Annotated in this window: 60 protein-coding genes, 4 tRNA genes and 4 pseudogenes (1 of these 68 cut by a window edge); 58 read left to right on the top strand and 10 right to left on the bottom strand. The window is 66.6% G+C overall.

Going from position 1 to position 54,805, the window contains the following annotated elements:
- Window positions 1-69 precede the first annotated feature (69 nt).
- A complete protein-coding gene (locus tag C4B68_RS16440; RefSeq protein ID WP_099500597.1) occupies window positions 70-336 on the top strand; it encodes a GlsB/YeaQ/YmgE family stress response membrane protein in 267 nt (88 codons plus the stop codon).
- Between the two features lie 164 nt (window positions 337-500).
- Here the strand turns inward: C4B68_RS16440 and C4B68_RS16435 are convergent, their stop codons facing one another.
- Window positions 501-989, bottom strand: coding sequence for a YajQ family cyclic di-GMP-binding protein (locus C4B68_RS16435; RefSeq protein ID WP_099500598.1), 489 nt, complete (start codon window positions 987-989; stop codon window positions 501-503).
- A gap of 200 nt (window positions 990-1,189) precedes the next feature.
- Here C4B68_RS16435 and C4B68_RS16430 point away from each other — a divergent pair.
- Together C4B68_RS16430 and C4B68_RS16425 are read left to right on the top strand one after the other, a co-directional pair.
- Window positions 1,190-1,271 (top strand) — tRNA-Tyr (locus C4B68_RS16430).
- Between the two features lie 237 nt (window positions 1,272-1,508).
- Window positions 1,509-1,721 carry a hypothetical protein gene (locus C4B68_RS16425; RefSeq protein WP_099500599.1) on the top strand — a complete coding sequence of 71 codons (213 nt, stop codon included), beginning with the start codon at window positions 1,509-1,511 and terminating at the stop codon, window positions 1,719-1,721.
- A gap of 80 nt (window positions 1,722-1,801) precedes the next feature.
- On the opposite strand, the gene C4B68_RS16420 is transcribed toward C4B68_RS16425, so the two are convergent.
- Window positions 1,802-2,458 carry an SDR family oxidoreductase gene (locus tag C4B68_RS16420; RefSeq protein ID WP_099500600.1) on the bottom strand — a complete coding sequence of 219 codons (657 nt, stop codon included), beginning with the start codon at window positions 2,456-2,458 and terminating at the stop codon, window positions 1,802-1,804.
- 86 nt (window positions 2,459-2,544) lie between these two features.
- Here C4B68_RS16420 and C4B68_RS16415 point away from each other — a divergent pair, with 86 nt between their 5' ends.
- Complete coding sequence (locus C4B68_RS16415; RefSeq protein ID WP_240634378.1) at window positions 2,545-3,645, top strand: hypothetical protein; 1,101 nt, start codon at window positions 2,545-2,547, stop codon at window positions 3,643-3,645.
- Between the two features lie 99 nt (window positions 3,646-3,744).
- Here C4B68_RS16415 and C4B68_RS16410 read toward each other — a convergent pair whose 3' ends face one another.
- A complete protein-coding gene (locus tag C4B68_RS16410; protein ID WP_099500601.1) occupies window positions 3,745-4,995 on the bottom strand; it encodes an amidohydrolase family protein in 1,251 nt (416 codons plus the stop codon).
- 324 nt (window positions 4,996-5,319) lie between these two features.
- Between C4B68_RS16410 and C4B68_RS16405 the strand changes: the two genes are divergently transcribed.
- The 6 genes from C4B68_RS16405 (at window position 5,320) to C4B68_RS16380 (ending at window position 8,008) form a co-directional block, all read left to right on the top strand.
- Window positions 5,320-5,392 (top strand) — tRNA-Thr (locus C4B68_RS16405).
- Between the two features lie 46 nt (window positions 5,393-5,438).
- Window positions 5,439-5,511, top strand: a tRNA-Met gene (locus C4B68_RS16400).
- An 88-nt stretch (window positions 5,512-5,599) separates the two neighbouring features.
- Window positions 5,600-5,764 (top strand): 50S ribosomal protein L33, encoded by a 165-nt coding sequence (gene rpmG, locus C4B68_RS16395; protein WP_004571794.1) that lies wholly within the window; start codon window positions 5,600-5,602, stop codon window positions 5,762-5,764.
- Window positions 5,765-5,933: 169 nt separating this feature from the next.
- Window positions 5,934-6,386, top strand: a complete 453-nt coding sequence (locus C4B68_RS16390; protein WP_099500602.1) for a MaoC family dehydratase N-terminal domain-containing protein — start codon at window positions 5,934-5,936, stop codon at window positions 6,384-6,386.
- Between the two features lies 1 nt (window position 6,387).
- A complete protein-coding gene (locus C4B68_RS16385) occupies window positions 6,388-6,816 on the top strand; it encodes a MaoC family dehydratase (RefSeq protein WP_099500603.1) in 429 nt (142 codons plus the stop codon).
- 136 nt (window positions 6,817-6,952) lie between these two features.
- Complete coding sequence (locus C4B68_RS16380; protein WP_099500604.1) at window positions 6,953-8,008, top strand: UDP-N-acetylmuramate dehydrogenase; 1,056 nt, start codon at window positions 6,953-6,955, stop codon at window positions 8,006-8,008.
- 43 nt (window positions 8,009-8,051) lie between these two features.
- On the opposite strand, the gene C4B68_RS16375 is transcribed toward C4B68_RS16380, so the two are convergent.
- Window positions 8,052-8,684, bottom strand: coding sequence for an NAD(P)-dependent oxidoreductase (locus tag C4B68_RS16375; protein WP_099500605.1), 633 nt, complete (start codon window positions 8,682-8,684; stop codon window positions 8,052-8,054).
- Window positions 8,685-8,828: 144 nt separating this feature from the next.
- Between C4B68_RS16375 and C4B68_RS16370 the strand changes: the two genes are divergently transcribed.
- Together C4B68_RS16370 and C4B68_RS16365 are read left to right on the top strand one after the other, a co-directional pair.
- Entirely contained in the window at window positions 8,829-9,482 is a 654-nt protein-coding gene (locus C4B68_RS16370; RefSeq protein ID WP_099500606.1) for a TetR/AcrR family transcriptional regulator, read from the top strand.
- Window positions 9,483-9,512: 30 nt separating this feature from the next.
- The gene (locus C4B68_RS16365) at window positions 9,513-10,190 is read left to right on the top strand and encodes a hypothetical protein (RefSeq protein ID WP_099500607.1); all 678 of its coding nucleotides are present in this window, start codon (window positions 9,513-9,515) and stop codon (window positions 10,188-10,190) included.
- Here C4B68_RS16365 and C4B68_RS16360 read toward each other — a convergent pair.
- Both C4B68_RS16360 and C4B68_RS16355 read right to left on the bottom strand, forming a co-directional pair.
- Window positions 10,171-11,199, bottom strand: a complete 1,029-nt coding sequence (locus tag C4B68_RS16360; RefSeq protein WP_099500608.1) for an adenosine deaminase — start codon at window positions 11,197-11,199, stop codon at window positions 10,171-10,173. The genes C4B68_RS16365 and C4B68_RS16360 overlap by 20 nt on opposite strands.
- 159 nt (window positions 11,200-11,358) lie before the next feature.
- Window positions 11,359-12,585: a pyridoxal phosphate-dependent aminotransferase gene (locus C4B68_RS16355; RefSeq protein ID WP_099500609.1), complete on the bottom strand. Its 1,227-nt coding sequence runs from the start codon at window positions 12,583-12,585 to the stop codon at window positions 11,359-11,361.
- 249 nt (window positions 12,586-12,834) lie between these two features.
- Here C4B68_RS16355 and C4B68_RS16350 point away from each other — a divergent pair.
- The 14 genes from C4B68_RS16350 to tuf all read left to right on the top strand — a co-directional run bounded on the left by C4B68_RS16350 (window position 12,835) and on the right by tuf (window position 31,407).
- Window positions 12,835-12,907, top strand: a tRNA-Trp gene (locus C4B68_RS16350).
- A gap of 108 nt (window positions 12,908-13,015) precedes the next feature.
- Window positions 13,016-13,297: a preprotein translocase subunit SecE gene (gene secE, locus C4B68_RS16345; RefSeq protein WP_099500610.1), complete on the top strand. Its 282-nt coding sequence runs from the start codon at window positions 13,016-13,018 to the stop codon at window positions 13,295-13,297.
- 77 nt (window positions 13,298-13,374) lie between these two features.
- Window positions 13,375-14,235, top strand: coding sequence for a transcription termination/antitermination protein NusG (gene nusG, locus C4B68_RS16340; RefSeq protein ID WP_099500611.1), 861 nt, complete (start codon window positions 13,375-13,377; stop codon window positions 14,233-14,235).
- A 193-nt stretch (window positions 14,236-14,428) separates the two neighbouring features.
- Window positions 14,429-14,863, top strand: a complete 435-nt coding sequence (rplK, locus tag C4B68_RS16335; RefSeq protein WP_028805116.1) for a 50S ribosomal protein L11 — start codon at window positions 14,429-14,431, stop codon at window positions 14,861-14,863.
- Between the two features lie 94 nt (window positions 14,864-14,957).
- Window positions 14,958-15,683 (top strand): 50S ribosomal protein L1, encoded by a 726-nt coding sequence (gene rplA, locus C4B68_RS16330; RefSeq protein WP_099500612.1) that lies wholly within the window; start codon window positions 14,958-14,960, stop codon window positions 15,681-15,683.
- Window positions 15,684-15,877: 194 nt separating this feature from the next.
- Window positions 15,878-16,798, top strand: coding sequence for an SCO4651 family lipoprotein (locus tag C4B68_RS16325; protein WP_099500613.1), 921 nt, complete (start codon window positions 15,878-15,880; stop codon window positions 16,796-16,798).
- 514 nt (window positions 16,799-17,312) lie between these two features.
- Window positions 17,313-17,843 (top strand): 50S ribosomal protein L10, encoded by a 531-nt coding sequence (gene rplJ / locus C4B68_RS16320; protein ID WP_099500614.1) that lies wholly within the window; start codon window positions 17,313-17,315, stop codon window positions 17,841-17,843.
- A gap of 111 nt (window positions 17,844-17,954) precedes the next feature.
- Window positions 17,955-18,338: a 50S ribosomal protein L7/L12 gene (gene rplL, locus C4B68_RS16315; protein WP_099500615.1), complete on the top strand. Its 384-nt coding sequence runs from the start codon at window positions 17,955-17,957 to the stop codon at window positions 18,336-18,338.
- A 688-nt stretch (window positions 18,339-19,026) separates the two neighbouring features.
- Window positions 19,027-22,512: a DNA-directed RNA polymerase subunit beta gene (rpoB, locus tag C4B68_RS16305; RefSeq protein ID WP_099500616.1), complete on the top strand. Its 3,486-nt coding sequence runs from the start codon at window positions 19,027-19,029 to the stop codon at window positions 22,510-22,512.
- 97 nt (window positions 22,513-22,609) lie between these two features.
- Complete coding sequence (locus tag C4B68_RS16300; protein ID WP_099500617.1) at window positions 22,610-26,509, top strand: DNA-directed RNA polymerase subunit beta'; 3,900 nt, start codon at window positions 22,610-22,612, stop codon at window positions 26,507-26,509.
- Between the two features lie 550 nt (window positions 26,510-27,059).
- A complete protein-coding gene (rpsL, locus tag C4B68_RS16295; RefSeq protein ID WP_003948652.1) occupies window positions 27,060-27,431 on the top strand; it encodes a 30S ribosomal protein S12 in 372 nt (123 codons plus the stop codon).
- A 2-nt stretch (window positions 27,432-27,433) separates the two neighbouring features.
- The gene (rpsG, locus tag C4B68_RS16290; protein WP_003992340.1) at window positions 27,434-27,904 is read left to right on the top strand and encodes a 30S ribosomal protein S7; all 471 of its coding nucleotides are present in this window, start codon (window positions 27,434-27,436) and stop codon (window positions 27,902-27,904) included.
- 39 nt (window positions 27,905-27,943) lie between these two features.
- The gene (gene fusA / locus C4B68_RS16285) at window positions 27,944-30,070 is read left to right on the top strand and encodes an elongation factor G (RefSeq protein ID WP_099500618.1); all 2,127 of its coding nucleotides are present in this window, start codon (window positions 27,944-27,946) and stop codon (window positions 30,068-30,070) included.
- Window positions 30,071-30,213: 143 nt separating this feature from the next.
- Window positions 30,214-31,407 (top strand): elongation factor Tu, encoded by a 1,194-nt coding sequence (gene tuf, locus C4B68_RS16280; RefSeq protein ID WP_099500619.1) that lies wholly within the window; start codon window positions 30,214-30,216, stop codon window positions 31,405-31,407.
- 156 nt (window positions 31,408-31,563) lie between these two features.
- On the opposite strand, the pseudogene C4B68_RS16275 reads toward tuf, so the two are convergent.
- The 3 pseudogenes from C4B68_RS16275 to C4B68_RS43255 form a co-directional block, all read right to left on the bottom strand.
- Window positions 31,564-31,875: pseudogene (locus tag C4B68_RS16275) on the bottom strand (Uma2 family endonuclease); the annotation flags it as partial.
- Window positions 31,869-32,210: pseudogene (locus tag C4B68_RS16270) on the bottom strand (hypothetical protein); the annotation flags it as partial. The pseudogenes C4B68_RS16270 and C4B68_RS16275, both read right to left, overlap by 7 nt.
- 76 nt (window positions 32,211-32,286) lie before the next feature.
- Window positions 32,287-32,538, bottom strand: a pseudogene (locus C4B68_RS43255) (helix-turn-helix domain-containing protein); the annotation flags it as partial.
- 5 nt (window positions 32,539-32,543) lie between these two features.
- On the opposite strand from C4B68_RS43255, the pseudogene C4B68_RS16260 reads away from it, so the two are divergent.
- The 3 genes and pseudogenes from C4B68_RS16260 to C4B68_RS16250 all read left to right on the top strand — a co-directional run.
- Window positions 32,544-32,732 (top strand): annotated as a pseudogene (locus C4B68_RS16260) (Scr1 family TA system antitoxin-like transcriptional regulator); the annotation flags it as partial.
- Window positions 32,729-32,938: a DUF397 domain-containing protein gene (locus C4B68_RS16255; RefSeq protein ID WP_099500621.1), complete on the top strand. Its 210-nt coding sequence runs from the start codon at window positions 32,729-32,731 to the stop codon at window positions 32,936-32,938. The pseudogene C4B68_RS16260 and the gene C4B68_RS16255, both read left to right, overlap by 4 nt.
- 117 nt (window positions 32,939-33,055) lie before the next feature.
- Window positions 33,056-37,639 (top strand): DUF6531 domain-containing protein, encoded by a 4,584-nt coding sequence (locus C4B68_RS16250; protein ID WP_240634377.1) that lies wholly within the window; start codon window positions 33,056-33,058, stop codon window positions 37,637-37,639.
- Window positions 37,640-38,379: 740 nt separating this feature from the next.
- Here C4B68_RS16250 and C4B68_RS16245 read toward each other — a convergent pair.
- Window positions 38,380-38,721 carry a phospholipase D-like domain-containing protein gene (locus tag C4B68_RS16245; protein ID WP_099500622.1) on the bottom strand — a complete coding sequence of 114 codons (342 nt, stop codon included), beginning with the start codon at window positions 38,719-38,721 and terminating at the stop codon, window positions 38,380-38,382.
- A gap of 466 nt (window positions 38,722-39,187) precedes the next feature.
- On the opposite strand from C4B68_RS16245, the gene rpsJ reads away from it, so the two are divergent.
- The 29 genes from rpsJ to C4B68_RS16095 all read left to right on the top strand — a co-directional run.
- Window positions 39,188-39,496: a 30S ribosomal protein S10 gene (rpsJ, locus tag C4B68_RS16240; RefSeq protein ID WP_003948644.1), complete on the top strand. Its 309-nt coding sequence runs from the start codon at window positions 39,188-39,190 to the stop codon at window positions 39,494-39,496.
- 17 nt (window positions 39,497-39,513) lie between these two features.
- Entirely contained in the window at window positions 39,514-40,158 is a 645-nt protein-coding gene (gene rplC, locus C4B68_RS16235) for a 50S ribosomal protein L3 (protein ID WP_095936043.1), read from the top strand.
- A gap of 8 nt (window positions 40,159-40,166) precedes the next feature.
- Complete coding sequence (gene rplD, locus C4B68_RS16230; protein ID WP_099500623.1) at window positions 40,167-40,820, top strand: 50S ribosomal protein L4; 654 nt, start codon at window positions 40,167-40,169, stop codon at window positions 40,818-40,820.
- Window positions 40,820-41,236 (top strand): 50S ribosomal protein L23, encoded by a 417-nt coding sequence (rplW, locus tag C4B68_RS16225; RefSeq protein ID WP_099500624.1) that lies wholly within the window; start codon window positions 40,820-40,822, stop codon window positions 41,234-41,236. The genes rplD and rplW overlap by 1 nt, the downstream gene beginning before the upstream one ends.
- A 39-nt stretch (window positions 41,237-41,275) precedes the next feature.
- Window positions 41,276-42,112, top strand: coding sequence for a 50S ribosomal protein L2 (rplB, locus tag C4B68_RS16220; RefSeq protein ID WP_099500625.1), 837 nt, complete (start codon window positions 41,276-41,278; stop codon window positions 42,110-42,112).
- A gap of 12 nt (window positions 42,113-42,124) precedes the next feature.
- Window positions 42,125-42,406, top strand: a complete 282-nt coding sequence (rpsS, locus tag C4B68_RS16215; protein ID WP_010986346.1) for a 30S ribosomal protein S19 — start codon at window positions 42,125-42,127, stop codon at window positions 42,404-42,406.
- A 41-nt stretch (window positions 42,407-42,447) separates the two neighbouring features.
- Window positions 42,448-42,795 carry a 50S ribosomal protein L22 gene (gene rplV / locus C4B68_RS16210; protein ID WP_003974262.1) on the top strand — a complete coding sequence of 116 codons (348 nt, stop codon included), beginning with the start codon at window positions 42,448-42,450 and terminating at the stop codon, window positions 42,793-42,795.
- Entirely contained in the window at window positions 42,795-43,625 is an 831-nt protein-coding gene (rpsC, locus tag C4B68_RS16205; protein ID WP_099500626.1) for a 30S ribosomal protein S3, read from the top strand. The genes rplV and rpsC overlap by 1 nt, the downstream gene beginning before the upstream one ends.
- 5 nt (window positions 43,626-43,630) lie before the next feature.
- Complete coding sequence (rplP, locus tag C4B68_RS16200; protein ID WP_099500627.1) at window positions 43,631-44,050, top strand: 50S ribosomal protein L16; 420 nt, start codon at window positions 43,631-43,633, stop codon at window positions 44,048-44,050.
- Window positions 44,050-44,274: a 50S ribosomal protein L29 gene (gene rpmC, locus C4B68_RS16195; protein WP_003998824.1), complete on the top strand. Its 225-nt coding sequence runs from the start codon at window positions 44,050-44,052 to the stop codon at window positions 44,272-44,274. The genes rplP and rpmC overlap by 1 nt, the downstream gene beginning before the upstream one ends.
- Window positions 44,274-44,561, top strand: coding sequence for a 30S ribosomal protein S17 (gene rpsQ / locus C4B68_RS16190; RefSeq protein ID WP_099500628.1), 288 nt, complete (start codon window positions 44,274-44,276; stop codon window positions 44,559-44,561). The genes rpmC and rpsQ overlap by 1 nt, the downstream gene beginning before the upstream one ends.
- A 133-nt stretch (window positions 44,562-44,694) precedes the next feature.
- Complete coding sequence (gene rplN / locus C4B68_RS16185) at window positions 44,695-45,063, top strand: 50S ribosomal protein L14 (RefSeq protein WP_003998823.1); 369 nt, start codon at window positions 44,695-44,697, stop codon at window positions 45,061-45,063.
- Between the two features lie 2 nt (window positions 45,064-45,065).
- A complete protein-coding gene (gene rplX, locus C4B68_RS16180) occupies window positions 45,066-45,389 on the top strand; it encodes a 50S ribosomal protein L24 (RefSeq protein WP_053674523.1) in 324 nt (107 codons plus the stop codon).
- Window positions 45,389-45,946: a 50S ribosomal protein L5 gene (gene rplE / locus C4B68_RS16175; protein WP_030788262.1), complete on the top strand. Its 558-nt coding sequence runs from the start codon at window positions 45,389-45,391 to the stop codon at window positions 45,944-45,946. The genes rplX and rplE overlap by 1 nt, the downstream gene beginning before the upstream one ends.
- A 5-nt stretch (window positions 45,947-45,951) precedes the next feature.
- A complete protein-coding gene (locus C4B68_RS16170; RefSeq protein WP_099500629.1) occupies window positions 45,952-46,137 on the top strand; it encodes a type Z 30S ribosomal protein S14 in 186 nt (61 codons plus the stop codon).
- 211 nt (window positions 46,138-46,348) lie between these two features.
- Window positions 46,349-46,747, top strand: coding sequence for a 30S ribosomal protein S8 (gene rpsH, locus C4B68_RS16160; RefSeq protein WP_014674378.1), 399 nt, complete (start codon window positions 46,349-46,351; stop codon window positions 46,745-46,747).
- 24 nt (window positions 46,748-46,771) lie between these two features.
- Window positions 46,772-47,311, top strand: coding sequence for a 50S ribosomal protein L6 (rplF, locus tag C4B68_RS16155; RefSeq protein ID WP_099500630.1), 540 nt, complete (start codon window positions 46,772-46,774; stop codon window positions 47,309-47,311).
- Between the two features lie 3 nt (window positions 47,312-47,314).
- A complete protein-coding gene (gene rplR, locus C4B68_RS16150) occupies window positions 47,315-47,698 on the top strand; it encodes a 50S ribosomal protein L18 (RefSeq protein WP_099500631.1) in 384 nt (127 codons plus the stop codon).
- Window positions 47,699-47,739: 41 nt separating this feature from the next.
- Entirely contained in the window at window positions 47,740-48,345 is a 606-nt protein-coding gene (rpsE, locus tag C4B68_RS16145; protein WP_030788249.1) for a 30S ribosomal protein S5, read from the top strand.
- The gene (rpmD, locus tag C4B68_RS16140; protein ID WP_037929587.1) at window positions 48,345-48,527 is read left to right on the top strand and encodes a 50S ribosomal protein L30; all 183 of its coding nucleotides are present in this window, start codon (window positions 48,345-48,347) and stop codon (window positions 48,525-48,527) included. Before rpsE ends, rpmD begins: the two co-directional genes overlap by 1 nt.
- 2 nt (window positions 48,528-48,529) lie before the next feature.
- Window positions 48,530-48,985, top strand: a complete 456-nt coding sequence (gene rplO, locus C4B68_RS16135) for a 50S ribosomal protein L15 (protein WP_003974249.1) — start codon at window positions 48,530-48,532, stop codon at window positions 48,983-48,985.
- A 275-nt stretch (window positions 48,986-49,260) separates the two neighbouring features.
- A complete protein-coding gene (gene secY / locus C4B68_RS16130; RefSeq protein WP_099500632.1) occupies window positions 49,261-50,574 on the top strand; it encodes a preprotein translocase subunit SecY in 1,314 nt (437 codons plus the stop codon).
- Entirely contained in the window at window positions 50,574-51,227 is a 654-nt protein-coding gene (locus C4B68_RS16125; RefSeq protein ID WP_099500633.1) for an adenylate kinase, read from the top strand. Before secY ends, C4B68_RS16125 begins: the two co-directional genes overlap by 1 nt.
- Before the next feature lie 562 nt (window positions 51,228-51,789).
- Window positions 51,790-52,626: a type I methionyl aminopeptidase gene (map, locus tag C4B68_RS16120; protein WP_099500634.1), complete on the top strand. Its 837-nt coding sequence runs from the start codon at window positions 51,790-51,792 to the stop codon at window positions 52,624-52,626.
- A 141-nt stretch (window positions 52,627-52,767) separates the two neighbouring features.
- Window positions 52,768-52,989: a translation initiation factor IF-1 gene (gene infA, locus C4B68_RS16115; protein WP_003948620.1), complete on the top strand. Its 222-nt coding sequence runs from the start codon at window positions 52,768-52,770 to the stop codon at window positions 52,987-52,989.
- Window positions 52,990-53,059: 70 nt separating this feature from the next.
- Window positions 53,060-53,173: a 50S ribosomal protein L36 gene (rpmJ, locus tag C4B68_RS16110; RefSeq protein WP_003974245.1), complete on the top strand. Its 114-nt coding sequence runs from the start codon at window positions 53,060-53,062 to the stop codon at window positions 53,171-53,173.
- Window positions 53,174-53,358: 185 nt separating this feature from the next.
- Window positions 53,359-53,739 (top strand): 30S ribosomal protein S13, encoded by a 381-nt coding sequence (rpsM, locus tag C4B68_RS16105; RefSeq protein ID WP_099500635.1) that lies wholly within the window; start codon window positions 53,359-53,361, stop codon window positions 53,737-53,739.
- A gap of 97 nt (window positions 53,740-53,836) precedes the next feature.
- The gene (gene rpsK, locus C4B68_RS16100; RefSeq protein ID WP_003956432.1) at window positions 53,837-54,241 is read left to right on the top strand and encodes a 30S ribosomal protein S11; all 405 of its coding nucleotides are present in this window, start codon (window positions 53,837-53,839) and stop codon (window positions 54,239-54,241) included.
- Window positions 54,242-54,380: 139 nt separating this feature from the next.
- On the top strand, window positions 54,381-54,805 hold the beginning of the coding sequence (locus tag C4B68_RS16095) for a DNA-directed RNA polymerase subunit alpha (protein WP_003966937.1). It continues 598 nt past the right edge of the window; the window shows 425 of its 1,023 coding nt (coding positions 1-425); its start codon is at window positions 54,381-54,383; its stop codon lies off the right edge, out of view.

Genomic DNA, 54,805 nt, shown 5'->3' with positions numbered 1-54,805 from the left:
GTCAGGGGTCGGCCGGAAAACACAGCGCCGGGACAGTGTGGGCACAGCGCGGAAGGGCAGATTCGGGGCATGGGCATCATCGGCTGGATCATGCTGGGGCTGTTGGCCGGCGCCATCGCCAAATTTCTCCTGCCGGGACGCGACCCGGGCGGCTTCATCGGGACGACCGTCATCGGCATAGCGGGCGCGTTCATAGGCGGCTGGATATCGGCCCGCTGGCTGGACCACCCCATCACCAAGCAGTTCTACGACGGCGCGACCTGGGCGGCGGCGATCGGCGGTTCGCTCGTCCTGCTGGTCATCTACCGCATCCTGTTCGGCGACTCGCGCCGCTGAGCGCGCACCCCCGAAACCGCGGCCAGCAGGCGAGAAGGGTGGGCACCGCGGTGCCCACCCTTCTTCGTACGCGAACCTTCGTACGCGCATCGTGGTGCGCGCAACGAACCGACCGCTGAAGCCGGTTGACGAAGCGTTGCCGGCGGTTGGCCCCACCGCACGTTCTACCGGTAGTTCACGAACTGCAGCGCGAAGTCGAAGTCCTTGCCCTTGAGCAGCGCCTGGACGGCCTGCAGGTCGTCACGGCTCTTCGAGCTGACGCGCAGCTCGTCGCCCTGCACCTGCGCCTTGACGCCCTTGGGGCCCTCGTCGCGAATGATCTTCGCCACCTTCTTCGCGTTCTCCTGGGAGATGCCCTCCTCGATCGACGCGAAGATCTTGTACTCCTTGCCGGAGAGCTGGGGCTCACCGGCGTCCAGCGCCTTCAGCGAGATGCCGCGCTTGACCAGCTTGGTCTCGAACACATCGAGGACGGCCTTCACCCGCTCCTCGGAGTTCGCTTCCATGAGGATCTTCTCGCCGGACCAGGAGATGGAGGCGCCGACGTTCTTGAAGTCGTAGCGCTGCGAGATCTCCTTGGCGGCCTGGTTGAGGGCGTTGTCGACCTCCTGCCGCTCGACCTTCGAGACGATGTCGAAACTGGAGTCGGCCATGTCCTGTGGCTCCTTGTATCGGGGTGCGTAGGGGCGGCCGTCGAGCCCGGCGTAGGTCCCGGCCGCATCCGCATAAGCCTAGCCACCCGCTCCGATCCAGGCGCCGATCAATGGGGTGGCGAAGCACCCCTGGGCATCGGGTATCGTTTACGTCGTTGCCAGCGAGCACCGCGGAAAGCGGGGTTCAGGGCAGCAACCCCGGCGGTGTGCCCGAGCGGCCAAAGGGAGCAGACTGTAAATCTGCCGGCTCAGCCTTCCCAGGTTCGAATCCTGGCGCCGCCACGCTGAGAGAGACCCCCTCCGAACTGCGGAAACGCAGGGCAGAGGGGGTCTTTTCGTGTTCGGGGGCGATCTTTCGAGCGGGGTCGAAGAAGCACCTCCGCGCACGAAGCCACCGACCCCACAAAGCGTTGCTCCGGGGCAGCCCGGGCGGCGTGACGACGATACGGTCCTGGGGCGCGGGGCGCCTATTCCGCGGGGCGGACTCATTCCGCGGGGCACACTGATTCCATGTCTCCCGTGTCATCGCGCCGCAGGAACTGCCCGGAGTGCCGTCGGGAGATCGCCGTGGTCGCCGGACGGTTCGCCCGGCATGACCCGCCGGGTGCGCGGGGGAGCGGGGAGCTGGTCTCGTGTCCCGGGTCGCGCAGGCTGGCGCAGCTCGGGGCGGTGCAGCCCGCGCTGGACGGGTACGCCGTTCCGGAGTTTCCTGGGCAACTTCCGCTGTTCTGACCGGCCGGATACAGCACGTGCCCGTCGGCCGGAAGCCGACGGGCACGTGCCGTGTCCGAAGCCCCCGCCCCTGACCCGCCTCAGTTCCCCGCCACCGACTTGACCGCCACCGAGATCGGTATCGAGCCGCTGATCAACTCTAGGGTCAGGCCGGCCGTCGCCGGGGTGTCCACCAGTTCCGCGAGAACGGCCGCGACGTCGTCGCGCGGAATCGTGCCGCGCCCGGTGGAGGCCTCCAGGCGTACGAGGCCGGTGCCGGCGTCATCGAGCAGGCTGCCGGGGCGAAGGATGGTCCAGTCCAGGCCCGTACGACCGCGTACGTACTCGTCGGCCTCGCCCTTGGCGCGCAGATACGCGTCGAAGACGTCGTCGCCCGGGTGCGCCGGGTCCGCGCCTATCGAGGAAACGACCACGTGACGGCGCACGCCGGCGCGCTCCGCCGCGTCCGCGAACAGGATCGCGGCACCCTTGTCCACCGTCTCCTTGCGGGCCGCCCCGCTGCCCGGGCCCGCGCCCGCCGCGAAGACGGCCGCGTCCGCACCCTGCAGATGCGCGGCGACCTCCTCCACCGACGCCGACTCCAGGTCGCACAGGACGGGCTCCGCCCCCGCCGCCCGCAGATCGTCGCCCTGTTCCGCGCGGCGGATGATCCCCGCTACCTCGTCACCGCGCGCGGCGAGCAGCCGCTCCAGCCGCAGCGCGATCTGACCATGTCCTCCAGCGATGACAATGCGCATGTTTCCGACCGTACGCCCGGATGGACGCGTCCGCCCGCACAACCCTGTGGGCAACTCAAGAGTCACATGGGTGATCAAGCGAGCACATGTACGAGGGAACGAGGGGATGTCGCGCGGAGCCGCGTGGCGTCGTAGAGGAGCGCATCATCACCGCCATACGCAAGACCGTCACCGCGGCCGGCTGCGCCGCCGTCGTCCTCGCCACGGCGGCCGCCTGCGGCACCGTCCAGAACCTCACCGCCGGGCAGAAGGTGGACCACGCCGTCGACCGCCTCGGCGAACAGAAGTCGCTCTCCTTCCAGTTGGACCTCGACGCCGACTCCGACGCGATCACCGAGCTCGCGGGCGACTCCGGCTCCGACGACGCCCTTCCTCCGGAGTTCGCGAAGTTCATCAGCGGGCTGCGCGTCGACGTCTCCGTCAAGTCCAAGAAGGCGCTGTCGGATTCGGGCGAGAAGGACCTCATCGGTACGAGCGTCAAGATCGCGGGGGCCGACGGCGTCCTGGTCGAGTACCGGGTCGTCGGCGACTTCACGTACTACCGCGCCGACATGAAGGCCGTCGGCGAGGCGATGGGCTTCCCCATGCCCACCCCCGAGGAGATCCCGGACAGCGAAAAGGAGTTCCGGAAGGTCCTCGAGGGCGAGTGGGTGAAGGTCGACACCAGCGAGCTGGCCGAGGCCACCCAGATGTCCGAGGAGTCCGCCAAGGGCTCGGACAGCGCCGACGAGATCGACGCCAAGACCCAGCAGAAGATCATCAAGGCCGTACGCGGTGTCATCGCGCACGAAGTCACCTTCAGCGCCAAGGGCAGCAGCGACGGCACCGAACACGTCGTCGCCAAGGGCAACTTCCGCGACCTGATCAGGGGAGTCTTCGACAAGCTCCGGCCGCTGGAGGGCGACCTTCCGCCCGGTACGGACCTTCCCTCGGACAAGGACCTGAAGGAAGCTCCGAACAAGAACGTCGCGGTCGACTTCACACTGAAGAACGGCGACCTGACCCAGGTCAAGATCGACCTCGCCGTCCTCGCCGAAGACCCGAAGGCCGCCAAGCTGCCGCTGGTCCTGAAGTTCTCCAAGGCCGGCGACGTCAGCGCGCCGGCCGGGGCCACGGAGATCCCCGTGGACAAGGTGCCCTCGGGCAGCCCGTTCGGCGACGGCCTGTTGGGCGGCGGCGCGCTCTAGGCTCCTGGGCTCCAGGGGGCGAGCGCTGAAAACGGGGCACGCGCGCGTGGACGTACGAGAACAGCCACGCGCGCGTGATGACCTTTACGGCATGCGCCGTTACGACGGCTCCCCCCGCCCCTGCCGAGGCAGGTCCAACTCCGCCGCAGCCGCAGAGTTGCAGTACTCCCGCACCGCGCTGGTCCGCGCCACCACGCACCCCCGGTGCACCACCAGCCGGCTGTACGCCAACGACAGCGCCCCGGCGAGCCGGTCCCCGCGTACGGCGAGCAACTCGGCCGGAAATCCCGCCTCCAAGCGCACCTCGGGCAGCCCGAGGGCGGCCCGGGCGGCACAACTCACGGCGCCATAGGCGTCCTCCGGCCGCAGCCCGTAGCGCGAGGCCAGCAGATACGCGGCCTCCAGCGGGTCCCCTCGCCCCACCGGATTCGATACGTCACGGAGGGCGCCGCTGCCCGCCGCGACCGTTACCCCGGCCGCCCGCAACAGCCGTACGGGAGCGGTCCCGTGCCGTTCCACGGCGCCGCAGCCGCCCTGTGGCAGGCACACCACGGTCACCCCCGCCGCGGCGAGCTGGTCGGCCGCCCGGGAGGCCGTCTCGGCGGGCAGCCGGCTGAGCCCGCCGCACGGGCCGAGGGTCACCCCGTGACGCAGCCCGCCGGCCACCGCCGCGAGCCGGGCGAGCCGGGCGGGGTCGGCTCCGTCGGTGTGCAGGTCGATGGGGCAGCCGTGCTCGGAAGCGAGTTCCAGGATCGCCTCCACGTACCCCGTCGGATCGGGGTCGGCGTCCGGGCAGCCGCCCACTACGGAGGCGCCCATCTTCACGGCGTCCCGCAGCATCGCGAGTCCGTCGGCCCCCGCCACCCCGGTCAGGACCCGGGGCATCGCCACCGCCGTCAGATCTACGAGCCCGCGCAGCGACCGGCGCGCCTGGAGCACCGCCGCCAGCGCGTCGAGCCCTTGTACGTCGCCGACGCGTACATGCGAGCGCAGCGCCGTCGCCCCGTGCCCGAGTTGCAGCAGCGCGGCCTCGGTGGCCCGGCGCTGCACCTCCTGGGCGTCGTACGCGAGAGGGCCGGCGTCGTCGGCCGTCAGGGCCGTGTCGCTGTGCGCGTGCGGCTCGGCCGGAGCCGGCAGGAGGAGGTAGCCGTTGAGGTCCACCTTCGCGGCGAGGGCCCGGGAGGTGCCCGCCGCCAAGCTCCCGGCGGTGCCGACCGCCTCGATGCGCCCGCCGCCCAGCCGTACGTCCACGGTCCGGCCGTCGGCGAGCCGCGCCCCGCACAGCAGGAGCGTGGCCGCGTCGGTCTGTCCGGACGGGGAGTGGGGCCGCTGCGGGTAGCTGTCGGGCATCGCGCTCCTGGGGCTCGGGGGCGGCTGCGGGAGGGGCGACTGCGGAGAGTGGGGACCCAAGATCACGCAGCGTGAGTCGAGCCTAGGGCGGCGATCCGTCCGCGTCGGGGAGGAGCGCAATAGTCGTACCGGTGTGGTCCGTAGCCGTACCGGTGTGGTCCGTGGCCGCCGTACCGAGGGGGTGATGCGTGGTCGCCCCAGGTTCTTGAGTGGCGCGTGAGCGGCTGCGGGAACGCCTGGGGAACGGCGGGGAACAGGCCGGGGCGGGTGCCGCGAAACGGATTTGGGCGATCGGCGGCCGACCGTGTAATGTCTTCATCGCTCGCCCCAATAGCTCAGTCGGCAGAGCGTCTCCATGGTAAGGAGAAGGTCTACGGTTCGATTCCGTATTGGGGCTCTGGTGTGAGAGGTTCCCGCCGCAAGGCGGGGCCCGATCGCATCACAGCGGTGTAGCTCAGTCGGTAGAGCAAGCGGCTCATAATCGCTGTGTCACCGGTTCAAGTCCGGTCACCGCTACTGACAGTAGCCGATTGTGGGGTCGGTCCTTCGATCGGCTACTCTTCTATGCATTAATCGTCCCATCCGTTCGTCAAGGAGCACTCCTGTGGCTGCCACCGACGTCCGCCCGAAGATCACGCTGGCCTGCGTGGAGTGCAAGGAGCGGAACTACATCACCAAGAAGAACCGGCGTAACGACCCGGACCGACTGGAGATGAAGAAGCACTGCCCGCGTTGCAACGCGCACACCGCGCACCGCGAGACGCGATAAATCAGGCTCGTACACGAGGCCGTCCCCTTCCCGGGGGGCGGCCTCGCGTCGTTGTCGAGCTCGCGCGTCGTTGTAGAGCTAAAGAGAGCGAAGACAGCCGGTCCAGCCGTCACAGCCGGTCCGGCTGTGACGTCCAGTCCAGCGAAGACAACCAGGAGGTGCCGAGCCCATGGCGCTCGACCAGTCCTTCGTGGGGCGGTCCTACCCGCCCACCGACCCCTATGAGGTCGGCCGGGAAAAGATCCGCGAGTTCGCGGAGGCCGTGGGGGACCCCAACCCCGCGTACACGGACCCGGAGGCCGCCAAGGCGCTCGGCCACCCCGATGTGATCGCCCCGCCGACCTTCGTGTTCGCGATCACCTTCAAGGCCGCCGGTCAGGTCATCCAGGACCCGCAACTGGGTCTCGACTACAGCCGCGTGGTGCATGGCGACCAGAAGTTCGCCTACACCCGCCCGGTGCGCGCGGGCGACCGGCTCACGGTCACCTCGACCATCGAGTCGATCAGGTCCATGGCGGGCAACGACATCCTGGACATCCGTGGCGAGGTTCACGACGAGGCGGGCGAGCATGTCGTGACGTCCGTCACCAAGCTCGTGGCGCGCGCGGTGGAGGAGGGCTGACATGACGGCGAAGATCTCTTACGCGGACGTCGAGGTCGGCACCGAGCTGCCGGCCCAGACGTTCACCGTGACCCGTGCCACGCTCGTGCAGTACGCGGGCGCCTCCGGGGACTTCAACCCGATCCACTGGAACGAGAAATTCGCCGTCGAGGTCGGTCTGCCCGACGTCATCGCGCACGGCATGTTCACCATGGCCGAGGCGATCCGCGTCGTCACCGACTGGGCCGGCGATCCGGCCGCGGTGGTCGAGTACGGCGTCCGTTTCACCAAGCCCGTCGTCGTCCCGAACGCCGAGAAGGGCGCGACCATCGAGGTCAGCGCCAAGGTCGCCGCCAAGCTCGACGACAACACCGTCCGCGTCGACCTCACGGCGACGAGCGAGGGACAGAAGGTACTGGGGATGTCGCGGGCGGTCGTACGGCTGGCCTGAGCGCGGTATTCAGGTAAGGGGCGCCCGCAATCGCGGGCGCCCCTTACTCGCGTGACGCCCCCGCCCGAGCGGGCGTCCGCGTGCCCCGTGCGCACCGGTGGCCGGGCGGCCCCGCCCCTTCTCGTAGTCTTGGCCCGTGCAGGAACTCCACGACGCCCCGCTCGCCCCGCTGACCACCTTCCGGCTCGGGGGCCCGGCGACCCGGCTGATCACCGCCACCACCGACGCTGAAGTGATCGCCGCCGTGCGCGAGGCCGACGACGCCGGTACGCCACTGCTGATCATCGGCGGCGGATCGAACCTGGTCATCGGCGACAAGGGCTTCGCCGGTACCGCCCTGCGCATCGCGACGCGCGGCTTCGCCCTCGACGGTACGAGGCTGGAGCTGGCGGCGGGCGAGGTGTGGACCGACGCGGTCGCGCGCACCGTCGAGGCCGGGCTCGCCGGTATCGAGTGCCTGGCCGGGATCCCCGGCTCCGCGGGCGCGACACCGATCCAGAATGTGGGCGCGTACGGTCAGGAAGTGTCGTCGACCAGCACCGAGGTGATCGCGTACGACCGAAAGACGCGCGAGACGGTCACGCTGACGAACGCCGAGTGCGCCTTCTCATACCGCCACAGCCGCTTCAAGGCCGACCCGGAGCGCCATGTCGTGCTGCGCGTCCGCTTCGAGCTGGAGGACGCGAACGGGCTGAGCGCGCCGGTCAAGTATGCCGAGACGGCCCGCGCGCTGGGCGTGGAACCGGGCGACCGAGTCCCGCTCGCCGCCGTCCGTGAGACCGTCCTGAAGCTGCGCTCCGGCAAGGGCATGGTGCTCGACCCAGAGGACCACGACACCTGGTCCGCCGGGTCGTTCTTCACCAACCCGATCCTCACGGACGAGGAGTTCGCCGCGTTCCACGCGCGCGTGCGGGATCGGCTCGGCGCCGACGCCGTGCCGCCCGCCTACCCGGCGGGCGACGGCCACACCAAGACCTCCGCCGCCTGGCTGATCGACAAGTCCGGCTTCACCAAGGGCTATGGCACGGGGCCCGCCCGGATCTCCACCAAGCACACGCTGGCGCTCACCAACCGGGGCGCGGCCACCACCGAGGACCTCCTCGTGCTCGCCCGCGAGGTCGTCGCGGGCGTCCGGGCCGCCTTCGGGATCACGCTGGTCAACGAGCCGGTGACGGTCGGCGTCGAGCTGTAGCCCTCCGTAGGGAGGGCTACGGCGGCCGACGCCAGGCAGGTCGCTAGTAGGCGACGCCCACCCCCTGCTTCACCGTCCCCGGGTCGTCGATCATCGCCAGCATCGCGTGCGCCACGTCGGCGCGGCCGATGAAGCGGCCCTTGAGCGGGAAGCCCCCGACGACCGTGCGGTACGAGCCGGTCACGGGCTTGTTCTGCAGCCGGGGCGGGCGGACGACCGTCCAGTCCGTCGCGCTGCGGGCCAGCTCGTCCTCCATCGCCTTCAGGTCGGCGTAGATGTCCTTCAGGAGCCTCGAGACCAGCCCACGCGTGGCGCGGTCGATGGCGGTGTCGCCTTCCGGGGCCGGGCCGACCGGGGCCGCGCTCACCACCAGCAGCCGTCGAGTCCCCTCCGCCTCCATGGCGGCCAGCACCGAACGGGTCAGCCGGGCCGCGACCCCGGCGTCCTTGCGGCCGCGGGCGCCCAGCCCGGACAGCACCGCGTCCCGGCCGGCGACCGCGGGGGGCAGCGCCTCCGGGTCCGTCAGGTCCGCGCGGAACACCTCCAGGCCCGCGCCTGTGACCGTCAGCCGCGCGGGATCCCGTACGACGGCCGTGACCTGGTGGCCCGCTGCCAGGGCCTGCCGGACGATCTCCTGGCCGATGCCACCCGTGGCACCGAAGACGGTGAGTTTCATGACCTGCTCCCCGTGTGGGACGAGATGATGGGCGTCTGAAACAGGTGGGTGAGTACTCACTCACCGCTGCTCTCCCTCTAGAGTGAGTAAGTACTCACCCACCCGTCAAGCCTGGTTGGTCGCGCCATGGAATCCTTGGGCCCCATGCAGCAGAAATCCGCCGGGGAGCCCGCGCCGCAGAAGGCCGCGCAGCAGAAGCCCGCCAGGGTCCGGATCCTCGACGCCGCACGCGAGCTCATGCTCACCGTCGGCCTCGCCCGCGCGACCACCAAGGAGATCGCCAAGGCGGCGGGCTGCTCCGAGGCGGCGCTCTACAAGTACTTCGCGAGCAAGGAAGAGCTGTTCATCCGCGTCCTGGAGGAGCGGCTGCCGAAGCTGGGCCCGCTGCTGGAGAGGCTCATGGCCGAGCCGGGGGAGCACACCGTCGAGGAGAACCTCACGGAGATCGCCCGCCAAGCGGCACTCTTCTATGAGCAGAGTTTTCCGATGGCCGCCTCCTTGTACGCGGAGACGCAGCTCAAGCGCCGCCACGACGAGGCCATGCGGGCCATGGGCGCGGGCCCGCACATTCCCATCATGGGCGTCGCCGCGTATCTGCGGGCCGAACAGCGGGCCGGGCGCATCCACCCGTACGCCGACACCTTCGCGGCCGCGTCACTCCTCCTCGGCGCCTGCGCCCAGCGCGCCTGGGCGTACGACTCCACGGAGGAGGGCACGCCGCCGCCCCTGGACACCTTCGCCCCGGCCCTGGCGCGCACGCTCCTTCGCGGTATTTCGCTTGCCGGTGATCCGGTCTGACGATCACCCTGGGCCCATGAGAGATCCCGAATGCGGCTGAGACTCCGCCAGTTCAGGCCCCGCACCGGCCCGCACGAGCACCGCGTCGTCCAGCCCTGGACCCCGCTGCGCCACACCTCGCTCAGCGACCCCGAGGCCTCGCTCGGCATACTGCTGGGCGACCACGACGGGCTGAACCGGCTCGCGGGACTGTTCTCGTTCGCCGCGTACTCCCGGCACACGATCGTGCATGTGCCCCTGAGGGACGTACGGAAGCCCTACTGGGGCTGCGGCGACCTCGTGGACCTCGTTCTGGTCCACCACTCGGCGGGCCTGCGCCCCAGCAAGTGGCCGGAACTGCGCCGTCGGCTGACGCACAGCACGCCGCTCACCGTCCGTACGGACGAGGCCCGCACCGCGCGCGACGCCGAGGCCTGGCAGCGGCGCCGCCACCGCACGGACACGCGGGACTGGGTGCGGCACACCACTCACGCGAGGACGTTCTTCCTGACCGGCAGCCGTGACGTGTTCGCCTCCGCGGCCATGGCCTTCTCGTACGCGGCGGGCTGGGGGCCACGCCAGAGGGGCGTGGTCAAAGGGAAGCCGGCCTTCATGACCTCCCTCGCGGCCGAGCTGACGGAGGACCTGGACACCTGGCGCACCCCCGAGGTCGTCATCTGTTTCCAGCCGTATCCGCCCTACGCACACTTCAAGCGGCCGGGCCGCTGAGCCAGTCGTCGACCCCGGCCAGCAGTTTCGCGCGTACGTCTTCCGGAGCGGCCGAAGCGCGGACGGACTGCCGCGCCAGCTCGGCCAGTTCCGCGTCCGTGAAGCCGTGGTGGCGGCGCGCGATCTCGTACTGGGCGGCGAGCCGGGAGCCGAAGAGCAGCGGGTCGTCGGCGCCGAGGGCCATCGGGACGCCGGCCTCGAAGAGCGTGCGCAGGGGGACGTCCTCCGGCTTCTCGTAGACCCCCAGGGCGACGTTCGAGGCCGGACAGACCTCGCAGGTCACCCCGCGGTCCGCGAGCCGCTTCAGCAGCCGCGGGTCCTCGGCGGCCCGCACCCCGTGGCCGATCCGCGAGGCGTGCAGGTCGTCCAGGCAGTCGCGGACGGAGGTCGGCCCGGTCAGCTCGCCGCCGTGCGGGGCGGAGAGCAGCCCGCCCTTCCGCGCGATCGAGAAGGCCCGGTCGAAGTCCCGCGCCATACCCCGCCGCTCATCGTTGGAGAGCCCGAAACCGACGATGCCCCGGTCCGCGTACCGCACGGCCAGGCGGGCCAGCGTCCGGGCGTCCAGCGGTTGTTTCACCCGGTTCGCGGCCACCAGGACACGCATCCCGAGCCCGGTCTCGCGCATGGCCGATTCCACCGCGTCCAGGATGATCTCCAGCGCCGGAGTGAGCCCGCCCAGGCGCGGCGCGTACGACGTCGGGTCGACCTGGATCTCCAGCCACCCGGAGCCGTCCTTCAGGTCCTCCTCGGCGGCCTCGCGCACCAGGCGCCGGATGTCCTCGGGCTCTCTCAGACAGGAGCGCGCCGCGTCGTACAGCCGCTGGAAGCGGAACCAGCCGCGCTCATCGGTCGCCCGCAGCTTCGGCGGCTCCCCGCTGGTCAGCGCTTCGGGCAGCCGCACGCCGTACTTGTCGGCCAGCTCCAGGAGGGTGGTCGGCCGCATCGAACCGGTGAAGTGCAGGTGCAGATGGGCCTTCGGCAGTTCAGAGACATCACGTACGCGCTCCATTCTGGGATCTTGCCGTACGGAGACGTCGTGCCGGTAGCGCATTCCCTGATAGGGGCCTTGCCCGAACGAACAAACGGGGCACCCGCACACAGCAGGTGCCCCGCACGCACGCGTGGAGCGCGCAAACGAAAACGACGCTCCCAGGGACGTACGAAAACGTCAGTCCGTCGCCTCGGCCAGCAGCTTCTGGATCCGGCTGACGCCCTCGACGAGGTCCTCGTCACCGAGTGCGTACGACAGACGCAGATAGCCCGGCGTGCCGAAGGCCTCGCCCGGGACGACCGCGACCTCGGCCTCCTCCAGGATGAGCGCGGCCAGCTCGACCGTGTTCTGGGCGCGCTTGCCGCGGATCTCCTTGCCGATGAGGGCCTTGACCGAGGGGTACGCGTAGAAGGCGCCCTCGGGCTCCGGGCAGAACACGCCGTCGATCTCGTTCAGCATGCGCACGATGGTCTTGCGGCGACGGTCGAAGGCCTCGCGCATCTTGGCGACGGCCTCCAGGTCGCCCGAGACGGCGGCGAGCGCGGCGACCTGGGCCACGTTCGAGACGTTCGAGGTGGCGTGCGACTGGAGGTTGGTCGCGGCCTTGATCACGTCCTTCGGGCCGATGACCCAGCCCACACGCCAGCCGGTCATGGCGTACGTCTTGGCCACACCGTTGACGACGATGCACTTGTCGCGCAGCTCGGGCACGACGACGGGCAGCGAGTGGAACTCGGCGTCCCCGTAGACCAGGTGTTCGTAGATCTCGTCGGTCAGGACCCACAGGCCCTTCTCGGCGGCCCAGCGGCCGATCTCCTCGATCTGCTCGCGGGTGTAGACCGCGCCCGTCGGGTTGGAGGGGGAGACGAAGAGCAGCACCTTGGTGTTCTCGGTGCGGGCGGCCTCCAGCTGCTCGACCGAGACGCGGTAGCCGGTCGACTCGTCCGCGACGACTTCCACGGGGACACCGTCGGCGAGACGGATCGACTCCGGGTACGTCGTCCAGTACGGCGCCGGGACGATGACCTCGTCGCCCGGGTCGAGGATCGCGGCGAAGGCCTCGTAGATGGCCTGCTTGCCGCCGTTGGTGACCAGGACCTCGGCGGCCTCCACCTCGTAGCCGGAGTCGCGCAGGGTCTTCGCGGCGATCGCGGCCTTCAGTTCGGGCAGGCCGCCTGCCGGCGTGTAGCGGTGGTACTTCGGGTTCTTGCACGCCTCAATGGCGGCCTCGACGATGTAGTCCGGGGTCGGGAAGTCGGGCTCGCCGGCGCCGAAGCCGATCACCGGACGCCCGGCGGCCTTGAGGGCCTTGGCCTTGGCGTCCACGGCGAGGGTGGCGGACTCGGAGATCGCGCCGACTCGGGCGGAGACCCGGCGCTCGGTGGGAGGGGTTGCAGCGCTCATGGGACCCATCGTTTCAGACCGGAAACTCCCCCGGCACGCGGGTTTCACGGACTGAACATCTGCAGAACATCCGTCCGGATCCGGACGGCTCACCAGTCGATCTTCGGCCCGCCAAAGCCCGTACGGACACTTTCTGTTCGACGCCTGGGCCCGGACCACGTACACTCACACCTCGTTGGCCTTCACCGGCCGCGCTCACCCGGTGCACACCGAGCACTCGGGGGAATGCGGTACGTTGGGGGAAATCAAAGGGTCGTAGCTCAATTGGTAGAGCACTGGTCTCCAAAACCAGCGGTTGGGGGTTCAAGTCCCTCCGGCCCTGCTACACACTCCTTCGCCAGGGATGTGTGCGCATGTACGTACTGCAATGCACCGCCGTGCGGCTCAGCCGGGCGCGGCACGGCCATGACCCGGAATCAGGTGAGGACGAGTGACGGACGCCGTGGGCTCCATCGACATGCCTGATGCCGAGGTGCCCGAGTCCAAGAAGAGGACCCGCAAGGGCGGCAAGCGCGCCAAGAAGGGCCCGCTGAAGCGCCTTGCCAACTTCTACCGCCAGGTCATCGCGGAGCTCCGCAAGGTTGTCTGGCCGACTCGCAATCAGCTGACGACGTACACCACAGTGGTGATTGTGTTCGTCGTCGTCATGATCGCCCTGGTGACCGTGATTGACTATGGGCTCAACCACGCCGCCAAGTACGTCTTCGGCTGAGCCGAGAGCGAAGGGCGCCGTCACCGGCGCCCCATTTCGCATGTTCCACCCCATGTATCCAGGAAGAAGCAGCCACCGTGTCTGACCCGAACCTGAACGATGCCATCGAGTCGGTCGAGTCCGTTGACGACGAGCTCGACATCGTCGAGGGCGCGGACGTCGAGGACGAGGTCGAGGCTGCCGACGCCGTCGCCGGCGGGCCCGCCGAAGAAGTGGCCCTGCACGTCGAGGACGAGTCCGGCGAGGGCGTCGCCGAGGAGGATCTCGCGGCCGAGGCCGAGGAAGCCGTCGAGGCGGAGGCCGAGGAAGAGGCCGAGCCCGTCGACCCCGTCACCGCCCTGCGCGAGGAGCTGCGCACCCTCCCCGGCGAGTGGTACGTCATCCACACCTACGCCGGTTACGAGAACCGCGTGAAGACCAACCTCGAGCAGCGCGCCGTCTCGCTGAACGTCGAGGACTACATCTTCCAGGCCGAGGTGCCGCAGGAAGAGGTCGTCCAGATCAAGAACGGCGACCGCAAGACGATCAAGCAGAACAAGCTCCCGGGCTACGTCCTGGTCCGCATGGACCTGACGAACGAGTCCTGGGGCGTCGTCCGCAACACCCCCGGCGTTACCGGCTTCGTGGGCAACGCCTACGACCCGTACCCGCTGACCCTGGACGAGATCGTCAAGATGCTCGCCCCGGAGGCCGAGGAGAAGGCCGCCCGCGAGGCCGCCGAGGCCGAGGGCAAGCCCGCCCCGCAGCGCAAGGTCGAGGTCCAGGTGCTGGACTTCGAGGTCGGCGACTCGGTCACCGTCACCGACGGCCCGTTCGCCACGCTGCAGGCCACCATCAACGAGATCAACGCCGACTCGAAGAAGGTCAAGGGCCTCGTCGAGATCTTCGGCCGCGAGACCCCGGTCGAGCTCTCCTTCGACCAGATCCAGAAGAACTAGCAGCTTCTGGACGTACGTCTTCCGAACAGGTCAGACGGGCTCTCGTGGCCGGTCTGACCTGCTCGGTTTTTGGCCGCGCATAGATACCCGTTATCGTTGTGCGGTATGCCTCCATCCGGATCATTGGCTCGGATGAAGGCAGCCGTCCGGGGCGACTCGGACGTAGGAAGGCGAAAACGAAAGAGGACCCGGAATGCCTCCCAAGAAGAAGAAGGTCACGGGGCTTATCAAGCTCCAGATCCAGGCCGGTGCCGCCAACCCGGCTCCGCCGGTCGGCCCGGCGCTGGGCCAGCACGGCGTCAACATCATGGAGTTCTGCAAGGCCTACAACGCCGCGACCGAATCGCAGCGCGGTTGGGTCATCCCGGTGGAGATCACGGTCTACGAGGACCGCTCCTTCACCTTCATCACCAAGACGCCGCCGGCCGCGAAGATGATCCTCAAGGCCGCGGGTGTCGAGAAGGGCTCCGGCGAGCCGCACAAGACCAAGGTCGCCAAGATCACCGAGGCGCAGGTCCGCGAGATCGCCACCACGAAGATGCCCGACCTGAACGCCAACGACCTGGACGCCGCCGCGAAGATCATCGCCGGCACCGCCCGTTCCATGGGCATCACGGTCGAGGGCTGAACCCCACCTTCGTAGAACCCATGCGGCTTCGGCCGCACGTGGCGGGGCCTGCTCGGCCCGTACCACGACTCCTCAGAACACAACAGGAGCAGTAGTGAGCAAGCGCAGCAAGTCTCTCCGCGCTGCGGACGCCAAGGTCGACCGGGAGAAGCTCTACGCCCCGCTCGAGGCCGTCCGTCTCGCCAAGGAGACCTCCACGACCAAGTTCGACGGCACCGTCGAGGTCGCCTTCCGCCTGGGTGTCGACCCGCGCAAGGCCGACCAGATGGTCCGTGGCACCGTGAACCTCCCGCACGGCACCGGTAAGACCGCCCGGGTCCTGGTCTTCGCGACCGGTGACCGTGCCGAGGCCGCGCGTGCCGCGGGCGCCGACATCGTCGGCGCCGACGAGCTGATCGACGAGGTGGCGAAGGGCCGTCTGGACTTCGACGCCGTCGTCGCCACCCCGGACCTCATGGGCAAGGTCGGCCGCCTCGGCCGTGTCCTCGGCCCCCGTGGTCTGATGCCGAACCCGAAGACGGGCACCGTGACCCCGGACGTGGCCAAGGCCGTGACCGAGATCAAGGGCGGCAAGATCGAGTTCCGCGTCGACAAGCACTCGAACCTGCACTTCATCATCGGCAAGGCGTCCTTCGACGACACCAAGCTGGTGGAGAACTACGGCGCCGCGCTGGACGAGATCCTTCGTCTGAAGCCGTCGGCCGCCAAGGGCCGCTACATCAAGAAGGCCGCGATCAGCACCACGATCGGCCCCGGCATTCCGGTCGACCCGAACCGCACCCGCAACCTCCTCGTCGAGGAGGACCCGGCCGCCGTCTGAGCCACCCGCTCACCCCGGTGACCGCGTCGCGCACGCGTTTTTGACACGGGCCCCGCAACCTTTCGAGGTGCGGGGCCCGTCCCCTTGTACGGGATGTGTCTTGTACGGGATGTGTCCGGAATCAAATCCGGATACGTGTGTCAGTGGGCTGCGCTAGCGTGCAGAGCACTGGATTCGCATAGGGGTGGGGACGAATGAAGAGCACGACCGTGCGCCGCTTGACCCTCTCGATCGCGCTGGCGACGGCGCTGACGGGCGGGGCCGCCTGTAGCTCCTCGGGCAGCAACTCCGGGGGCTCCGACAAGGACGACAAGGCCGCGCACAAGGGCACGACGCGCGTCAGCCCCATAGCCGCCCTGCGCTCGGCCGAGAAGTCCACCGACAACGCCGACTCCGCCAAGGTCGAGTCGACGACGACGATGGGCACGATGATGTCCATGACGGCGGACGGCGCTTTGGGCTGGGGAGACGGCCTCACGGGCACCATGACGATCACGTACACCGGCGGCACGATGGCCGACACGATGCGTCAGACGGGCAGCACGTCCATGGAGGCCCGCTATCTGCCCGACGCCTACTACGCGAAGATGAGCGACACGTTCGCCGAGCAGTCGGGCGGTAAGCACTGGATCAAGTACGCGTACGACGACCTGGCGAAGTTCGGCGGCGGCTCGGGCGCGTATCTGAAGGACCAGATGCAGAACACCACGCCGAACCAGTCGGTGAAGCTCCTGCTAGCCTCCGGTGACGTGCGGAAGGTCGGCGAGGAGACGGTGCGCGGCGAGAAGACCACGCACTACTCGGGCACCGTGGACGTCGCGGACCTGGCGACCAAGACCTCCAACCTCTCCGCGAGCCAGCTGGCCGATCTGAAGAAGCAGCTCACGGCGGCCGGCGTCAGCACCGAGAAGATCGACATATGGGTCAACGGCGATGACCTGCTGGTCAAGAAGGTCGAGAAGGGCGAGCTGTCGACCGGCACGATGTCCTCGACGGCGTACTACAGCGACTACGGGGTGAAGATCTCCGCCACGGAGCCCCCGGCGAGCGACACCGCCGACTTCAAGGACCTGCTGCAGTCGCGGGGCGGCGGCACGGGCGGCGCCACCTCCTGAGCTCAGCCGGACAGGCTGAGTCCGTACCTGACCCCGGGCCCGCCCCGGGGTCACCACGTGCCTGCCCGGCGGCCGATGACGGGCCCTCTCCGCGGCCGATGACGGGCCCTCTCCGCGGCCCACGCCGGGCCCTCTCCGCGGCCCACGCCCGGGCCCGCACCGCGGTCCGCGACGGGCCTGGACCTGGGTCCGCGACGGGCCTGGACCTGGGTCCATGACGGGCCCGCACCTGGGCCCACGGCGGATTTGCTTGACAGTGCCCCATTCCCTTACTGTTCTCCAGAAGCCAAAGACCGCTGGTCGTTGCCTTGCGCTCGCAAGAGGGCATGGCGGCCGAAGGATCCGCTGAAACTGCGGACGACCCGCGTAGGTGACTGTGGATGTGCTCCCGGAGTTCGCTTGCTCAGCTTGTGAACGTACCGGTCGAGCTACGCCCCGTGCGCCTGCGCCGGGGCGTTTTGTTTTGCCGGCCCTTCCGAGCGGTCCTCATCACCCGGAAGGAGGCCGACGCTCTATGGCAAGGCCCGACAAGGCTGCCGCGGTAGCCGAGCTCGCGGACCAGTTCCGCAGCTCGAACGCCGCCGTGCTGACCGAGTACCGGGGTCTCACCGTGGCGCAGCTCAAGACGCTGCGTCGTTCGCTCGGTGAAGACGCCCAGTACGCCGTGGTGAAGAACACGCTGACCAAGATTGCGGCCAACGAGGCCGGGATCTCCACGCTCGACGACCTGTTCAACGGTCCGACGGCGGTCGCCTTCATCACCGGTGACCCGGTGGTGTCGGCGAAGGGTCTTCGTGACTTCGCCAAGGACAACCCGAACCTCGTCATCAAGGGCGGTGTCCTTGACGGCAAGGCACTGTCCGCCGACGAGATCAAGAAGCTTGCGGACCTCGAGTCCCGCGAGGTTCTGCTCGCCAAGCTGGCGGGCGCCATGAAGGGCAAGCAGTCGCAGGCTGCCGCGCTCTTCCAGGCGCTTCCCTCGAAGTTCGTCCGCACCGCGGAGGCGCTTCGTGCCAAGCAGGCCGAGCAGGGCGGTGCCGAGTAACTCGGCTCGCGCATTGACCGCCGCCTGAGGCGACGGTCGCAGCGGGCCGAACGTACGCCCGCCTCACATGTACATCCGGCACCAGCCGAATTAGTGGAAGGATCGCCCATCATGGCGAAGCTCAGCCAGGAAGACCTGCTCGCGCAGTTCGAGGAGATGACCCTCATCGAGCTCTCCGAGTTCGTGAAGGCCTTCGAGGAGAAGTTCGACGTCACCGCTGCCGCCCCGGCCGCCGTCGTCGCCGCCGGTGCCCCCGGTGCCCCCGCCGAGGCCGTCGAGGAGAAGGACGAGTTCGACGTCATCCTCACCGGCGCCGGCGACAAGAAGATCCAGGTCATCAAGGTCGTGCGTGAGCTGACCTCCCTGGGTCTGAAGGAGGCCAAGGACCTCGTCGACGGCACCCCGAAGCCGGTCCTCGAGAAGGTCAACAAGGAGGCCGCCGAGAAGGCCGCCGAGTCCCTCAAGGGCGCCGGCGCGTCCGTCGAGGTCAAGTAAGACCTCACGGTCCCTCCGGACCGTTCTCGCGAGCTGTCACAGCCGCTCTGGCTGGCGCCGCAACGCTGATGCCGCGGAGTGCTGTAACGCTGACGCACTGAAGAGCGATCACCCAACCGGGTGGTCGCTCTTCGGCGTTCCAGAGGGTCGGCGCAGCGGCTGTGTTGATCTGTCGGTCGCGGCGAGTATGGTGATCTTGGTTGTGCCTCCGGCCACCTCGTGACGGGCTGTGTGACGGTTTGCGAGACAGGGTGCGGGACGGGCCGCAAGACCGGCCGTGGGTGACGATCGCGGCACTTGCTAGGGGCATGGGGGCCTTGACGAACTGCACGCAGCGCGCAATTCTCAGGACGCGTCGTCACAACGATCCGGATCCGAGGCATGGATCGACGGCGAAGAGGGCAGTATCGATGTGCATCGAGGGCGTGGCTTGCCGCAGGTATTGAGAACAACGAGGGTCTCAGATAACCGGGACTGGACATCAGTGGGCCGAGTGGCTACACTGTCCCTTTGCGCTGCCTGTTAGCTGCCTCCTGCCCGTCACCAGGGGCATGCCCGTGCTTGAGCACCGACGATTGAATCGTCCCTGACCTGGCCTTCTTCGGCTGATTCGGGAACGACCTGTCTCTGTGTCCGACATGGGACCGGTACGCGCGTAGTGAGTCCGAGCCCTCGGAAGGACCCCCTCTTGGCCGCCTCGCGCACTGCCTCGACCGCGAATACGAACAACGGCGCCAGCACCGCCCCGCTGCGCATCTCCTTTGCAAAGATCAAGGAGCCCCTCGAGGTTCCGAACCTTCTTGCGCTGCAAACCGAGAGCTTCGACTGGCTGCTCGGCAACGACGCGTGGAAGGCTCGTGTCGAGGCGGCTCTGGACAGCGGACAGGACGTCCCCACCAAGTCCGGTCTGGAAGAGATCTTCGAGGAGATCTCCCCGATCGAGGACTTCAGCGGGTCGATGTCCCTGACGTTCCGCGACCACCGCTTCGAGCCCCCGAAGAACTCCATCGACGAGTGCAAGGAGCGCGACTTCACATACGCGGCCCCGCTCTTCGTCACCGCCGAGTTCACCAACAACGAGACCGGCGAGATCAAGTCCCAGACGGTCTTCATGGGCGACTTCCCGCTCATGACCAACAAGGGCACCTTCGTCATCAACGGCACCGAGCGTGTCGTGGTGTCGCAGCTCGTCCGCTCGCCGGGTGTCTACTTCGACTCCTCCATCGACAAGACGTCCGACAAGGACATCTTCTCCGCGAAGGTCATCCCGTCCCGGGGTGCCTGGCTGGAGATGGAGATCGACAAGCGCGACATGGTCGGTGTCCGCATCGACCGCAAGCGCAAGCAGTCCGTCACCGTTCTCCTGAAGGCTCTCGGCTGGACGACCGAGCAGATCCTCGAGGAGTTCGGCGAGTACGAGTCGATGCGCGCCACCCTGGAGAAGGACCACACCCAGGGCCAGGACGACGCGCTGCTCGACATCTACCGCAAGCTGCGTCCGGGCGAGCCCCCGACCCGCGAGGCCGCGCAGACGCTGCTCGAGAACCTGTACTTCAACCCGAAGCGCTACGACCTCGCCAAGGTCGGCCGCTACAAGGTCAACAAGAAGCTGGGCGGCGACGCCCCGCTCGACGCCGGGATCCTGACCGTCGAGGACATCATTTCGACGATCAAGTACCTGGTGAAGCTGCACGCCGGTGAGACCGAGACCGTTGGCGACAACGGCAGCACGATCGTCGTCGAGACCGACGACATCGACCACTTCGGCAACCGTCGTCTGCGCAACGTCGGCGAGCTCATCCAGAACCAGGTCCGTACCGGTCTGGCTCGTATGGAGCGCGTCGTCCGCGAGCGCATGACCACGCAGGACGTCGAGGCGATCACGCCGCAGACCCTGATCAACATCCGGCCGGTCGTCGCCTCCATCAAGGAGTTCTTCGGCACCAGCCAGCTGTCGCAGTTCATGGACCAGAACAACCCGCTGTCGGGTCTCACCCACAAGCGCCGTCTGTCGGCTCTTGGCCCGGGTGGTCTCTCCCGTGAGCGGGCCGGCTTCGAGGTCCGTGACGTGCACCCGTCGCACTACGGCCGCATGTGCCCGATCGAGACCCCTGAAGGCCCGAACATCGGTCTGATCGGCTCGCTCGCCTCGTACGGCCGGGTCAACGCGTTCGGCTTCGTCGAGACGCCGTACCGCAAGGTCGTCGACGGCGTCGTCACCGACGAGGTCGACTACCTCACGGCGGACGAGGAGGACCGGTTCGTCATCGCGCAGGCCAACGCGCCGCTGACGAACGAGCTCCGCTTCGAGGAGTCCCGTGTTCTGGTTCGCCGCCGTGGCGGCGAGGTCGACTACGTCCCCGGTGAGGACGTCGACTACATGGACGTCTCGCCGCGCCAGATGGTGTCGGTCGCGACCGCCATGATCCCGTTCCTCGAGCACGACGACGCCAACCGTGCCCTCATGGGCGCGAACATGATGCGCCAGGCCGTGCCGCTGATTAAGTCCGAGGCGCCGCTCGTCGGTACCGGCATGGAGTACCGCTGCGCCGTCGACGCCGGTGACGTACTCAAGTCGGAGAAGGACGGTGTGGTCCAGGAGGTCTCCGCGGACTACATCACCACCGCCAACGACGACGGCACGTACACCACGTACCGCCTCGCGAAGTTCTCCCGCTCGAACCAGGGCACCTCCGTCAACCAGAAGGTTGTCGTGGACGAGGGCGCCCGGGTCGTCGCCGGTCAGGTTCTGGCCGACGGCCCGGCGACCGAGAACGGCGAGATGGCGCTCGGCAAGAACCTGCTCGTGGCGTTCATGCCGTGGGAGGGTCACAACTACGAGGACGCGATCATCCTGTCGCAGCGCCTCGTGCAGGACGACGTCCTCTCCTCGATCCACATCGAGGAGCACGAGGTCGACGCCCGTGACACCAAGCTCGGCCCCGAGGAGATCACCCGGGACATCCCGAACGTCTCCGAGGAGGTCCTCGCCGACCTCGACGAGCGCGGCATCATCCGCATCGGTGCCGAGGTCATCGCCGGCGACATCCTCGTCGGCAAGGTGACCCCGAAGGGTGAGACCGAGCTGACGCCGGAGGAGCGCCTGCTGCGCGCGATCTTCGGTGAGAAGGCCCGTGAGGTCCGTGACACCTCGCTGAAGGTGCCGCACGGCGAGACCGGTAAGATCATCGGTGTGCGCGTCTTCGACCGCGAGGAGGGCGACGAGCTTCCCCCCGGTGTGAACCAGCTGGTGCGCGTGTACGTGGCGCAGAAGCGCAAGATCACCGACGGTGACAAGCTCGCCGGCCGTCACGGCAACAAGGGCGTCATCTCCAAGATCCTGCCGATCGAGGACATGCCGTTCCTGGAGGACGGCACCCCGGTCGACATCATCCTCAACCCGCTGGGTGTCCCGTCCCGAATGAACCCGGGACAGGTCCTGGAGATCCACCTCGGCTGGCTCGCCAGCCGCGGCTGGGACGTCTCCGGTCTCGCCGACGAGTGGGCCCAGCGCCTCCAGGCGATCGGCGCCGACCAGGTCGATCCCCGTACGAACGTCGCGACCCCGGTCTTCGACGGTGCGCGCGAGGACGAGCTCGCCGGTCTGCTCCAGCACACCATCCCGAACCGCGACGGCGAGCGCATGGTGCTCCCGACCGGTAAGGCGAGGCTGTTCGACGGCCGCTCCGGCGAGCCGTTCCCGGAGCCGATCTCGGTCGGCTACATGTACATCCTGAAGCTCCACCACCTGGTCGACGACAAGCTGCACGCCCGCTCGACCGGTCCGTACTCGATGATCACCCAGCAGCCGCTGGGTGGTAAGGCCCAGTTCGGTGGCCAGCGCTTCGGTGAGATGGAGGTGTGGGCGCTGGAGGCTTATGGCGCCGCGTACGCCCTCCAGGAGCTGCTGACCATCAAGTCCGACGACGTCACCGGCCGCGTGAAGGTCTACGAGGCCATCGTCAAGGGCGAGAACATCCCCGAGCCCGGCATCCCCGAGTCCTTCAAGGTACTCATCAAGGAGATGCAGTCTCTCTGCCTGAACGTGGAGGTGCTGTCCAGCGACGGTATGTCCATCGAAATGCGTGACACCGACGAGGACGTCTTCCGCGCGGCGGAGGAGCTCGGCATCGACCTGTCCCGGCGCGAGCCGAGCAGCGTCGAAGAGGTCTGACGGGAGTCCGGCCGGAGGCCCACCAGGTTTCCGGCCGGCCCCAGGACCCCCGTATCAGACCCCTAAGACTTACGACCCTGAGAGGGATTGACGCATAGTGCTCGACGTCAACTTCTTCGACGAGCTCCGGATCGGCCTGGCCACCGCTGACGACATCCGTCAGTGGAGCCACGGCGAGGTCAAGAAGCCCGAGACCATCAACTACCGCACCCTCAAGCCCGAAAAGGACGGACTCTTCTGCGAGAAGATCTTCGGTCCGACCCGGGACTGGGAGTGCTACTGCGGTAAGTACAAGCGTGTCCGCTTCAAGGGCATCATCTGCGAGCGCTGCGGCGTCGAGGTCACTCGCGCCAAGGTGCGCCGTGAGCGGATGGGCCACATTGAGCTGGCCGCTCCCGTCACCCACATCTGGTACTTCAAGGGCGTTCCGTCGCGGCTGGGCTACCTGCTCGACCTCGCCCCGAAGGACCTGGAGAAGGTCATCTACTTCGCGGCGTACATGATCACGTACGTCGACGAGGAGCGCCGCACTCGCGACCTGCCCTCGCTGGAGGCCCACGTCTCCGTCGAGCGCCAGCAGATCGAGAACCGCCGCGACGCCGACCTCGAAGCCCGCGCCAAGAAGCTCGAGACCGACCTGGCCGAGCTCGAGGCCGAGGGTGCCAAGGCCGACGTGCGCCGCAAGGTGCGCGAGGGTGCCGAGCGTGAGATGAAGCAGCTGCGTGACCGTGCGCAGCGCGAGATCGACCGTCTCGACGAGGTGTGGACCCGCTTCAAGAACCTGAAGGTCCAGGACCTCGAGGGTGACGAGCTGCTCTACCGCGAGCTGCGTGACCGCTTCGGCACGTACTTCGACGGTTCGATGGGTGCCGCGGCGCTGCAGAAGCGCCTGGAGTCCTTCGACCTGGAGGAGGAGGCCGAGCGCCTCCGCGAGATCATCCGCACCGGCAAGGGTCAGAAGAAGACCCGTGCGCTGAAGCGGCTGAAGGTTGTGTCCGCGTTCCTGCAGACCTCCAACAGCCCCAAGGGCATGGTCCTCGACTGCGTCCCGGTCATCCCGCCGGACCTGCGTCCGATGGTGCAGCTGGACGGTGGCCGCTTCGCGACCTCCGACCTGAACGACCTGTACCGCCGTGTGATCAACCGCAACAACCGTCTGAAGCGACTTCTTGACCTCGGCGCGCCCGAGATCATCGTGAACAACGAGAAGCGCATGCTTCAGGAGGCCGTCGACGCGCTCTTCGACAACGGCCGTCGTGGTCGCCCGGTCACGGGCCCCGGCAACCGTCCGCTGAAGTCCCTCAGCGACATGCTGAAGGGTAAGCAGGGCCGCTTCCGTCAGAACCTGCTCGGTAAGCGTGTGGACTACTCCGCGCGTTCCGTGATCGTCGTCGGTCCGCAGCTGAAGCTGCACCAGTGCGGTCTGCCCAAGGCCATGGCGCTGGAGCTCTTCAAGCCGTTCGTGATGAAGCGCCTGGTCGACCTGAACCACGCGCAGAACATCAAGAGCGCCAAGCGGATGGTCGAGCGCGGCCGCACGGTCGTGTACGACGTCCTGGAAGAGGTCATCGCGGAGCACCCGGTTCTGCTGAACCGTGCGCCCACGCTGCACCGCCTCGGTATCCAGGCCTTCGAGCCGCAGCTGGTCGAGGGCAAGGCCATCCAGATCCACCCGCTCGTCTGCACCGCGTTCAACGCGGACTTCGACGGTGACCAGATGGCCGTGCACCTGCCGCTGTCCGCGGAGGCGCAGGCCGAGGCCCGCATCCTGATGCTGTCCTCGAACAACATCCTCAAGCCGGCCGATGGCCGCCCGGTCACGATGCCGACCCAGGACATGGTCCTCGGTCTGTTCTTCCTGACCACGGACGGCGAGATGCGGAACGTGAAGGGCGAGGACCGCTCCTTCGCGTCCGTGGCCGAGGCGATCATGGCGTTCGACGCCGGCGAGCTCTCGCTGCAGTCGCGCGTGGACATCCGCTTCCCGGTGGGCACCATCCCGCCGCGCGGCTGGACCCCGCCGGCGCAGGAGGAGGGCGAGCCGGAGTGGCAGCAGGGTGACAGCTTCCGGCTGAAGACCACGCTGGGCCGCGCGCTCTTCAACGAGCTGCTGCCCGAGGACTACCCGTTCGTCGACTACGAGGTCGGCAAGAAGCAGCTCTCCGAGATCGTCAACGACCTCGCCGAGCGCTACCCGAAGGTCATCGTGGCGGCGACGCTCGACAACCTGAAGGCGGCGGGCTTCTACTGGGCGACCCGTTCCGGCGTCACCGTGGCCATCTCCGACGTCGTCGTTCCCGAGGCGAAGAAGGAGATCGTCAAGGGCTACGAGGCGCAGGACGAGAAGGTCCAGAAGCAGTACGAGCGCGGTCTGATCACCAAGGACGAGCGCACGCAGGAGCTCATCGCGATCTGGACCAAGGCGACCAACGAGGTTGCCGAGGCGATGAACGACAACTTCCCGAAGACCAACCCGATCTTCATGATGGTGAACTCGGGTGCACGAGGCAACATGATGCAGATGCGTCAGATCGCCGGTATGCGTGGTCTTGTGTCGAACGCCAAGAACGAGACGATCCCGCGTCCGATTAAGGCCTCCTTCCGTGAGGGCCTGTCGGTGCTGGAGTACTTCATCTCGACTCACGGTGCTCGTAAGGGTCTGGCGGACACCGCTCTGCGTACCGCCGACTCGGGTTACCTCACCCGTCGTCTGGTCGACGTCTCCCAGGACGTCATCATTCGCGAGGAGGACTGCGGCACCGACCGTGGTCTCAAGCTGGCCATCGCCGAGCGCGGCGCGGACGGCGTCCTGCGCAAGGCGGACAACGTCGAGACCAGCGTGTACGCACGTGCGCTGGCCGAGGACATCACCGTCGACGGCAAGGTGCTGGCCCCGGCCAACACCGACCTCGGCGACGTCCTCATCGACGAGCTGGTCAAGCACGGCATCGAGGAGGTCAAGACCCGCTCGGTCCTGACCTGCGAGTCCGCCGTCGGCACCTGCGCCATGTGCTACGGCCGTTCGCTGGCCACCGGCAAGCTGGTCGACATCGGTGAGGCGGTCGGCATCATCGCCGCCCAGTCCATCGGTGAGCCCGGTACCCAGCTGACGATGCGTACCTTCCACACCGGTGGTGTGGCCGGTGACGACATCACCCAGGGTCTGCCGCGTGTCGTCGAGCTCTTCGAGGCCCGTACCCCGAAGGGTGTCGCCCCGATCTCCGAGGCCAACGGCCGCGTGCGGATCGAGGAGACCGAGAAGACCAAGAAGCTCGTCGTCACCCCGGACGACGGCAGCGACGAGACGGCATTCCCGATCTCGAAGCGTGCCCGTCTGCTGGTGGGCGAGGGCGACCATGTCGAGGTGGGCCAGAAGCTCACCGTGGGTGCCACCAACCCGCACGACGTGCTGCGCATCCTCGGCCAGCGGGCCGTCCAGGTCCACCTGGTCGGCGAGGTCCAGAAGGTCTACAACTCGCAGGGTGTGTCGATCCACGACAAGCACATCGAGATCATCATCCGGCAGATGCTGCGCCGTGTGACGATCATCGAGTCGGGCGACGCGGAGCTGCTGCCCGGCGAGCTGGTCGAGCGCTCGAAGTTCGAGACCGAGAACCGTCGTGTGGTCCAGGAAGGCGGCCACCCGGCCTCCGGCCGTCCGCAGCTGATGGGTATCACCAAGGCCTCGCTGGCGACCGAGTCGTGGCTGTCGGCGGCGTCCTTCCAGGAGACGACCAGGGTCCTCACGGACGCGGCGATCAACGCCAAGTCCGACTCCCTGATCGGCCTCAAGGAGAACGTCATCATCGGTAAGCTCATCCCGGCCGGTACGGGCCTGAACCGTTACCGCAACATCCGGGTCGAGCCGACCGAGGAGGCCAAGGCCGCGATGTACTCGGCCGTCGGCTACGACGACATCGACTACTCGCCATTCGGCACGGGCTCCGGCCAGGCCGTTCCGCTGGAGGACTACGACTACGGTCCGTACAACCAGTAAGCGAGTCGCTTGAGTTGAAGGGCGGTCACCCTCTTGGGGGTGACCGCCCTTCGGCGTTCCGCTCCCGCCAGGGCTGCGCTCGCGCCCAGGCCCATGGCTGTCTTGACGCTCGCTCACGGCGCCTGCGCGGGCCTCTGGCGACTCCGTCCAGGCGCCTTGCCGGGCAGAGGCCGCGGTGTCGTACCGGGGCTGGCGGCCCAGCCGCCCGGAGGGCTCCATCGCGAAAGGATCAAGAGGACATTGGGCTGATCCGGTGCCATCTGCGGCGCTCGAGGGCCCGAAGGGACATCTCGTGAAAGCCCGGCGTGTCGGGCCCCACGGCATTTGTTTTGACCGAAGTCCGTGAGGTAGGTACGCTCAGACCTTGTGCCTGGGGTGTGCCCTGGCTCCCGTGCGTGCCTTCAACCGCAAGGGGGGCCATAACCGGCCACCGTAATCTGCGCCCTTTTCGCCTCGCGGCGGGAGTCTGCAGCTTCGACACACCCGACCGCGTGGGTCGGCGACGTTCCAGGTTAGCTTCACCATTCGGCACACAGAAACCGGAGAAGTAGTGCCTACGATCCAGCAGCTGGTCCGTAAGGGCCGGCAGGACAAGGTCGAGAAGAACAAGACGCCCGCACTCGAGGGTTCCCCTCAGCGCCGCGGCGTCTGCACGCGTGTGTTCACGACCACCCCGAAGAAGCCGAACTCGGCCCTGCGTAAGGTCGCGCGTGTGCGTCTGACCAGCGGGATCGAGGTCACCGCTTACATTCCGGGTGAGGGACACAACCTGCAGGAGCACTCCATCGTGCTCGTGCGTGGTGGCCGTGTGAAGGACCTGCCGGGTGTTCGCTACAAGATCATCCGCGGTTCCCTTGACACCCAGGGTGTGAAGAACCGCAAGCAGGCCCGCAGCCGCTACGGCGCCAAGAAGGAGAAGTAAGAATGCCTCGTAAGGGCCCCGCCCCGAAGCGCCCGGTCATCATCGACCCGGTCTACGGTTCTCCTCTTGTCACGTCCCTCATCAACAAGGTGCTGCTGAACGGCAAGCGCTCCACCGCCGAGCGCATCGTCTACGGCGCCATGGAGGGCCTGCGTGAGAAGACGGGCAACGACCCGATCATCACGCTGAAGCGCGCTCTGGAGAACATCAAGCCGACCCTCGAGGTCAAGTCCCGCCGTGTCGGTGGTGCGACGTACCAGGTTCCGATCGAGGTCAAGCCCGGTCGTGCCAACACGCTCGCGCTGCGCTGGCTGGTCGGTTACTCCCGCGCCCGTCGCGAGAAGACCATGACCGAGCGTCTGCTCAACGAGCTCCTCGACGCCAGCAACGGCCTCGGTGCCGCTGTGAAGAAGCGCGAGGACACGCACAAGATGGCCGAGTCCAACAAGGCCTTCGCGCACTACCGCTGGTAGTCGCAGACCCCATCGAGACCGAGAGAAGACTGAAGCCTTATGGCTACCACTTCGCTTGACCTGGCCAGGGTCCGCAACATCGGGATCATGGCCCACATCGACGCGGGCAAGACGACCACCACCGAGCGGATCCTGTTCTACACCGGCGTTTCGTACAAGATCGGTGAAGTCCACGACGGCGCTGCCACCATGGACTGGATGGAGCAGGAGCAGGAGCGTGGCATCACGATCACCTCTGCTGCCACCACCTGTCACTGGCCGCTCGAGGACAACGACTACACCATCAACATCATCGACACCCCCGGGCACGTCGACTTCACCGTCGAGGTGGAGCGCTCCCTGCGCGTGCTCGACGGTGCAGTGACGGTGTTCGACGGTGTCGCCGGTGTCGAGCCGCAGTCCGAGACGGTGTGGCGTCAGGCCGACCGTTACGGCGTGCCGCGTATCTGCTTCGTGAACAAGCTGGACCGTACGGGCGCCGAGTTCCACCGCTGCGTGGACATGATCTCGGACCGCCTGGGCGCCCAGCCGCTCGTCATGCAGCTTCCGATCGGTGCCGAGGCCGACTTCAAAGGCGTTGTGGACCTGGTCCGCATGAAGGCGCTCGTGTGGTCCGCCGAGGCGGCGAAGGGCGAGATGTACGACGTCGTCGACATCCCGGCCACGCACACCGAGGCCGCCGACGAGTGGCGCGGCAAGCTGATCGAGGCCGTCGCGGAGAACGACGAAGAGATCATGGAGCTGTACCTCGAGGGCCAGGAGCCCACCGAGGAGCAGCTGTACGCCGCGATCCGTCGCATCACCATCGCGTCCGGCAAGTCCAGCGACACCACGGTCACCCCGGTGTTCTGCGGCACCGCGTTCAAGAACAAGGGCGTTCAGCCCCTGCTCGACGCGGTCGTGCGCTACCTCCCCACGCCGCTCGACGTCGAGGCCATCGAGGGCCACGCCGTCAACGACGCCGAGGAGATCGTCAAGCGCAAGCCGTCCGACGAGGAGCCGCTCTCCGCCCTCGCGTTCAAGATCATGAGCGACCCGCACCTCGGCAAGCTCACCTTCGTCCGGGTCTACTCGGGCCGCCTGGAGTCCGGCACCGCCGTGCTGAACTCCGTCAAGGGCAAGAAGGAGCGCATCGGCAAGATCTACCGCATGCACGCCAACAAGCGTGAGGAGATCGAGTCGGTGGGCGCCGGCGACATCGTCGCCGTCATGGGCCTGAAGCAGACCACCACCGGTGAGACGCTGTCCGACGACAAGAACCCGGTGATCCTGGAGTCCATGGACTTCCCGGCGCCGGTCATTCAGGTCGCCATCGAGCCCAAGTCCAAGGGTGACCAGGAGAAGCTGGGTGTCGCCATCCAGCGTCTCGCGGAGGAGGACCCCTCCTTCCAGGTTCACTCGGACGAGGAGACCGGCCAGACCATCATCGGTGGTATGGGCGAGCTGCACCTCGAGGTGCTGGTCGACCGTATGCGCCGTGAGTTCAAGGTCGAGGCCAACGTCGGCAAGCCGCAGGTCGCGTACCGCGAGACGATCCGCAAGGCCGTCGAGCGCGTGGACTACACCCACAAGAAGCAGACCGGTGGTACCGGTCAGTTCGCCAAGGTGCAGATCGCGATCGAGCCCATCGAGGGCGGCGACGCCTCGTACGAGTTCGTGAACAAGGTGACCGGTGGCCGTATCCCGAAGGAGTACATCCCTTCGGTGGACGCCGGTGCGCAGGAGGCCATGCAGTTCGGCATCCTCGCCGGCTACGAGATGACGGGCGTCCGCGTCACGCTTCTCGACGGTGCCTACCACGAGGTCGACTCCTCCGAGCTCGCCTTCAAGATCGCCGGTTCGCAGGCCTTCAAGGAGGCCGCGCGCAAGGCCAGCCCTGTGCTGCTCGAGCCGATGATGGCCGTTGAGGTCACCACGCCCGAGGATTACATGGGTGAGGTCATCGGCGACATCAACTCCCGCCGTGGCCAGATCCAGGCCATGGAGGAGCGGGCCGGTGCCCGCGTCGTGAAGGGCCTCGTGCCCCTCTCGGAGATGTTCGGCTACGTCGGAGACCTCCGCAGCAAGACGTCGGGTCGCGCAAGCTACTCGATGCAGTTCGACTCCTACGCCGAGGTTCCGCGGAACGTCGCCGAGGAGATCATCGCGAAGGCCAAGGGCGAGTAACGCACCCCGTTTACACGCTTTAGGCTTGACACCGACCGCCGGGGTCGGACCTCACGGAAAAACCCCGGCGGGCGGCACCCCAGCAAAGATCACCTGGCGCCGATGAGTAAGGCGTACCAGAACCACTCCACAGGAGGACCCCAGTGGCGAAGGCGAAGTTCGAGCGGACTAAGCCGCACGTCAACATCGGCACCATCGGTCACATTGACCACGGTAAGACGACCCTCACGGCCGCCATTACCAAGGTGCTGCACGACGCGTTCCCGGACCTGAACGAGGCCTCGGCCTTCGACCAGATCGACAAGGCGCCCGAGGAGCGCCAGCGCGGTATCACCATCTCCATCGCGCACGTCGAGTACCAGACCGAGTCGCGTCACTACGCCCACGTCGACTGCCCCGGTCACGCGGACTACATCAAGAACATGATCACGGGTGCGGCGCAGATGGACGGCGCCATCCTCGTGGTCGCCGCCACGGACGGCCCGATGCCGCAGACCAAGGAGCACGTGCTCCTGGCCCGCCAGGTCGGCGTTCCGTACATCGTTGTCGCCCTGAACAAGGCCGACATGGTGGACGACGAGGAGATCCTGGAGCTCGTCGAGCTCGAGGTTCGTGAGCTCCTCTCCGAGTACGAGTTCCCGGGCGACGACGTTCCGGTCGTCAAGGTCTCGGCGCTCAAGGCGCTCGAGGGCGACAAGGAGTGGGGCCAGTCGGTCCTGGACCTGATGGCCGCCGTCGACACCGCGATCCCGGAGCCGGAGCGCGACGTCGACAAGCCGTTCCTCATGCCGATCGAGGACGTCTTCACGATCACCGGTCGCGGTACGGTCGTCACCGGCCGTATCGAGCGTGGTGTCCTCAAGGTCAACGAGACCGTCGACATCATCGGTATCAAGACCGAGAAGACCACCACCACGGTCACCGGCATCGAGATGTTCCGCAAGCTGCTCGACGAGGGCCAGGCCGGTGAGAACGTCGGCCTGCTCCTCCGTGGCATCAAGCGCGAGGACGTCGAGCGCGGCCAGGTCATCATCAAGCCGGGCTCGGTCACCCCGCACACCGAGTTCGAGGCCCAGGCCTACATCCTGTCCAAGGACGAGGGTGGCCGCCACACGCCGTTCTTCAACAACTACCGTCCGCAGTTCTACTTCCGTACGACTGACGTGACCGGTGTTGTGACCCTTCCCGAGGGCACGGAGATGGTCATGCCGGGCGACAACACGGAGATGAAGGTCGAGCTCATCCAGCCCATCGCCATGGAGGAGGGCCTCAAGTTCGCCATCCGTGAGGGTGGCCGGACCGTGGGCGCCGGCCAGGTCACCAAGATCAACAAGTAAGTCTTGTTGGCTTGATTGCCTGGTAGCTCCATAGAGCTACAGAAGGGGCCCGTACGACTTCGGTCGTACGGGCCCCTTTGCCTTTCCCGGGGTACCGGGCGATTCGCCGTTCTGGGGCTACCAGGCGATCGGCAGGGCCACCGGGCCGCGGATCATCGTGCGCGGGTCGAAGATCACGTACAGCGGGATGCCCAGCAGCGGGTAGTCCCGTACTTTGCTCACCCAGTCGTTGTCCGGATTGGAGCGGGACACGACTTCGACGGCCGCGATGAGCGTGCGCGGGTCGAAGGAGCCGTCGCCTTCCATGTCGGCCTCGGCGATCACCATTACGTCGGGGCGGCGCATGATGCCCTCAGGTACGTCCTCCACATCAGGGGTTCCTGTGTGGGCCACGAGGTCATCCGGCATGACCTTCTCCAGGCGTCTCCGGAGGCGCGGGCGTACTCCCACTTCCAGCTCACGCGGACCGCCCGCATGGCTTCGTCCAGGACGGCGCTCAACTCCCGCAGGGCTGCCCCTGCAATAGCCGGGTCTTCGTGCTCCAGGTTGCCCTTCGCGTCGGTGTAGCGGGCGGACAGATCAGGGCGGCGGGCGATTTCGATCTCTCTGGCCCAGATCAGGACCCAGCCCTGCACAGGACTCAGGGACTGCCACTCGACCGCCTTGGCGAAGGCTTCGTCCTTCTCGGCCTGCATCTCCTCCAAGCGACTGGGGGCGACGACGGCGAGCGCCGCGCGCAGGGCATCAGGCGTCTTCTCGGGGCGGGGAATCAGCTCGTGGCCGTGGTCGGACCGTGTGCGCATGGTGTCCTCCATGGGTGCCCCGATCAGGGTATCGGGCCATGGCGGAACAGCCCGGTACCGGTGGTGAGCGCTCATGCTAGGCGGCCTCCGGGAGATCGAATCGGCAGTCACGGCAGCGACCGGGGTCTGGCGCGCGGAAGGCGCGGTCGCAGCCGTCGCAGTTCTGGAGGGGGTCCGGGCGTAGCACCACAGGGGCTGCGGGCAGGGGCGGCGGTAGCAGCTCCGTGAGGCGGTGCGCGAGGAGGGCTGCCGGGTGGTGGAGGGGCTCGCAGGGGAGGCTCGCTGTGAGGGTGCGGCGTACGGCTTCGGGGGCTGCGCCGCGTTCCAGAGGATCTGATCCAGGTGCTGAAATTCGGCGACGGCACAGCAGTCGGGCGTTCCGAAGGCGCGTTCAGTGGCCGCCCGGTCTCCGAACCGAAAGACCTTCGGATCCTTGAACTGCGGTATGGCATGATCCGGGCCCAGGCTCTCACCCCGAGGGAGTCGCTGGCCTTCATCGAGCAAGTGCTGGGAGAAACATGACCCACGGTCCCTCGGCCGATGACGCTTCCGCGCTGAAGTGGTTCAAGAGCAGCTACAGCGACAGCAGCGAACCCGGCGACTGCGTCGAGATAGCCACCACCCCCGCCACCATCCACCTCCGCGACTCCAAGAACCCCCAGGGCCCGCGCCTCATCTTCGACCCCACCGCGTGGGCGGACTTCGTGTCGTACGCCGCTCAGAGCTGACCCACGTCTGTCGCGGCCTCCTGTAAATTCGCTGAAGCGTACGAGAGTTACTGAGGCGAACGTGACGGGGGTTGCGCCGTGGCAGGGAACCGGCCGAAGGATTGGCATGTCCTGGACTTGGACAAGGACCCCACTCCCGGGGATCCGGACCGGGTCCGTCACCTGGCCAAGAACCTGCACGACTTCGCCGATGATGTCGGGGACGCGCTCCGCCTGATCAAGGGGATGGCGGACGAGGACGCGGTCCTGAAGTGGGCGGGCAAGTCCGCGAAGGCGTTCCAGGACGAGTTCTCGGGCGTGCCGAAGCAGCTGAAGAAGCTGAAGAAGTCGTACGAGATGGCGGGGGACGCCCTCACCGACTACTGGCCGAAGTTGGAGCGCGCCCAGGCACTGGCCGACAAGGCCCTGGCCAAGGGCCGCGAGGCGCAGTCCGATCTCTCCTCCGCCAAGTCCCGCCTCTCCTCGGCCGATTCGTGGGTGACGAAGGCCAACAAGGAAGCGGACAAGTACAAGGACGACCCCACCGGTAGCAAGGACACCGAGAAGCCGGACGAGGCGAAGGTGCGGGCCGCGACTCGGGATGCCCAGCATGCCAAGTCGGCTCAGACCTCGGCCCAGTCGGATGTGACGTCCGCGAACAGCGCGCTGGACGCGGCGAAGAAGATGGCCGAGGACGCCCGCAAGATGCGGGAGGAGGCGGCGAAGACCGCCAAGGACAAGATCGACGACGCCTCCGACGCCGGTATCCACAACCGCAAGTGGTGGGAGGAAGTCGGGGACTGGGTCTCCGACAACTGGGACACCATCGTCGCCGTCTGCAAGGTCGTCGTCGCGGTCGTCGGCATCATCGCGATGATCATCGGTGGTCCGATCCTCGGCGCGATCGTCCTGGTTGCCGCGCTCGTCGTCCTCGCCGACACTCTCAACAAATACGCGAAGGGCCAGGCATCCCTATGGGATGTGGCGTTCGCGGCGCTGGATTGCATACCCGGGATGAAGGGGATCACCACGCTCGGCGGGCTGGCGAAGGGGCTGAAGGGCGGTCTGGCCGCCCTCAAGGGCCTCAAGGGCGGCCTGAAGGGGCTGGGCCTTGCCGCGCGTGGCCTGGGCAAGTCGGCCCGCGGCGCCATTGCGGACGGTGCCAAGGGCGCCTACAACCGCCTCAAGAACGTGGTCCGCTCCAAGGGTAGTGACCCGGTGGACATGGCCACCGGCGCGATGTTCCTGCCGCAGACCGATGTGGAGCTTCCCGGCAACCTCCCACTGGCCTTCACCCGCCGAGTAGCCTCCGACTACCGCTGCGGTTGGTGGTTCGGCCCCACCTGGGCCTCCACTGTCGACCAGCGTCTGGAAGTCGACGCCGACAGCGTCGTGTTCGTCACCGAGGACGGCCTGCTGCTCGCCTACCCTCACCCCACCGGCCCGGACACCCCGGCCCTGCCGGAAGCCGGGCCGCGCTGGCCCCTGACCCGCCTCCGCGACGGGGGCTACCGCATCGACGACCCGCTCACCGGCCAGACCCGCCACTTCGCCTTCCCCTCCGGTGGCATTGCCCTGCTCACCCGCATCGTCGACCGCAACAGCAACATCATCACCTTCGACTACGACGAGCACGGCACCCCTGTCGCTATCCGCCATGACGGCGGTTACCACCTCAAACTCACCACCGATGACGGCCGTGTCACCGCCCTGGCGCTGGTGGGTGCAGCCGAAGACGGCTCCGACATCACCATCAAGCGCTACCGCTACACCGCAGACAATCTCACCGAGGTCATCAATTCCTCGGGCCTGCCTCTGCAGTTCACGTACGACGAACGTCTCCGTATCACCTCCTGGACCGACACCAACCACAGCCGCTACGGCTACACCTATGACGACCACGACCGCTGCGTCGCCGAAGGCGGCGAGGCCGGCCACATCACCATCACCCTCAACTACGGCGGAACCGACCCCGCCTGGCCCGGCTGCCGCATCACCACCCTCACCACCCCCGAGGGAGCTACCACACGCTTCGTCGTCAACGAAAACAGCCAGGTCATTGCCGAGGTCGACCCCCTCGGCGCAACAGTTCGGACTGCGTACGACGCCCATCATCACGTCGTGTCCCGGACAAATGAACTGGCCCACACCACACGACTCGTTGTCGATGAGAGCGGTCGTCCCACGGAAGTTATCCGTCCGGACGGTGCGACTATGCGCATCGCGTACGACGATCTGAGCTGTCCCACGACGATCCGCAGGCCCGACGGTGCCTGCTGGCGCAGGGAATACGACGAGCATGGCAATTGCACGTCCATGACCGATCCCGCAGGCTCGACCACGCGGTTTACGTACAACCCAGCAGGTCACCTCACTGGGGTGACGGACGCTTTGGGCAACAGCAGGACGGTGCACTGCAATCCGGCAGGGCTCCTGGTCGCAGTAACCGACCCGCTCGGCGCAACAACGACCTGGAAACGTGACGCATTCGGCCGGATCGTCGCGTACACAGACCCACTGGGCTACACCACGCAGATCGCCTGGACAGTCGAAGGCCAACTCGCCTGCCGCATCACCGCCGATGGTGCCGTCGAGACATGGTCGTACGACGGTGAGGGCAACTGCACCAGTCACACCACACCCGCGGGTGCTACCACTCGCTTCGAGTACACCCACTTCGACTTGCCATCGGCTCGCACCGGCCCCGACGGGGTGAGGTACGAATTCATCCACGACCAGAATCTCCGGCTGGCCACGGTCACCAACCCCGAGGGCTTGACGTGGACGTATGAACATGACGCGGCAGGGCGTCTGATCTCGGAATCCGATTTCGATGACCGGGTTGTGACGTACACCTACGACGACGCGGGACGCCTGACTTCCCGCACCAACTCGCTTGGCCACACCATCCGCTACGAACACGACGCCCTTGGCAACCTGGTTCGGAAAGTCAGCGACGACCGCACCACTGAATTTGTCTACAACCTCAACCGCGAGTTGGTCGAAGCGACTGGACCGGGCACGTCAATCACTCTGGAGCTCGACCCAAACGGTCTCGTCATCTGCGAGACGGTCAACGGCCGACGCACGACGTACGCACGTGACCCGTTGGGGCGCCTCATCCATCGGGCAACCCCTTCTGGAGCCTCAACCACGTGGACGTATGACGCCACGGGTAACCGCACGCAACTGGACGCCTCGGGCCGCACCGTACGCTTCGACCATGACTGGTCCGGCCAGGAGATCCGCCGATCCATCGGTCAGCGCAACATACTCACGCACGCCTTCGACGGCCTCGGTCGTCGCATCTCCCAGTCCTTGTCCGCCGACGACGGCAGTCATAGGTTGCACCGCGCCTACCTCTACAGCGAGGACGGCAACCTCGTGGGCATCGACGACGAGGTGGCCGGCAGTCGGAGATTCGCCCTGGACCTCGCAAGCCGGGTCACCGCTGTCCACGCCCACAACTGGACCGAGCGATATGCATACGACGAGGCGGGCAACCTGACCAACGCCTCCTGGCCCACCAAACATCCTGGCGGGGAATCCACCGGAGGCCGTGCATACACCGGCACACGGATCAGCCGTGCGGGCGACACCCGTTATGAATACGACACCCTGGGCCGCACAGTTCTACGCCAGAGGAAACGTCTGTCTCGCAAGCCTGATACTTGGCACTACACGTGGGATTCGGAAGACCGTCTGACATCGGTCACGACGCCGGACGGAACCCTTTGGCGATATCTCTATGACTCATTGGGTCGCCGCACGGCCAAGCGACGCATCGCCGATGACGGTCGAACAGTTGTGGAACACGTCGACTTCACCTGGGACGGCATCACCCTCTGCGAGCAAACGACTCGAACTGATTCCCTTCCTTATCTCGTGACGCTGACGTGGGACCATGACGGCCTCCATCCAATCGCACAAACAGAACGTATCGCGGCGACGGAAGCACCTCAGGAGGAAATAGACTCCCGCTTCTTTTCCATCATCACGGACCTGGTCGGAACGCCGACAGAACTCGTCGATGAAGATGGTGGAGTTGCCTGGCGCGCACGATCCACCCTCTGGGGAACAACCGCGTGGAACTCTGACGCCTCCACGTACACTCCTCTGCGCTTCCCGGGGCAGTATTTCGACCCGGAATCTGGTCTCCATTACAACTACTTCCGGCACTATGACCCTGAGACCGTTCGCTACCTGACGCCGGATCCTCTCGGTCTGGTGCCCGCACCGAACCCGGTCACTTACGTCCACAACCCCCACACCGGAGTCGACCCACTTGGACTGAACCCGTACTACAGTGACATCGCGCCGAACGGGCAGCGAGGTCCCGCCTACGCAGAGGTCACCCCACAGACTCTGGATGACGCGGCCAACAAGCTCATCGGAAGTCCACCGGGGCGAGGCGCCCGCTATTCTCCTCCGGGCTTTCAGGGCGGTGCCGCCGGCCATTCGCGGGGCCACTTGATCGGGCAGCAGTTCGGCGGCGATGGGCGAGATATGCGGAACATCGTCACCCAAGGAACCACGCAGAACAACGGACCAATTTCAGACGCTGAAGATCTTATTGCGGACCATGTGAGATCATCCGGAAACACGGTCATTATGAGCGTGACCCCCGAATACGCCCACGGGGGAAACGTCCCCAGTCACGTCCTCATCGAAGCGGTGGACGACTTCGGCTGGTCGTTCAGTCGACGACTCCCCAACATGTAGAAAGGCGCAAACTGAATGACTGACGCGAACCATGCGGACGCGGATGATCTACTGAGACTCACAGCACTCTGCCCGCCTCCGATGGAATCCGGTAAGTCGCGCTCCGATCCGTCGGAGCAGACAGTCCGAAATATTCCCGGAAGTCACCACAATCTGGTCCGCACATACGGCACTGGATGTTTCGATGAATTCCTGTGGATTTTCGCCACGGGTGCGGACAACGTGAACCTTGACATCGACGCAGCCACCAGCACGACGCAGTCGACCCTGGGGCTCAAGGACGCGCCTACTCTCCGTGAGGCTCTTAGTCGACACCACACGACCCCGGAAGACCTCATCCAGTGGGGAGTAACCGACAACGGAGACTCGCTGTTGTGGATTCCTGACGGAGATCCTGCAGGTTGGCCAACAGCCGTCATCCAGGCCGGACAGCTTGACTTTGCCATCTCGCCGAGGAGTTCAACGGGAGTCGTGCTGGACCTCTTGACCGGAGCGCTTCGCCTTCGATTCTTTCCCGATGACTTTCCGAGCAGTCACCCAGAGTTCTCACCGAACCCGTACACATAGAGCCAATTCCAACCTCAGTTTGAGCAGGTCAGGTGAAGGGTGACGGTGTCGAGGACACCGCGGAAGGGCACGCGGACGGTGCCGCCGGCGCCCTGGCAGCCCTTGTCCGCCCAGCAGCCGGCGGACTGCCTGCCGAGTCGAGCCACGCAGTACGAGGCTCTCGCGTGGCTTGGTCAGGCGGGACGCATGACGCCGTTCTCTGGTGTGATGAGCCAGCGGAAATGGTCGACGAGAGGCCCAACGACCGCCGGGTCACGTAGTACTACCCCGAGTTCGATGTTGTCCGTCAGCGCGCGATCGGTGAGGTTGGCGCTGCCGAGGAAGGCAGTATGCCGGTCGGCGGCGATCAACTTGGCGTGCAGTACGCCTGCGGACGCCATCCGGTGCCAGACGGCCACATTGGGCGGCAGTGCGTCGAAGGCAGTAGATGCTTGTGTGGACTCTTCCAGTAGGAGGTCCACACGCACTCCTCGATCGACTGCCTCCGCGAATGAGCGGTGAGAGCCGGGCCGGATGTATAAGCCCCGAGCCGATAGGTGTGCCGGCCTTGCCGAGTGCCCCGGGTTTGACCTACGTCACCCCCGGGGTACCATCCTCGGCTCGATTGGCCAGCCCCCCGCCCCGTATGGCAGACTAGCGGGGTTGCTCGGTCGAGTGCCGATGCTGCGCGCCTCCCGCCGGGAGGACTGGAAGCGAGTCCCACAGTACTCGTCGCTTCAACTGCCGGAAGGCAGCGCTGGGGCGGACGTACGGGAATCTTCCGGGAAGTGTCAGCGGGGTGCCGGCCAGGCGCCCGGTGGGTGTTCAGCCCCCGGTCCAGCGGTTGTCTCTTGGGCTCAGCCGCGTCCCTCGGTAGGGAAATCCATTACGGATATCTCTGTCAGCAGGAACGCGACACGCCCGACCGCGTGGGTCGGAGGTAAGGGACGCGGACCCCCGGGTACCAGAGCGTTTTACGAGACAAAGGACTACTGAGTAGCCATGGCGGGACAGAAGATCCGCATCCGGCTCAAGGCCTACGACCACGAGGTCATCGACTCCTCGGCGAAGAAGATCGTCGAGACGGTGACCCGCACTGGTGCGTCGGTCGCGGGCCCGGTGCCGCTGCCCACTGAGAAGAACGTGTACTGCGTCATCAAGTCGCCGCACAAGTACAAGGACTCGCGCGAGCACTTCGAGATGCGCACGCACAAGCGCCTGATCGACATCCTCGACCCGACGCCCAAGACCGTTGACTCTCTGATGCGACTCGACCTTCCGGCCGGTGTCGACATCGAGATCAAGCTCTAAGGGTCGGTGATCTGAGAATGGCTAAGCAGATCAAGGGCATCCTGGGCGAGAAGCTCGGCATGACGCAGGTGTGGGACGAGAACAACCGTGTTGTTCCGGTCACCGTCGTCAAGGCCGGCCCCAACGTCGTCACCCAGGTTCGTACGAACGACACCGACGGCTACGAGTCGGTCCAGATCGCCTTCGGCGAGATCGACCCGCGCAAGGTGAACAAGCCCCTCAAGGGCCACTTCGCCAAGGCCGACGTCACCCCCCGCCGTCACCTCGTCGAGATCCGCACCGCGGACGCCTCCGAGTACACCCTGGGCCAGGAGATCTCCGCTGAGGTCTTCGAGGCCGGCGTCAAGGTGGACGTGACCGGCAAGAGCAAGGGCAAGGGCTTCGCCGGTGTCATGAAGCGTCACAACTTCAAGGGCCTCGGCGCCGGACACGGCACCCAGCGCAAGCACCGCTCTCCCGGTTCCATCGGTGGCTGCGCCACCCCGGGCCGTGTGTTCAAGGGCCTCCGCATGGCGGGTCGCATGGGCAACGAGCGGGTCACCACCCAGAACCTGACCGTCCACGCCGTTGACGCGGAGAAGGGTCTGCTGCTCATCAAGGGCGCGGTTCCCGGTCCGAACGGCGGCCTCGTCCTGGTCCGCACCGCGGCCAAGGGGGCCTGAGGTAACCGATGAGCACTGTTGACATCCTTTCGCCGGCAGGCGACAAGACCGGGACGGTCGAGCTCCCCGCGGAGATCTTCGACGTCGAGAAGATCAGCGTTCCGCTGCTTCACCAGGTCGTCGTCGCGCAGCTGGCCGCGGCCCGTCAGGGCACGCACAAGACCAAGACCCGCGGTGAAGTCCGTGGTGGTGGCAGGAAGCCTTACCGCCAGAAGGGCACCGGCCGCGCCCGTCAGGGTTCGACCCGTGCGCCGCAGTTCGCCGGCGGTGGCGTCGTCCACGGCCCGCAGCCGCGTGACTACTCGCAGCGGACCCCGAAGAAGATGAAGGCCGCGGCCCTGCGCCACGCCCTCACCGACCGGGCCCGCAACAACCGCATCCACGTCGTCACCGGCGTGGTCGACGGGGACATCAGCACCAAGGCCGCGAAGAACCTGCTCGGCAAGATCTCGGAGCGCAAGAACGTGCTCCTGGTCATCGAGCGGAACGACGAGGCCGGGCTGCTCTCCGCCCGCAACCTGCCCCAGGTCCACATTCTGGAGCCGGGCCAGCTGAACACGTACGACGTTCTCGTCTCGGACGACGTGGTCTTCACCCAGGCCGCTTTCGAGTCCTTCGTGTCTGGCCCCAAGGCCGCTGACACCGAAGGGAGCGAAGCCTGATGGCTACGCGTCACCCGAGCATTGCCTCCAAGGCGGCCAAGGCCGCCAAGGCCGCGCGCGTCGCCAAGGCGAAGCGCCACGAGGCCGAGGGCAAGAACACCGTCGAGACGCCGCTGAGCAAGAGCTTCACGGACCCCCGTGACGTCCTCCTCAAGCCGGTCGTCTCCGAGAAGAGCTACGCGCTGCTCGACGAGGGCAAGTACACCTTCATCGTCGCGCCTGGCGCCAACAAGACCCAGATCAAGGAGGCCGTCCAGGCGGTCTTCTCGGTCAAGGTCACCGGGGTCAACACGATCAACCGCCAGGGCAAGCGCAAGCGGACCAAGAGCGGTTTCGGTAAGCGTGCTGACAGCAAGCGCGCGATCGTGACCCTCGCTGAGGGCGACCGTATCGACATCTTCGGCCAGGCCTCCTAACGGAGTGCCCTGGTCCGAATATCGGACGAGGACTGAGAAATGGGAATCCGCAAGTACAAGCCGACTACGCCGGGCCGTCGTGGCTCCAGCGTCGCCGACTTCGTCGAGGTCACGCGGTCCACGCCGGAGAAGTCGCTGGTCCGCCCGCTGCACAGCAAGGGCGGCCGTAACAACGCCGGTCGTGTGACCGTTCGCCACCAGGGTGGCGGACACAAGCGCGCCTTCCGAGTGATCGACTTCCGTCGTCACGACAAGGACGGCGTGCCGGCGAAGGTCGCGCACATCGAGTACGACCCCAACCGCACCGCGCGCATCGCGCTGCTGCACTACGCCGACGGCGAGAAGCGCTACATCCTCGCCCCGCGCAACCTGCAGCAGGGTGACCGCGTCGAGAACGGTCCCGGGGCCGACATCAAGCCGGGCAACAACCTGGCCCTCCGCAACATCCCGGTCGGTACCACGATCCACGCGATCGAGCTCCGTCCCGGTGGTGGTGCCAAGTTCGCCCGCTCCGCCGGTACCTCCGTGCAGCTGCTCGCGAAGGAGGGCCAGATGGCCCACCTGCGCATGCCGTCCGGAGAGATCCGCCTGGTCGACGTGCGCTGCCGCGCCACCGTCGGCGAGGTCGGCAACGCCGAGCAGTCGAACATCAACTGGGGCAAGGCCGGCCGCAAGCGCTGGCTGGGCGTTCGCCCGACCGTCCGCGGTGTGGCGATGAACCCGGTTGACCACCCGCACGGTGGTGGTGAGGGCAAGACCTCCGGTGGTCGCCACCCGGTCTCCCCGTGGGGTCAGAAGGAGGGTCGTACTCGTTCGCCGAAGAAGGCTTCGAACAAGTACATCGTCCGCCGCCGCAAGACGAACAAGAAGCGCTAGGAGCGGGTTTAGATGCCGCGCAGTCTCAAGAAGGGGCCCTTCGTCGACGACCACCTGATCAAGAAGGTGGACGCCCAGAACGAAGCCGGTTCCAAGAACGTCATCAAGACCTGGTCCCGTCGCTCGATGATCATCCCGGCCATGCTCGGCCACACGATCGCGGTGCACAACGGCAAGACCCACATTCCGGTGTTTGTCACCGAGTCGATGGTCGGCCACAAGCTCGGCGAGTTCTCGCCGACGCGCACCTTCCGGGGTCACGTCAAGGACGACCGGAAGTCGAAGCGCCGCTAACGCGGGGTGGAATGACCATGACAGACACTGGAAGGACAACCATGGAAGCCAGGGCCCAGGCGCGGTACATCCGCGTTACGCCCATGAAGGCCCGCCGCGTGGTGGACCTTATCCGTGGCATGGATGCCACGGAGGCTCAGGCGGTCCTGCGTTTCGCCCCGCAGGCCGCGAGCGTGCCGGTCGGCAAGGTGCTGGACAGCGCCATTGCCAACGCCGCGCACAACTACGACCACACCGACGCCGACAGCCTCTTCATCTCCGAGGCGTACGTCGACGAGGGCCCGACCCTGAAGCGGTTCCGTCCGCGTGCCCAGGGCCGCGCCTACCGGATCCGCAAGCGGACCAGCCACATCACCGTGGTCGTCAGCAGCAAGGAAGGAACCCGGTAATGGGCCAGAAGGTTAACCCGCATGGGTTCCGGCTCGGTGTCACCACGGACTTCAAGTCCCGGTGGTACGCCGACAAGCTGTACAAGGACTACGTCAAGGAAGACGTCGCCATCCGTCGGATGATGACGTCCGGCATGGAGCGCGCCGGTATCTCGAAGGTTGAGATCGAGCGCACCCGTGACCGCGTGCGGGTGGACATCCACACCGCGCGTCCCGGCATCGTCATCGGCCGCCGTGGCGCCGAGGCCGACCGCATCCGCGGCGACCTCGAGAAGCTCACGGGCAAGCAGGTCCAGCTGAACATCCTCGAGGTCAAGAACCCCGAGACCGACGCTCAGCTGGTTGCTCAGGCCGTTGCCGAGCAGCTGTCCTCCCGCGTCTCCTTCCGCCGCGCCATGCGTAAGAGCATGCAGTCGGCGATGAAGGCGGGCGCCAAGGGCATCAAGATCCAGTGCGGTGGCCGTCTCGGCGGCGCCGAGATGTCCCGCTCGGAGTTCTACCGCGAGGGCCGTGTGCCCCTGCACACGCTCCGCGCGAACGTCGACTACGGCTTCTTCGAGGCCAAGACGACCTTCGGCCGTATCGGTGTGAAGGTCTGGATCTACAAGGGCGACGTCAAGAACATCGCCGAGGTCCGCGCCGAGAACGCCGCTGCCCGCGCCGGCAACCGTCCGGCCCGTGGCGGTGCTGACCGCCCGGCCGGCCGTGGTGGCCGCGGTGGCGAGCGTGGCGGTCGCGGTCGTAAGCCGCAGCAGGCTCCGGCTGCCGAGGCCCCCAAGGCCGAGGCCGCTGCCGCCGCTCCGGCTGAGAGCACCGGAACGGAGGCCTGACCGACATGCTGATCCCCCGTAGGGTCAAGCACCGCAAGCAGCACCACCCCAAGCGCCGTGGTCAGGCCAAGGGCGGTACGCAGGTTTCGTTCGGCGAGTACGGCATTCAGGCCCTCACGCCGGCGTACGTGACGAACCGTCAGATCGAGGCCGCTCGTATCGCGATGACCCGCCACATCAAGCGTGGCGGCAAGGTCTGGATCAACATCTACCCGGACCGCCCGCTGACCAAGAAGCCCGCCGAGACCCGCATGGGTTCCGGTAAGGGCTCCCCCGAGTGGTGGGTCGCGAACGTGCACCCGGGCCGGGTCATGTTCGAGCTGTCCTACCCCAACGAGAAGATCGCCCGTGAGGCCCTGACTCGCGCAGCCCACAAGCTGCCGATGAAGTGCCGGATCGTCAAGCGCGAGGCAGGTGAAGCGTGATGTCGGCCGGTACCAAGGCGTCCGAGCTGCGCGAACTGGGTGACGAGGAGCTTCTCGCGAAGCTCCGCGAAGCCAAGGAAGAGCTGTTCAACCTCCGCTTCCAGGCGGCGACCGGTCAGCTCGAGAACCACGGTCGGCTCAAGGCCGTCCGTAAGGACATCGCGCGGATCTACACCCTGATGCGTGAGCGCGAGCTGGGCATCGAGACGGTGGAGAGCGCCTGATGAGCGAGAGCAACGTGACTGAGCAGAAGACCGAGGCGCGCGGATTCCGCAAGACCCGCGAGGGTCTGGTCGTCAGCGACAAGATGGACAAGACCGTCGTCGTCGCCGTCGAGGACCGCGTGAAGCACGCCCTGTACGGCAAGGTCATCCGCCGTACGAGCAAGCTCAAGGCCCACGACGAGCAGAACGCCGCCGGTGTCGGCGACCGCGTCCTCCTGATGGAGACCCGGCCGCTGTCCTCGACGAAGCGCTGGCGCATCGTCGAGATCCTCGAGAAGGCCAAGTAAGGAAATTCCCGCAAGGGGATTCCAAAGACACAGCCTGAGGGGTATCCCTCAGGTTCGTTCCGCCAGGCTCGGGGCGGGGTCGTCGTAAAGGACGGCCCCGCCCCGGGAACCGGCAGACAATCAGGAGATAGACGTGATCCAGCAGGAGTCGCGACTGCGTGTCGCCGACAACACTGGTGCGAAGGAAATCCTTTGCATCCGTGTGCTCGGTGGCTCCGGTCGCCGCTACGCGGGCATCGGTGACGTCATCGTCGCCACCGTCAAGGACGCGATCCCCGGTGGCAACGTGAAGAAGGGTGACGTCGTCAAGGCCGTCATCGTTCGCACCGTCAAGGAGCGCCGCCGTCCGGACGGCTCGTACATCCGCTTCGACGAGAACGCCGCCGTCATTCTGAAGAACGACGGCGACCCTCGCGGCACCCGTATCTTCGGCCCCGTCGGCCGTGAGCTGCGCGAGAAGAAGTTCATGAAGATCATCTCGCTCGCGCCGGAGGTGCTGTAAGCATGAAGATCAAGAAGGGCGACCTGGTCCAGGTCATCACCGGTAAGGACAAGGGCAAGCAGGGCAAGGTCATTGCCGCTTACCCGCGCGACGAGCGCGTCCTGGTCGAGGGTGTCAACCGGGTCAAGAAGCACACCAAGGCCGGCCCCACCGCCCGCGGTTCGCAGGCCGGCGGCATCGTGACCACCGAGGCCCCGATTCACGTGAGCAACGTTCAGCTCGTCGTGGAGAAGGACGGCAACAAGGTCGTCACGCGTGTCGGTTACCGCTTCGACGACGAGGGCAACAAGATCCGCGTTGCCAAGCGGACGGGTGAGGACATCTGATGGCGACCACCACCACTCCGCGTCTGAAGACGAAGTACCGCGAGGAGATCGCGGGCAAGCTGCGTGAAGAGTTCTCCTACGAGAACGTCATGCAGATCCCCGGCCTCGTCAAGATCGTGGTCAACATGGGTGTGGGCGACGCCGCCCGCGACTCCAAGCTGATCGAGGGCGCCATCCGCGACCTCACCACGATCACCGGTCAGAAGCCGGCCGTCACCAAGGCCCGCAAGTCCATCGCGCAGTTCAAGCTGCGTGAGGGTCAGCCGATCGGTGCCCACGTCACGCTCCGTGGCGACCGCATGTGGGAGTTCCTGGACCGCACCCTGTCGCTCGCGCTCCCGCGCATCCGCGACTTCCGCGGCCTGTCTCCCAAGCAGTTCGACGGCCGTGGCAACTACACCTTCGGTCTCACGGAGCAGGTCATGTTCCACGAGATCGACCAGGACAAGATCGACCGCGTCCGGGGTATGGACATCACCGTGGTCACCACGGCGACCAACGACGCTGAAGGCCGTGCCCTTCTCCGTCACCTCGGCTTCCCGTTCAAGGAGGCGTAAGCGAGATGGCGAAGAAGGCTCTTGTTGCCAAGGCTGCTCGTAAGCCCAAGTTCGGTGTGCGTGCGTACACCCGCTGCCAGCGCTGCGGCCGTCCGCACTCCGTGTACCGCAAGTTCGGCCTGTGCCGCGTGTGCCTTCGTGAGATGGCTCACCGTGGCGAGCTGCCGGGCGTGACCAAGAGCTCCTGGTAATCCCGTACTTCGGGGTTCCGGAAGCTCTCGGTAAGTAAAGGGCTCGGTCAGGTGCCCACCCCTCCATGGCTTAGGCTGGGAGGGTTGGGCGCCTGGACGCCCGTACGACTTACTACGCCGTAGGTCCCCGCGCCGCACCCGTCCCGCCCATGAGTGGGGAGAGGGATGGCGCATACAGGAAACCCCGGCGAGAGAGGCCGAAGGCCAATTCATGACCATGACTGATCCGATCGCAGACATGCTTACGCGTCTGCGTAACGCGAACTCGGCATACCACGACTCGGTGTCGATGCCGCACAGCAAGATCAAGTCGCACATCGCGGAGATCCTCCAGCAGGAGGGCTTCATCACGGGCTGGAAGGTCGAGGACGCCGAGGTCGGCAAGAACCTCGTCCTCGAGCTGAAGTTCGGCCCGAACCGTGAGCGCTCCATCGCGGGCATCAAGCGGATCTCCAAGCCCGGTCTCCGGGTTTACGCGAAGTCCACCAACCTGCCGAAGGTGCTCGGCGGCCTCGGCGTGGCGATCATCTCCACGTCCCACGGGCTCCTCACCGACAAGCAGGCCGGCAAGAAGGGCGTAGGCGGAGAAGTTCTCGCCTACGTCTGGTAACGGAAGGGAACGGAGGAAACAGCTATGTCGCGTATTGGCAAGCTCCCCATCACGGTTCCCGCCGGCGTGGACGTCACCATCGACGGCCGTACGGTCCAGGTGAAGGGCCCCAAGGGCACCCTCTCCCACACCATCGCGGCGCCGATCGAGATCGCTAAGGGCGAGGACGGCGTGCTGAACGTCACCCGCCCGAACGACGAGCGTCAGAACAAGGCCCTCCACGGCCTGTCCCGCACGCTGGTGGCGAACATGATCACCGGCGTGACCCAGGGTTACGTGAAGAAGCTCGAGATCAGCGGTGTCGGTTACCGCGTCCTGGCGAAGGGCTCCAACCTGGAGTTCTCGCTCGGCTACAGCCACTCGATCACTGTCGAGGCCCCCGAGGGGATCTCCTTCAAGGTCGAGAACCCGACGCGGTTCTCGGTCGAGGGCATCGACAAGCAGAAGGTCGGCGAGGTTGCGGCCAACATCCGCAAGCTGCGCAAGCCCGACCCGTACAAGGCCAAGGGCGTCAAGTACGAAGGCGAAGTCATCCGCCGCAAGGTCGGAAAGGCGGGTAAGTAAGCCATGGCATACGGTGTCAAGATTGCTAAGGGCGACGCTTACAAGCGTGCTGCCATCAAGCGTCGTCACATCCGGATCCGTAAGCACATCTCGGGTACGGCTGAGCGTCCGCGCCTGGTCGTGACGCGTTCGAACCGCCACATCGTGGCCCAGGTCATCGACGACATCAAGGGTCACACCCTGGCGTCGGCGTCGACCCTGGACACCACGATCCGCGGTGGCGAGGGCGACAAGTCCGCGCAGGCGAAGTCGGTCGGCGCCCTGGTTGCCGAGCGCGCCAAGGCTGCCGGTGTCGAGGCTGTCGTATTCGACCGTGGTGGAAACCAGTACGCCGGGCGCATCGCCGCCCTGGCGGACGCCGCCCGCGAAGCCGGACTCAAGTTCTGAGTCGGTTCCGTAGCTAGCGGAAACAGAGAGAGGTAATTCCAATGGCTGGACCCCAGCGCCGCGGTGGCGGTGCCGGTGGCGGCGAGCGGCGGGACCGGAAGGGCCGTGACGGCGGCGCAGCTGCCGCCGAGAAGACCGCGTACGTTGAGCGCGTTGTCGCGATCAACCGCGTCGCCAAGGTTGTGAAGGGTGGTCGTCGCTTCAGCTTCACTGCGCTCGTCGTAGTGGGCGACGGTGACGGCACCGTGGGTGTCGGTTACGGCAAGGCCAAGGAGGTGCCGGCCGCCATCGCCAAGGGTGTTGAGGAGGCCAAGAAGCACTTCTTCAAGGTCCCCCGTATCCAGGGCACCATCCCTCACCCCATCCAGGGTGAGAAGGCCGCGGGCGTCGTCCTGCTCAAGCCGGCTTCCCCCGGTACCGGTGTTATCGCCGGTGGCCCGGTGCGTGCCGTGCTCGAGTGCGCGGGCGTTCACGACATCCTGTCGAAGTCCCTGGGCTCCGACAACGCGATCAACATCGTGCACGCGACCGTGGAGGCCCTCAAGGGCCTGCAGCGTCCCGAGGAGATCGCGGCCCGCCGCGGTCTGCCGCTCGAGGACGTCGCCCCCGCGGCTCTGCTGCGTGCGCGTGCCGGGGCTGGTGCGTAATGGCTCAGCTCAAGATCACGCAGGTCAAGTCGTACATCGGCAGCAAGCAGAACCACCGTGACACCCTGCGTTCGCTTGGCCTCAAGCGGGTCAACGACGTGGTCGTCAAGGAGGACCGCCCCGAGTTCCGCGGCATGGTGCACACCGTCCGCCACCTCGTGACGGTCGAGGAGGTCGACTGATCATGGCGGAGAACAACCCGCTGAAGATCCACAACCTCCGTCCCGCCCCGGGCGCCAAGACCGCCAAGACCCGTGTGGGTCGTGGTGAGGCGTCGAAGGGTAAGACGGCCGGTCGTGGTACCAAGGGCACGAAGGCCCGCTACCAGGTTCCGGAGCGCTTCGAGGGTGGGCAGATGCCCCTCCACATGCGTCTCCCGAAGCTGAAGGGCTTCAAGAACCCGTTCAAGACCGAGTTCCAGGTCGTGAACCTCGACAAGCTGGCCGCGCTGTACCCGGAGGGTGGCGAGGTCACCGTCGAGGGGCTCGTCGCCAAGGGTGCCGTTCGCAAGAACAGCCTCGTCAAGGTCCTCGGCCAGGGCGAGATCTCCGTGGCGCTGCAGGTGACGGTCGACGCCGTCTCCGGCTCCGCCAAGGAGAAGATCACCGCCGCCGGCGGTACCGTCACCGAGCTCGTCTGATTTCACCAGGCGTCTCGATGACTTGAGCGATCCCGACCGGGGATGCCCCACAAAAGGGGCATCCCCGGTTGGTCGTTCCAAGGTGGGCAGTGTCGCCGGTAAGGTGGCCTGCACTGTCCGCAGTACTAGAGATATATGGGGCTCGCGCCCCGTGGTCGTCCGGTGGGCCTCAGGGAACTCCGGACGGTCTTTGACTGTTGGATAGCTGTCAGTTATCCGTCGAACCTCAAGACCGTCACCTCTGACGCAGTTGCGCGGGGGTCGCAGGAGGCACCGTGCTCACCGCGTTCGCCCGGGCGTTCAAGACGCCCGACCTGCGCAAGAAGCTGCTCTTCACGCTCGGCATCATCGTGGTCTACCGGGTCGGTACCCACATTCCGATCCCCGGCGTCGACTACCGGAACGTGCAGACCTGTATCGACATCGCCAAGGGCAACCAGGGTCTGTTCGGTCTGGTCAACATGTTCAGTGGTGGCGCGCTGCTGCAGATCACGATCTTCGCGCTCGGCATCATGCCCTACATCACGGCGAGCATCATTCTGCAGCTGCTGACGGTGGTGATCCCACGCCTCGAAGCCCTCAAGAAGGAGGGCCAGGCCGGCACCGCGAAGATCACGCAGTACACCCGTTACCTGACGGTGGCCCTCGCCATCCTCCAGGGCACGGGTCTCGTCGCGACCGCGCGCAGCGGCGCCCTGTTCAGCGGCTGCCAGGTGGCCACCGAGATCGTGCCCGACCAGTCGATCTTCGTCACCATCACGATGGTCGTCACCATGACCGCCGGTACGGCCGTCGTCATGTGGCTCGGTGAGCTCATCACCGACCGCGGCATCGGCAACGGCATGTCGATCCTGATGTTCATCTCGATCGCCGCGACCTTCCCGTCCGCGCTGTGGGCCATCAAGGAGCAGGGCTCCCTGGCCGACGGCTGGATCGAGTTCGGCACCGTCATCGCCGTCGGTCTGGTCATGGTCGGTCTGGTGGTCTTCGTCGAGCAGGCCCAGCGCCGCATCCCGGTCCAGTACGCGAAGCGCATGATCGGCCGCCGGTCGTACGGCGGTACGTCGACGTACATCCCGCTGAAGGTCAACCAGGCGGGCATCATCCCTGTGATCTTCGCCTCGTCGCTGCTCTACATCCCGGCGCTGGTCGCCCAGTTCTCCAGCGGTGACTCCGCCTGGAAGACCTGGATCACGCAGAACCTGACCAAGGGTGATCACCCCATTTACATCAGCGTGTACTTCGTGCTGATCGTTTTCTTCGCGTTCTTCTACGTGGCTATCTCGTTCAACCCCGAGGAAGTCGCGGACAACATGAAGAAGTATGGTGGCTTCATCCCGGGCATCCGGGCTGGCCGACCGACCGCTGAGTACCTGAGCTACGTGCTCAACCGGATCACCTGGCCGGGTTCGCTGTATCTGGGTCTGATCGCTCTTGTGCCAACGATGGCGTTGGTTGGTTTCGGGGCAAACCAGAACTTCCCGTTCGGTGGCACCAGCATCCTGATCATCGTGGGTGTTGGTCTGGAGACGGTGAAGCAGATCGAGAGCCAGCTCCAGCAGCGCAATTACGAAGGGTTCCTCCGCTGATGCGAATCGTCCTCGTCGGGCCGCCCGGTGCCGGCAAGGGAACGCAGGCTGCGTTCCTCGCCAAGAACCTGTCGATCCCGCACATCTCCACGGGCGACCTGTTCCGCGCCAACATCAGCCAGCAGACGGAGCTCGGCAAACTGGCGAAGTCCTTCATGGACAAGGGCGAGCTGGTTCCGGACGAGGTCACCATCGCGATGGCCAAGGACCGCATGGAGCAGCCCGACGCGGAGAACGGCTTCCTGCTCGACGGCTTCCCGCGCAATGTGTCGCAGGCCGAGGCGCTGGACGAGATGCTCAAGGTCGAGAGCATGAAGCTGGACGCGGTGCTCGACCTGGAGGTTCCCGAGGACGAAGTGGTCAAGCGCATCGCCGGCCGCCGGATCTGCCGTAACGACTCGGCGCATGTCTTCCATGTCGCGTACAAGCAGCCGAAGCGGGAAGGCGTTTGTGACGTCTGCGGTGGCGAGCTGTACCAGCGGGATGACGACTCCGAGGAGACCGTCCGTAAGCGCCTTGAGGTGTACCACACGCAGACCGAGCCGATCATCGACTACTACAAGGCTCAGGGGCTTGTCGTGACGATCTCTGCGCTTGGTCAGGTGTCTGAGGTTACGGGGCGGGCGATGGAGGCGTTGTCGCGCGACGCGTGATTTTTTCTTGCGGGGGCGCGTTTTGGCGCGTCGGACCGGCACCGTCTACGTCGTAGGCGGTGCCGGTCCGCATTCCGGGGGTGGGTGGTGGGTCGGGGCCGTGCCGTGCCGGTACATCCGCCCGTCGCCGGTGGATCAGACGTTGGCCTGTAGGGAGACGTTTCCAGATCCGGGCGTAGGCGACGGGCATGTGATGTACCGGCACGGCACGGCCCCTTCCGTGCGCTGGCGACTGCGGGTGCACCACCCCCAGCCCGTCCGGCGCTGGAGATCTTTTAGCCCGTCCGGCGTTTGAGGACGAGGCCGTTCAGGCCGATGCGGTGGTCTGGGGGCGGCAGCCCCCAGGGACGATGGGGGTCCCCCCGCTTGGGGGTACCTCCCAGGCCCTTAAGGCACTGGGGGAGAAGCCGAGAGTGGGGGAGGGTAGGGGCGGCGGGGGCGAAAGGCGTCCTGCCTGCGGTGGGTCGGGGGCTGCGGGTTGTGCTGGCGTACGTGGAGGCGGGTCGGTCCCCGTATCGTTGACGTTGTCCTTCGTCTCCCGGTCCAGAAAGGCCGCAGTTCCATGGTGCAGATCAAGACCCGCGAGCAGATCGCCAAGATGCGTGAGGCGGGGCTGGTCGTCGCCGCCATTCATGCGGCCACGCGTGAGGCCGCCGTGCCCGGTGCCAGCACCAAGGATCTCGACGAGGTCGCGCGGAAGGTGCTCGCCGAGCACGGGGCGAAGCCGAACTTCCTCGGGTACGGGGGGTTCCCCGCCACGATCTGCACCTCGGCGAACGAGGTTGTTGTCCACGGGATTCCGGATGAGAAGACCGTTCTGAAGGACGGGGACATCATCTCGATCGATGCCGGTGCGATCGTGGACGGCTGGCATGGGGACGCCGCGTACACCGCGTTCGTGGGCGGCGGTCACGCTCCGGAGCTCGTTGAGCTGTCCCGGGTGACCGAGGAGTCGATGTGGGCCGGTATCGCCGCTATGAAGCAGGGAAATCGGCTCGTGGATGTGTCGCGCGCCATTGAGACCTACATCCGTCGGCAGCCGAAGGTCGGCGGCGGGCGGTACGGGATCATCGAGGACTACGGCGGCCACGGCATCGGGACCGAGATGCACATGGACCCGCACCTGCTGAACTACGTCGAGCGGAAGCGGGGCAAGGGGCCGAAGCTGGTCCCCGGGTTCTGCCTCGCCATCGAGCCGATGGTGTCCTTGGGCACACCGAAGACCGAGGTCCTCCAGGACGACTGGACCGTTGTGACGATCGACGGCACGTGGTCCTCGCACTGGGAGCACTCCGTCGCCCTGACGGAGGACGGGCCCCTGGTGCTGACGGCTCCCGATGGCGGCAAGGCCAAGCTGGCCGCGTACGGGATTACCGCGGCTCCGGACCCGCTGGCTTAATGATCTGCAGAGCAGGGCATTCTCTCTCGATTCGTCTTTCCGAGGGCCCTGACGTAGACTGACTCGTCGGCTCTCGTGCACCCGCATGCCTGCATGCGCTCGTACGGAGTCGATCAAGGTAGTCGATTCGAAGGGCAAAGCGTGGCCAAGAAGCAAGGTGCCATCGAGATCGAGGGCACTGTCGTCGAGTCTCTGCCGAACGCCATGTTCAAGGTCGAGCTCCAGAACGGCCACCAGGTCCTGGCACACATCAGTGGCAAGATGCGTATGCACTACATCCGCATCCTCCCTGACGACCGGGTCGTGGTGGAGCTGTCTCCGTACGACCTGACGCGTGGCCGGATCGTCTACCGCTACAAGTAGATCTTGCCTTTACTCCGTGCTCCCGGTTCCGGGACGCGGGGGGTGGCACTGACCCGGAGAACCTCACCTAATGAAGGTCAAGCCGAGCGTCAAGAAGATCTGCGACAAGTGCAGGGTGATCCGCCGTCACGGTCGGGTCATGGTCATCTGCGATAACCCGCGCCACAAGCAGCGCCAGGGCTGACGCACGACCGAACCTCTGCATCCGCAGAACTTCGCGCGACGCAAGCAATACATGTTCATACGCAGAACCCGGGCGAATGATCGCCCGATACCCCCGGTCGGAGGCCGGGGACCCAGAACGTACCTCGTACGGCGGCTGGGAATCGGTTCTGCGGAAGACCTCCGAACGACAACTGGAGCCATTGAATGGCACGCGTTTCCGGTGTTGACATCCCGCGCGAAAAGCGTGTGGAGGTCGCCCTGACCTACGTGTTCGGCATCGGCCGGACCCTTTCCCAGCAGACGCTGGCCGAGACCGGTGTGAACCCGAACACCCGCGTTCGCGACCTCTCCGAGGAGGAGCTGGTCAAGATCCGCGAGTACGTGGACGCCAACCTGAAGACCGAGGGCGACCTCCGTCGCGAGATCCAGGGCGATATTCGCCGCAAGATCGAGATCAACTGCTACCAGGGGATTCGCCACCGTCGTGGCCTGCCCGTCCACGGTCAGCGCACCAGCACGAACGCTCGTACCCGCAAGGGCCCGCGTCGCGCCATCGCCGGTAAGAAGAAGCCGGGCAAGAAGTAGTCCTCAGCGGACGCTGCGGAATTCCCGGTTCGTCCCGGAACACCGCATACCAGCGGTCTTCGCTGTAGGACCGACCACCTCCCCGTAGGAGTAATAGATGCCCCCCAAGGGTCGTCAGGGCGCTGCCAAGAAGGTGCGCCGCAAGGAAAAGAAGAACGTCGCTCACGGCCACGCGCACATCAAGAGCACGTTCAACAACACGATCGTCTCCATCACGGACCCGTCGGGCAACGTGATCTCCTGGGCATCCGCCGGCCACGTCGGCTTCAAGGGCTCCCGGAAGTCCACGCCGTTCGCCGCGCAGATGGCCGCCGAGTCGGCTGCCCGCCGCGCCCAGGAGCACGGCATGCGCAAGGTCGACGTCTTCGTCAAGGGCCCGGGTTCCGGTCGTGAGACCGCCATCCGTTCGCTCCAGGCGACCGGTCTCGAGGTCGGCTCCATCCAGGACGTCACCCCGACCCCGCACAACGGCTGCCGTCCGCCCAAGCGCCGCCGCGTCTGACGCACGGTTGTCTTAGGTTTCGGGCGGTACGTCTCCTCGGAGGCGTGCCGCCCGTACCCTTGCAGGAGTAACAACATCGGGCTACCGCCCGGTGAGCAGGGCGTCAAATAGCGGGCGCCCCTGACTGAAGGATCGCAACATGCTGATTGCTCAGCGTCCCTCGTTGACCGAAGAGGTCGTCGACGAGTTCCGCTCCCGGTTCGTGATCGAGCCGCTGGAGCCGGGCTTCGGCTACACCCTCGGCAACTCCCTGCGTCGTACCCTCCTCTCCTCGATCCCCGGCGCTGCTGTCACCAGCATCCGCATCGACGGTGTCCTGCACGAGTTCACCACCGTGCCGGGCGTCAAGGAGGACGTCACCGACCTGATCCTCAACATCAAGCAGCTGGTTGTCTCCTCGGAGCACGACGAGCCTGTCGTGATGTACCTGCGCAAGCAGGGGCCGGGTCTGGTCACCGCCGCTGACATCGCGCCGCCGGCCGGTGTCGAGGTGCACAACCCCGACCTCGTCCTCGCCACGCTCAACGGCAAGGGCAAGCTGGAGATGGAGCTGACCGTCGAGCG

It is taken from the genome of Streptomyces dengpaensis, from assembly GCF_002946835.1.
GTDB classification, from domain to species: Bacteria; Actinomycetota; Actinomycetes; order Streptomycetales; family Streptomycetaceae; genus Streptomyces; species Streptomyces dengpaensis.
The sequence above is the reverse complement of the archived record's forward strand: the minus strand, read 5'-3'. Positions and strand labels throughout refer to the sequence as shown.

What these genes read in the sequence shown, in the direction of transcription:
- rpsE (WP_030788249.1), top strand. Translation starts at nt 47,740, where the DNA reads ATGGCTGGACCCCAGCGCCGCGGTGGCGGTGCCGGTGGCGGCGAGCGG.
- C4B68_RS16415 (WP_240634378.1), top strand. Translation starts at nt 2,545, where the DNA reads ATGTACGAGGGAACGAGGGGATGTCGCGCGGAGCCGCGTGGCGTCGTA.
- C4B68_RS16420 (WP_099500600.1), bottom strand. Translation starts at nt 2,458, where the DNA reads ATGCGCATTGTCATCGCTGGAGGACATGGTCAGATCGCGCTGCGGCTG.
- C4B68_RS16370 (WP_099500606.1), top strand. Translation starts at nt 8,829, where the DNA reads ATGCAGCAGAAATCCGCCGGGGAGCCCGCGCCGCAGAAGGCCGCGCAG.
- C4B68_RS16360 (WP_099500608.1), bottom strand. Translation starts at nt 11,199, where the DNA reads ATGGAGCGCGTACGTGATGTCTCTGAACTGCCGAAGGCCCATCTGCAC.
- C4B68_RS16365 (WP_099500607.1), top strand. Translation starts at nt 9,513, where the DNA reads ATGCGGCTGAGACTCCGCCAGTTCAGGCCCCGCACCGGCCCGCACGAG.
- C4B68_RS16255 (WP_099500621.1), top strand. Translation starts at nt 32,729, where the DNA reads ATGACCCACGGTCCCTCGGCCGATGACGCTTCCGCGCTGAAGTGGTTC.
- C4B68_RS16170 (WP_099500629.1), top strand. Translation starts at nt 45,952, where the DNA reads ATGGCGAAGAAGGCTCTTGTTGCCAAGGCTGCTCGTAAGCCCAAGTTC.
- rplB (WP_099500625.1), top strand. Translation starts at nt 41,276, where the DNA reads ATGGGAATCCGCAAGTACAAGCCGACTACGCCGGGCCGTCGTGGCTCC.
- rpmC (WP_003998824.1), top strand. Translation starts at nt 44,050, where the DNA reads ATGTCGGCCGGTACCAAGGCGTCCGAGCTGCGCGAACTGGGTGACGAG.
- map (WP_099500634.1), top strand. Translation starts at nt 51,790, where the DNA reads ATGGTGCAGATCAAGACCCGCGAGCAGATCGCCAAGATGCGTGAGGCG.
- rpsG (WP_003992340.1), top strand. Translation starts at nt 27,434, where the DNA reads ATGCCTCGTAAGGGCCCCGCCCCGAAGCGCCCGGTCATCATCGACCCG.
- C4B68_RS16390 (WP_099500602.1), top strand. Translation starts at nt 5,934, where the DNA reads ATGGCGCTCGACCAGTCCTTCGTGGGGCGGTCCTACCCGCCCACCGAC.
- fusA (WP_099500618.1), top strand. Translation starts at nt 27,944, where the DNA reads ATGGCTACCACTTCGCTTGACCTGGCCAGGGTCCGCAACATCGGGATC.
- rplV (WP_003974262.1), top strand. Translation starts at nt 42,448, where the DNA reads ATGGAAGCCAGGGCCCAGGCGCGGTACATCCGCGTTACGCCCATGAAG.
- rpsJ (WP_003948644.1), top strand. Translation starts at nt 39,188, where the DNA reads ATGGCGGGACAGAAGATCCGCATCCGGCTCAAGGCCTACGACCACGAG.
- rplE (WP_030788262.1), top strand. Translation starts at nt 45,389, where the DNA reads ATGGCGACCACCACCACTCCGCGTCTGAAGACGAAGTACCGCGAGGAG.
- rplW (WP_099500624.1), top strand. Translation starts at nt 40,820, where the DNA reads ATGGCTACGCGTCACCCGAGCATTGCCTCCAAGGCGGCCAAGGCCGCC.
- C4B68_RS16440 (WP_099500597.1), top strand. Translation starts at nt 70, where the DNA reads ATGGGCATCATCGGCTGGATCATGCTGGGGCTGTTGGCCGGCGCCATC.
- C4B68_RS16385 (WP_099500603.1), top strand. Translation starts at nt 6,388, where the DNA reads ATGACGGCGAAGATCTCTTACGCGGACGTCGAGGTCGGCACCGAGCTG.
- rpsM (WP_099500635.1), top strand. Translation starts at nt 53,359, where the DNA reads ATGGCACGCGTTTCCGGTGTTGACATCCCGCGCGAAAAGCGTGTGGAG.
- rplF (WP_099500630.1), top strand. Translation starts at nt 46,772, where the DNA reads ATGTCGCGTATTGGCAAGCTCCCCATCACGGTTCCCGCCGGCGTGGAC.
- rpsS (WP_010986346.1), top strand. Translation starts at nt 42,125, where the DNA reads ATGCCGCGCAGTCTCAAGAAGGGGCCCTTCGTCGACGACCACCTGATC.
- C4B68_RS16125 (WP_099500633.1), top strand. Translation starts at nt 50,574, where the DNA reads ATGCGAATCGTCCTCGTCGGGCCGCCCGGTGCCGGCAAGGGAACGCAG.
- rpsK (WP_003956432.1), top strand. Translation starts at nt 53,837, where the DNA reads ATGCCCCCCAAGGGTCGTCAGGGCGCTGCCAAGAAGGTGCGCCGCAAG.
- rpmD (WP_037929587.1), top strand. Translation starts at nt 48,345, where the DNA reads ATGGCTCAGCTCAAGATCACGCAGGTCAAGTCGTACATCGGCAGCAAG.
- rplP (WP_099500627.1), top strand. Translation starts at nt 43,631, where the DNA reads ATGCTGATCCCCCGTAGGGTCAAGCACCGCAAGCAGCACCACCCCAAG.
- rplX (WP_053674523.1), top strand. Translation starts at nt 45,066, where the DNA reads ATGAAGATCAAGAAGGGCGACCTGGTCCAGGTCATCACCGGTAAGGAC.
- C4B68_RS16375 (WP_099500605.1), bottom strand. Translation starts at nt 8,684, where the DNA reads ATGAAACTCACCGTCTTCGGTGCCACGGGTGGCATCGGCCAGGAGATC.
- rpsQ (WP_099500628.1), top strand. Translation starts at nt 44,274, where the DNA reads ATGAGCGAGAGCAACGTGACTGAGCAGAAGACCGAGGCGCGCGGATTC.
- C4B68_RS16355 (WP_099500609.1), bottom strand. Translation starts at nt 12,585, where the DNA reads ATGAGCGCTGCAACCCCTCCCACCGAGCGCCGGGTCTCCGCCCGAGTC.
- rplD (WP_099500623.1), top strand. Translation starts at nt 40,167, where the DNA reads ATGAGCACTGTTGACATCCTTTCGCCGGCAGGCGACAAGACCGGGACG.
- rpsH (WP_014674378.1), top strand. Translation starts at nt 46,349, where the DNA reads ATGACCATGACTGATCCGATCGCAGACATGCTTACGCGTCTGCGTAAC.
- rplO (WP_003974249.1), top strand. Translation starts at nt 48,530, where the DNA reads ATGGCGGAGAACAACCCGCTGAAGATCCACAACCTCCGTCCCGCCCCG.
- C4B68_RS16435 (WP_099500598.1), bottom strand. Translation starts at nt 989, where the DNA reads ATGGCCGACTCCAGTTTCGACATCGTCTCGAAGGTCGAGCGGCAGGAG.
- rplC (WP_095936043.1), top strand. Translation starts at nt 39,514, where the DNA reads ATGGCTAAGCAGATCAAGGGCATCCTGGGCGAGAAGCTCGGCATGACG.
- rplJ (WP_099500614.1), top strand. Translation starts at nt 17,313, where the DNA reads ATGGCAAGGCCCGACAAGGCTGCCGCGGTAGCCGAGCTCGCGGACCAG.
- rplL (WP_099500615.1), top strand. Translation starts at nt 17,955, where the DNA reads ATGGCGAAGCTCAGCCAGGAAGACCTGCTCGCGCAGTTCGAGGAGATG.
- rpmJ (WP_003974245.1), top strand. Translation starts at nt 53,060, where the DNA reads ATGAAGGTCAAGCCGAGCGTCAAGAAGATCTGCGACAAGTGCAGGGTG.
- rplR (WP_099500631.1), top strand. Translation starts at nt 47,315, where the DNA reads ATGGCATACGGTGTCAAGATTGCTAAGGGCGACGCTTACAAGCGTGCT.
- rpsC (WP_099500626.1), top strand. Translation starts at nt 42,795, where the DNA reads ATGGGCCAGAAGGTTAACCCGCATGGGTTCCGGCTCGGTGTCACCACG.
- C4B68_RS16325 (WP_099500613.1), top strand. Translation starts at nt 15,878, where the DNA reads ATGAAGAGCACGACCGTGCGCCGCTTGACCCTCTCGATCGCGCTGGCG.
- rplK (WP_028805116.1), top strand. Translation starts at nt 14,429, where the DNA reads ATGCCTCCCAAGAAGAAGAAGGTCACGGGGCTTATCAAGCTCCAGATC.
- C4B68_RS16410 (WP_099500601.1), bottom strand. Translation starts at nt 4,995, where the DNA reads ATGCCCGACAGCTACCCGCAGCGGCCCCACTCCCCGTCCGGACAGACC.